General features: G+C 72.5%; 43 protein-coding genes, 1 tRNA gene and 1 pseudogene. 25 read left to right on the top strand and 20 right to left on the bottom strand.

What is annotated here, in order from left to right:
* Positions 1–357: 357 nt before the first annotated feature.
* The 3 genes from IG54_RS0129075 to IG54_RS0129065 all read right to left on the bottom strand — a co-directional run bounded on the left by IG54_RS0129075 (position 358) and on the right by IG54_RS0129065 (position 3824).
* Positions 358–1266, bottom strand: a complete 909-nt coding sequence (locus IG54_RS0129075; RefSeq protein WP_030791019.1) for a LysR family transcriptional regulator — start codon at positions 1264–1266, stop codon at positions 358–360.
* Between the two features lie 29 nt (positions 1267–1295).
* Positions 1296–2231: a DMT family transporter gene (locus IG54_RS0129070; protein WP_037897922.1), complete on the bottom strand. Its 936-nt coding sequence runs from the start codon at positions 2229–2231 to the stop codon at positions 1296–1298.
* 123 nt (positions 2232–2354) lie between these two features.
* Positions 2355–3824: an FAD-dependent monooxygenase gene (locus IG54_RS0129065; RefSeq protein ID WP_030791013.1), complete on the bottom strand. Its 1470-nt coding sequence runs from the start codon at positions 3822–3824 to the stop codon at positions 2355–2357.
* A 127-nt stretch (positions 3825–3951) separates the two neighbouring features.
* Here IG54_RS0129065 and IG54_RS0129060 point away from each other — a divergent pair, with 127 nt between their 5' ends.
* Entirely contained in the window at positions 3952–4566 is a 615-nt protein-coding gene (locus tag IG54_RS0129060; protein WP_030791010.1) for a TetR family transcriptional regulator, read from the top strand.
* 109 nt (positions 4567–4675) lie between these two features.
* Here the strand turns inward: IG54_RS0129060 and IG54_RS0129055 are convergent, their stop codons facing one another.
* The 3 genes from IG54_RS0129055 to IG54_RS0129040 form a co-directional block, all read right to left on the bottom strand.
* Complete coding sequence (locus IG54_RS0129055) at positions 4676–4915, bottom strand: hypothetical protein (protein ID WP_030791007.1); 240 nt, start codon at positions 4913–4915, stop codon at positions 4676–4678.
* A 20-nt stretch (positions 4916–4935) separates the two neighbouring features.
* Positions 4936–7008, bottom strand: coding sequence for a 4-alpha-glucanotransferase (gene malQ / locus IG54_RS0129050; RefSeq protein ID WP_078594640.1), 2073 nt, complete (start codon positions 7006–7008; stop codon positions 4936–4938).
* A gap of 409 nt (positions 7009–7417) precedes the next feature.
* A complete protein-coding gene (locus IG54_RS0129040; protein WP_030790999.1) occupies positions 7418–7726 on the bottom strand; it encodes a hypothetical protein in 309 nt (102 codons plus the stop codon).
* Between the two features lie 367 nt (positions 7727–8093).
* Between IG54_RS0129040 and IG54_RS0129035 the strand changes: the two genes are divergently transcribed.
* Positions 8094–11141: a beta-N-acetylglucosaminidase domain-containing protein gene (locus IG54_RS0129035; protein WP_030790997.1), complete on the top strand. Its 3048-nt coding sequence runs from the start codon at positions 8094–8096 to the stop codon at positions 11139–11141.
* A 75-nt stretch (positions 11142–11216) separates the two neighbouring features.
* On the opposite strand, the gene IG54_RS0129030 is transcribed toward IG54_RS0129035, so the two are convergent.
* Positions 11217–11753, bottom strand: coding sequence for an HNH endonuclease (locus IG54_RS0129030; RefSeq protein WP_030790995.1), 537 nt, complete (start codon positions 11751–11753; stop codon positions 11217–11219).
* 313 nt (positions 11754–12066) lie between these two features.
* Between IG54_RS0129030 and IG54_RS0129025 the strand changes: the two genes are divergently transcribed.
* The 10 genes from IG54_RS0129025 (at position 12067) to IG54_RS0128980 (ending at position 24170) form a co-directional block, all read left to right on the top strand.
* The gene (locus tag IG54_RS0129025; RefSeq protein WP_078594638.1) at positions 12067–13155 is read left to right on the top strand and encodes a mechanosensitive ion channel family protein; all 1089 of its coding nucleotides are present in this window, start codon (positions 12067–12069) and stop codon (positions 13153–13155) included.
* 158 nt (positions 13156–13313) lie between these two features.
* The gene (locus IG54_RS0129020; protein WP_030790990.1) at positions 13314–14486 is read left to right on the top strand and encodes an ROK family transcriptional regulator; all 1173 of its coding nucleotides are present in this window, start codon (positions 13314–13316) and stop codon (positions 14484–14486) included.
* A gap of 59 nt (positions 14487–14545) precedes the next feature.
* A complete protein-coding gene (locus IG54_RS0129015) occupies positions 14546–15886 on the top strand; it encodes an ABC transporter substrate-binding protein (protein WP_030790988.1) in 1341 nt (446 codons plus the stop codon).
* Positions 15887–15897: 11 nt separating this feature from the next.
* Positions 15898–16833: a carbohydrate ABC transporter permease gene (locus IG54_RS0129010; RefSeq protein ID WP_030790976.1), complete on the top strand. Its 936-nt coding sequence runs from the start codon at positions 15898–15900 to the stop codon at positions 16831–16833.
* Positions 16834–16839: 6 nt separating this feature from the next.
* Positions 16840–17745, top strand: a complete 906-nt coding sequence (locus tag IG54_RS0129005) for a carbohydrate ABC transporter permease (RefSeq protein WP_030790973.1) — start codon at positions 16840–16842, stop codon at positions 17743–17745.
* A gap of 8 nt (positions 17746–17753) precedes the next feature.
* Positions 17754–19019, top strand: a complete 1266-nt coding sequence (locus IG54_RS0129000; RefSeq protein WP_030790970.1) for a 6-phospho-beta-glucosidase — start codon at positions 17754–17756, stop codon at positions 19017–19019.
* Positions 19010–20005, top strand: coding sequence for an N-acetylglucosamine kinase (locus IG54_RS0128995; RefSeq protein WP_030790967.1), 996 nt, complete (start codon positions 19010–19012; stop codon positions 20003–20005). The genes IG54_RS0129000 and IG54_RS0128995 overlap by 10 nt, the downstream gene beginning before the upstream one ends.
* A 213-nt stretch (positions 20006–20218) precedes the next feature.
* Positions 20219–21763, top strand: a complete 1545-nt coding sequence (locus IG54_RS42215) for a hypothetical protein (protein WP_158708941.1) — start codon at positions 20219–20221, stop codon at positions 21761–21763.
* 32 nt (positions 21764–21795) lie between these two features.
* A complete protein-coding gene (locus IG54_RS0128985) occupies positions 21796–22791 on the top strand; it encodes a glutamate ABC transporter substrate-binding protein (protein ID WP_030790961.1) in 996 nt (331 codons plus the stop codon).
* A 59-nt stretch (positions 22792–22850) separates the two neighbouring features.
* The gene (locus IG54_RS0128980; protein ID WP_030790958.1) at positions 22851–24170 is read left to right on the top strand and encodes a hypothetical protein; all 1320 of its coding nucleotides are present in this window, start codon (positions 22851–22853) and stop codon (positions 24168–24170) included.
* Positions 24171–24183: 13 nt separating this feature from the next.
* Here the strand turns inward: IG54_RS0128980 and IG54_RS43875 are convergent, their stop codons facing one another.
* Positions 24184–24528: a hypothetical protein gene (locus IG54_RS43875; protein WP_420712295.1), complete on the bottom strand. Its 345-nt coding sequence runs from the start codon at positions 24526–24528 to the stop codon at positions 24184–24186.
* Between the two features lie 10 nt (positions 24529–24538).
* On the opposite strand from IG54_RS43875, the gene IG54_RS0128975 reads away from it, so the two are divergent.
* From IG54_RS0128975 to IG54_RS0128960, 4 genes are all read left to right on the top strand, one after another.
* Positions 24539–26695, top strand: a complete 2157-nt coding sequence (locus tag IG54_RS0128975) for a tetratricopeptide repeat protein (protein WP_420712294.1) — start codon at positions 24539–24541, stop codon at positions 26693–26695.
* Positions 26696–26698: 3 nt separating this feature from the next.
* Entirely contained in the window at positions 26699–28114 is a 1416-nt protein-coding gene (locus tag IG54_RS0128970; RefSeq protein WP_030790952.1) for a PP2C family serine/threonine-protein phosphatase, read from the top strand.
* Between the two features lie 134 nt (positions 28115–28248).
* Positions 28249–29604 (top strand): vWA domain-containing protein, encoded by a 1356-nt coding sequence (locus IG54_RS0128965; RefSeq protein ID WP_030790949.1) that lies wholly within the window; start codon positions 28249–28251, stop codon positions 29602–29604.
* 81 nt (positions 29605–29685) lie between these two features.
* Positions 29686–30993: an FHA domain-containing protein gene (locus IG54_RS0128960; RefSeq protein WP_030790946.1), complete on the top strand. Its 1308-nt coding sequence runs from the start codon at positions 29686–29688 to the stop codon at positions 30991–30993.
* Between the two features lie 18 nt (positions 30994–31011).
* Here IG54_RS0128960 and IG54_RS0128955 read toward each other — a convergent pair whose 3' ends face one another.
* Entirely contained in the window at positions 31012–31971 is a 960-nt protein-coding gene (locus IG54_RS0128955) for a methyltransferase domain-containing protein (protein ID WP_030790942.1), read from the bottom strand.
* A 77-nt stretch (positions 31972–32048) separates the two neighbouring features.
* Here IG54_RS0128955 and IG54_RS0128950 point away from each other — a divergent pair, with 77 nt between their 5' ends.
* Complete coding sequence (locus IG54_RS0128950; protein WP_030790939.1) at positions 32049–32462, top strand: globin; 414 nt, start codon at positions 32049–32051, stop codon at positions 32460–32462.
* Positions 32463–32514: 52 nt separating this feature from the next.
* Here IG54_RS0128950 and IG54_RS0128945 read toward each other — a convergent pair whose 3' ends face one another.
* Genes IG54_RS0128945 through ettA form a run of 3 tightly spaced genes read right to left on the bottom strand, consistent with a single transcriptional unit; the run spans position 32515 to position 35310 of the window.
* On the bottom strand, positions 32515–33201 hold the full coding sequence (locus IG54_RS0128945) for a hypothetical protein (protein ID WP_030790935.1): 687 nt from the start codon (positions 33199–33201) through the stop codon (positions 32515–32517).
* The gene (locus IG54_RS0128940; RefSeq protein WP_030790932.1) at positions 33198–33638 is read right to left on the bottom strand and encodes an acyl-CoA thioesterase; all 441 of its coding nucleotides are present in this window, start codon (positions 33636–33638) and stop codon (positions 33198–33200) included. Before IG54_RS0128940 ends, IG54_RS0128945 begins: the two co-directional genes overlap by 4 nt.
* Before the next feature lie 7 nt (positions 33639–33645).
* Positions 33646–35310 carry an energy-dependent translational throttle protein EttA gene (gene ettA, locus IG54_RS0128935; protein ID WP_030790919.1) on the bottom strand — a complete coding sequence of 555 codons (1665 nt, stop codon included), beginning with the start codon at positions 35308–35310 and terminating at the stop codon, positions 33646–33648.
* Between the two features lie 222 nt (positions 35311–35532).
* Here ettA and IG54_RS0128930 point away from each other — a divergent pair, with 222 nt between their 5' ends.
* Positions 35533–35829, top strand: a complete 297-nt coding sequence (locus tag IG54_RS0128930) for a DUF3303 family protein (protein WP_030790915.1) — start codon at positions 35533–35535, stop codon at positions 35827–35829.
* Between the two features lie 24 nt (positions 35830–35853).
* On the opposite strand, the gene IG54_RS0128925 is transcribed toward IG54_RS0128930, so the two are convergent.
* From IG54_RS0128925 to IG54_RS0128910, 4 genes are all read right to left on the bottom strand, one after another.
* On the bottom strand, positions 35854–37263 hold the full coding sequence (locus tag IG54_RS0128925) for a Cys-Gln thioester bond-forming surface protein (protein ID WP_234336381.1): 1410 nt from the start codon (positions 37261–37263) through the stop codon (positions 35854–35856).
* Positions 37264–37550: 287 nt separating this feature from the next.
* Entirely contained in the window at positions 37551–37964 is a 414-nt protein-coding gene (locus tag IG54_RS0128920; RefSeq protein ID WP_051820108.1) for a single-stranded DNA-binding protein, read from the bottom strand.
* Positions 37965–38135: 171 nt separating this feature from the next.
* Positions 38136–40223 carry a YfjP family GTPase gene (locus IG54_RS0128915; RefSeq protein WP_106977117.1) on the bottom strand — a complete coding sequence of 696 codons (2088 nt, stop codon included), beginning with the start codon at positions 40221–40223 and terminating at the stop codon, positions 38136–38138.
* Positions 40224–40228: 5 nt separating this feature from the next.
* Complete coding sequence (locus IG54_RS0128910) at positions 40229–41941, bottom strand: dynamin family protein (RefSeq protein WP_051820107.1); 1713 nt, start codon at positions 41939–41941, stop codon at positions 40229–40231.
* Positions 41942–42209: 268 nt separating this feature from the next.
* On the opposite strand from IG54_RS0128910, the gene IG54_RS0128905 reads away from it, so the two are divergent.
* From IG54_RS0128905 to IG54_RS0128890, 4 genes are all read left to right on the top strand, one after another.
* Positions 42210–42282, top strand: a tRNA-Arg gene (locus IG54_RS0128905).
* 566 nt (positions 42283–42848) lie between these two features.
* Positions 42849–43259, top strand: coding sequence for an STAS domain-containing protein (locus IG54_RS0128900; protein ID WP_051820106.1), 411 nt, complete (start codon positions 42849–42851; stop codon positions 43257–43259).
* Positions 43259–44017 (top strand): ANTAR domain-containing protein, encoded by a 759-nt coding sequence (locus tag IG54_RS0128895; RefSeq protein ID WP_037897920.1) that lies wholly within the window; start codon positions 43259–43261, stop codon positions 44015–44017. Before IG54_RS0128900 ends, IG54_RS0128895 begins: the two co-directional genes overlap by 1 nt.
* Positions 44018–44137: 120 nt before the next feature.
* Positions 44138–44854, top strand: coding sequence for a GAF and ANTAR domain-containing protein (locus IG54_RS0128890; protein WP_030790898.1), 717 nt, complete (start codon positions 44138–44140; stop codon positions 44852–44854).
* Between the two features lie 45 nt (positions 44855–44899).
* Here the strand turns inward: IG54_RS0128890 and IG54_RS0128885 are convergent, their stop codons facing one another.
* The 3 genes from IG54_RS0128885 to IG54_RS0128875 all read right to left on the bottom strand — a co-directional run bounded on the left by IG54_RS0128885 (position 44900) and on the right by IG54_RS0128875 (position 46396).
* Positions 44900–45733: a DUF1206 domain-containing protein gene (locus IG54_RS0128885; protein ID WP_030790896.1), complete on the bottom strand. Its 834-nt coding sequence runs from the start codon at positions 45731–45733 to the stop codon at positions 44900–44902.
* Between the two features lie 43 nt (positions 45734–45776).
* Entirely contained in the window at positions 45777–46139 is a 363-nt protein-coding gene (locus IG54_RS0128880) for an ANTAR domain-containing protein (RefSeq protein WP_030790894.1), read from the bottom strand.
* An 80-nt stretch (positions 46140–46219) separates the two neighbouring features.
* The gene (locus tag IG54_RS0128875) at positions 46220–46396 is read right to left on the bottom strand and encodes a hypothetical protein (RefSeq protein WP_158708940.1); all 177 of its coding nucleotides are present in this window, start codon (positions 46394–46396) and stop codon (positions 46220–46222) included.
* Between the two features lie 376 nt (positions 46397–46772).
* Here IG54_RS0128875 and IG54_RS40645 point away from each other — a divergent pair, with 376 nt between their 5' ends.
* On the top strand, positions 46773–46946 hold the full coding sequence (locus IG54_RS40645) for a CsbD family protein (protein WP_078594633.1): 174 nt from the start codon (positions 46773–46775) through the stop codon (positions 46944–46946).
* A 75-nt stretch (positions 46947–47021) separates the two neighbouring features.
* Positions 47022–47369 (top strand): hypothetical protein, encoded by a 348-nt coding sequence (locus tag IG54_RS0128865; protein WP_030790888.1) that lies wholly within the window; start codon positions 47022–47024, stop codon positions 47367–47369.
* Between the two features lie 6 nt (positions 47370–47375).
* On the opposite strand, the gene IG54_RS0128860 is transcribed toward IG54_RS0128865, so the two are convergent.
* A complete protein-coding gene (locus IG54_RS0128860) occupies positions 47376–49322 on the bottom strand; it encodes an AMP-dependent synthetase/ligase (protein ID WP_030790885.1) in 1947 nt (648 codons plus the stop codon).
* Positions 49323–49481: 159 nt separating this feature from the next.
* Here IG54_RS0128860 and IG54_RS39410 point away from each other — a divergent pair.
* Positions 49482–50708 (top strand): annotated as a pseudogene (locus IG54_RS39410) (hypothetical protein); the annotation flags it as partial.

Raw genomic sequence — 50708 nt, 5'->3', positions numbered from 1 at the left:
GGTGTCTGGGCCCCTGCCGGGCGGGGCGGGCCTTGCCTGGCGGGGCGGGCCTTGCCTGGCGGGGGCCTCACCTGCCCGGCGGGGGATCTCGCCTGCCCGGCAGGGGTCTCGCCTGCCTGGCGGGGGCCTCGCCTGCCCGGCGGGGCCTGGCTTGGGGGCTGCCTGCCGCCCGGCGCGGGCCTGTTCGGGGGCCTGCCTGCCCGGCGGGGGCTCGCCTACCCCGCAGGGGCCCGCCTACCCGGCGGGGTCTCGCCGTCATCGCCCGCGGCGCGCCCCCGCATGCCCGCCGCTTCGCGGCGGGATCCCCCACCCACCCACCCGTTCACCCCGCGCCTCCCACACAACTGGCCAGCCCCGTCAGGCCCCGCCAGGGATCGCCTCCCGGAGCGCCGCGAGGACGCGGGCGACCGCCGCTCCGCCCGCCGCACCCCTGCGGACCGCCGCCACCACATGCCGCCGCGGCTGGTCCGACGCGAGTTCTCGCATGACGACGCCGTCACGGCGTACCGCCGCCATCCGAGGGACGAGCGCCACCCCCATCCCCGCCTCCACCATCGCGAGGATCGCCGTCCAGCCGGACGCGGAATGCGCCTGCTCGGGCGTGAATCCGGCGCCCTCGCACGCCGCCCGCGTGATCTCCGACCACGGCCCGCTGCCGCCGAAGATCCACGGCTCGCCCGCCAGGTCGGCCAGGCGCAGTCCCGCCACCGCCGCCAGCGGGTGGTCGACGGGCAGCGCCACGTCCAGGGGGTCCGCGACGAGGGACTCCCGGGTGAAGCGCGGGTCCGCGTCGGGCGAGGCGGGCGCCTGCACCGCGAGGGACAAGGCGAGGTCCACCTCCCCGGCGGCGAGGAGTTCGTACGCCTTCGCCGCCTCGGTCTCCCGGACGCGTACGAGGATGCCGGGCGCCGCCTCCCGCAGCGCCCGCACCGCCGGTACGACGAGCGCGGGCACGGCGGTGGAGAACGCCCCGACCCGCACCTCCCCGGCCTCGCCCTGCGCATACGCGGCCAACTCGGCGTCCGCCCGCTCCAGTTGGGCGAAGACGGCTTCCGCGTGCCGCAGCACGAGATGTGCCGCGTCGGTCAGCCGTACCCGGCGGCCGTGCGCCTCAAGGAGCGGTACGCCCAGCTGCTTGGCGAGGTTGGACAGCTGCTGCGACACGGCCGACGGCGTCATCCGCAGCGCCTGCGCCGTCGCCGTGACGGTCCCCCGCTCGCTCAACGTACGCAGGATCGTCAGCTTCTTGATGTCCCACTCGCTCATGGGGTCAACGTACCGAGCGACCCGCACCCCTACCTCGCGCGGGCCGCGCCGAGCACGACCCCGCCGAGGATCAGCCCCATGCACAGGATGCGCGACCATCCCATCGCCTCGCCGAGCAGCGCGAAGGAGAGCAGGGCCACGCAGACCGGCTGGAGGTAGTAGACGGCTCCGGCACGGGCGGCTCCGATGATCGAGACGGCCTTGTTCCAGGCGAAGAAGGCGACCGCCGACGAGACGACACCCACGTACAGGAGCGGGGAGACCGTGCCGGCGGTCGGCTCGAAGCCGCCCTGTACCACGTAGCTGATGACGAACACCGGCAGCAGCATCAGCGCGCCGAGCACGAACGTCGAGAAGAGGAACGGGAGTTGGCCGATCTCGGCGGGCTTGCGCTTGAGGAGTGCGCTGTAGGAGCCGAAGGAGAGCGCGGCCGCGATCATCCACAGGTCACCGACGGCGAGGTCCATGGCGAGGGAGCCCTTGCTGACCAGCAGCAGGACGCCCGCGCAGGCGACGAGCATGCCCGTCACGCGGCGCGCGCCGAGCCGGGCGCCGCCGACGCGTTCGCAGACGGCCATCAGGACGGGCGAGGCAGCCATGATCATGCCCATGTTGCCCGCGGTGGTCGTCACGCCCGCCTGGTTCACCAGGGTGTTGTAGACGGCGACGCCGAGCAGGGCGGCGAGGAGCAGGAAGCGCAGGTGCGCGCGGAGCGCTTTCCGCTGCCGCCAGGTCTCCCGTGCCGCGAAGGGTGCCACCGCGGCGATCGCGATGATCCAGCGCCAGAAGGCGTGCTGGACGGGCGGGACGGTGTCGTGCAGGGCGCGGGAGGTGACGAAGCTGCCCGACCAGACGACCGTGGCGAGGACCGCGAGGGCGAGCCCGACGCCGAGGGGGCGGGCGACGTTCGCCGGGGCGGGCGGTGTGCCGCGGGTGGGGGTGGGGGTCCGGTCGAGGACTGTCACGAGGTATCCCTTGACTCTCTCCCCGGCTCGGCGGGGGGTCACTGCCGCGCGATCTCTGTCGTGTGCGGGACAACCGTGACACCCCCTCACCCATCACGTCCATCGAATCTTTCCGACGTTACTTTAAAGCTGAGCTGAACGTTCGAGCGCCGCCGCCACCGCTGCCGCGTCCGCCTCCTCCGCCGCCCACGCCACGTACCCGTCGGGCCTGACCAGGAGCGTCGTACGCCGGTCGCTCAACCAGTGCGCGAGCACCGCCCGTCCCGCCTCATGCTGCACGCCGTCCGGTGCGACGAGGACGAACTCGCCCGCGCGCAGGGCCTCGTAGAGGCGGCCCTCCTTGAGCGCCACATCGGGGGCCCGGCGCCCCGCCAGCGGGTGGGCGCCCCTCGGGGCGGGGTAGGCGAAGCCGATTCCGGTGATCTGGCCGACCGCCTTCTTCCGCACCGGCCGTACGTGGTTCACGACGGTGGCGAGCCCCGCACGCACGGCCAGCGTCCACGGGCGCTTGGCCATCGCGAGCCTGACGAGCCCGCCGCTGCTGCGCAGGACCGCCTTGCCGACCGGGTGCCGCTCGGTCTGATACGTGTCCAACAGGCCTTGCGGGGCACGGCCGTTGACGGCGGCGGCCAGTTTCCAGCTCAGGTTCGCGGCGTCCTGGAGGCCCGTGTTCATGCCCTGGCCGCCCGCCGGGGAGTGGACGTGGGCCGCGTCCCCGGCCAGGAAGACCCGGCCCACGCGGTACGCGGGCACCTGCCGTTCGTCGCTGTGGAAGCGGGACATCCAGCGGGCGTCACGCATCCCGAAGTCGCGGCCGAGCGCCTGCCGGACGATGCCCTTGACCTCGTCGAGTTCGAGCGGCTCGCTGTCGGGGACGTCGCGGGTGCGGTCCCAGCCGATGACGCGGTAGTAGCCGTCTGCGAAGGGCGCGATGAAGGCGAAGGCGTCGCCGACGGCGTTGACGGTGAGCAGGGTCGGGGGCTTCTCCGCGAGCCTGACGTCGGCGAGGACGAGCGAGCGGATGACGGACTTGCCGGGGAAGGGCAGCCCGACCGCCTCCCGCACACCGCTGCGCAGGCCGTCCGCGCCGACGACATAGGCGGCGCGGAGGGTGCCCGGCTCGCCGCCCGGCCCCCGCACCGCGAGCGTCACGCCGTCCGCGTCCTGGGTGAGCCCCGCGACCTCGGTCTCGTACGCGAAACGCACCCCGGCACCGGCCGCCCGCGGCTCCAGGACCCGCTCGACCTCGTACTGCGGCAGCACGAGTACGTGGCGGAAACGGGAGGGCAGGTCCGCGAGGTCGAGGGTGAGGCGGTCGTACAGGCGGAGCTTGTCCAGCGGCTCCCCCTTGGCCTCCAGCTCGTCGGCGAGGCCCCGGGCGTCGAGCAGCTCCAGGGTGCGGGCGTGCACGACCATCGCGCGGGAGAGGTTGCTGATGCCGGGCGCCCGCTTCTCGACGAGGGTGACGGGGACGCCGGCGGCGGCGAGGTCCCCGGCGAGCAGCAGGCCGGTGGGTCCGGCACCGACGACCACGACGCCGCGGTCGTCCGTGCCCTGGGTGGTGCCGTCGTACTCGGTGGTCGTACCGTTCATGGCCGCCTCCTGATGCCAACCCGTGTAGGCCAACGCTTGCTGGTCAACGCCTGTTGGTCAACGCTTGTTGGCAAACGTAGGGCTGCCGCTATGGACTGTCAACAGGTGTTGGCCTACGTTTGTTGGCATGACCGAGAACGCCCTCCCGTCCCCCGCATCCCCGCCGTCCCCCGCGTCCGCCGACCCGTCGCCCCGCCGCTCCGACGCCACCCGCGCCGGCATCCTCGCGGCGGCCCGCGAGCGGTTCGCGACCGACGGGTACGAGCGCGCCACGATCCGCGCCATCGCCAGGGACGCGAACATCGATCCGTCGATGGTCATGCGCTACTACGGCAACAAGGAGGGCCTCTTCGCGGCCGCCACCTCGGTGGACCTGCGGATCCCGGATTTCGGGGCGGTGGCGCGCGAGGACGTGGGACGGGTGCTCGTGGCGCACTTCCTGGACATGTGGGAGGACGCGGACGCGCTCACCGCGCTGCTCCGCATGGGCATGACCCATCAGGCGGGCGCCGAGCGCATGCGGGAGGTGTTCGCCGAGCAGGTGCTGCCGGTCGCGCGGGCGGTCTGTCCGAACCCGGCCGAGGCGCCGACGCGCGCCGCGCTCTGCGCCGCACAGCTGCTCGGCCTCGCGCTGACCCGGTATGTGCTGCGGTTCCCGCCGTCGGCCGCGCTGACGCGGGAGGAGATCACCGGCTGGCTGGCGCCGACCGTCCAGCGCTATCTGACGGCCGAGCGGCCGTGAAGGCTTTCGAACGCACGCCGAGGGCTCGGTTCACCCGCGTACGCGTGACATGCGTACGGAGGTGAACCGAGCCCTCGGAGGAAGCCGACGGGGCCGCGGAAAGTCCGCGTCAGCCCTGCTTCTGCTGCTTGCGGGACTTGTCGCCGACCATCACGAGGCCCGCGATCACCAGGAACAGCACGATGGGCGCGGCGACATAGAGGCCGAGCGTGTCGATGACACTCAGGCCGGGGCCCGGGTCGTCGCCGTCGTCGCGCGTGAGCGCGAGCGCGGGGGACGACATGAGCAGCATCATCAGCGTCGTGCCGGAGGCCAGGGCGCCGGCGCGCAGAGCGTTCTTCTTGTCCACGGTGCAAACGTAGCGAACTCCTAAACGGGGTGCGCGCCCGGGGGTGCCGTACGAGCCGTGTCGCCCTTCTCGCCGGTCCGCGCCCCGGTCCGCGCACGGGCCTGGCGGAAGAGCGCCATGAGCGCGTGCAGGCGCGGGGAGGCGGCGAGGTCCTCCAGGGTGACGGGGCGTCCGGTGGCGTCGGCGATCGGCAGGCGCCAGTTGGGGTACTGGTCCCAGGTGCCGGGGAGGTTCTGCGGGCGGCGGTCGCCGACCGTGTCCGGGAGCCAGATGCCGAGCATGCGGGCCGGCGTGGCGAGCAGGAAGCGGTGCACGGCGCGGATCTCGTCCTCCTCGCAGCCCATGCCGCCGGGCAGCATGCCGAGCCGCGAGAGCAGGCCGAGCCACTCGCGCACGTCGGCGGCGGCCGCGGACCTCTCCTCGGCCAGGGGGCGGGTCAACAGGCCGAGGTCGTGACGGAGTTCGACGTGTTCGCCGGTGAGGCGGGCGGCGGTCGGCGGCAGGTCGTGCGTGGTGGCGGTGGCCACGCAGTCCGCGCGCCAGTGCGCGGCGGGCAGGGGGCGGCCCGTGCCCGCCCAGTCCCGTTCGAACCAGAGGACGGAGGTGCCGAGCACTCCGTGCGCACGCAGCGTCTCGCGCACGCCGGGCTCCACGGTGCCGAGGTCCTCGCCGATGACGAGGGCGTCCGCGCGGTGCGCCTCCAGGGCGAGGACGGCGAGCATGGCCTCGGCGTCGTAGTGGACGTACGTCCCCTCGGTCGGCTCGCGGCCCTCGGGGACCCACCAGAGGCGGAACAGGCCCATCACGTGGTCGATGCGCAGGGCGCCCGCGTGCCGGAGCAGGCCGCGGACGAGGGCGCGGTAGGGGGCGTAGCCGGACTCGGCGAGGCGGTCCGGGCGCCAGGGCGGCAGGCCCCAGTCCTGGCCGCGCGCGTTGAACGCGTCCGGCGGGGCGCCGACGGTCATGCGCGCCGCGAAGTGCCGCCGTTGGGCCCAGGCGTCGGCGCCGCCGGGGTGCACGCCGACCGCGAGGTCGTGCACCAGGCCGATGTCCATGCCCGCCTCGCGGGCGGTGCGCTGGGCGGCGGCCAGCTGGGTGTCGGTGAGCCAGACGAGGCGGCAGTGGAAGTCGACGCGGTCCATCAGCTCGTGCCGGGCGCGGGCAGTCGCGGGCGAGGCGGGGTCGCGCAGGGGGGCGGGCCAGGAGTGCCAGTCGGGGCCGTAGGACTCGGCGAGGGCGTACCAGGTGGCGTGGTCCTCCAGGGCGGGGCCCTGTTCGGCGAGGAAGGCGCTGTAGGCGGCGCGGCGGCCGGGGCCGAGGGGGACCTCGTGGAGCAGTTCGAGTGCCTCGCGCTTCAGGGCCCAGACGGCGTCGCGGTCGATCAACTCGCCCTCGTGGAGGACCGCTTCGCGCAGCCGGTCGGCGTCGCGGCGCAGGGCTTCGACGCGGTCGCGGGCCTCGCCCGTCAGCTGGGCGAACTCCGGGACGGCCTCGATGCGCAGGTGTACGGGGTCGGGGAAGCGGCGGGAGGAGGGGCGGTACGGGGAGGGGTCGCCGCCGGGGCTTCCGGGCGGGCTCGGTACGGCGGCGTGCAGGGGGTTCACCTGGATGAACCCGGCGTCCAGGGCGTGCCCGGACCAGGCGGCCAGCTCGGCCAGGTCACCGAGGTCGCCCATGCCCCAGGAGTGGCGGGAGAGGAGGGAGTAGAGCTGGACGAGGAAGCCGTGGCCGCGGTGGGCCGGGGTCTTGACCCGGCGGGGGGCGGCGATGAGGTGGGCCTCCGCGGTTTTGCCCTCGGGGGTGCGGATGAGGATCCTGTGGATGCCGGCGGGGGGCTCCGCCCGGGGGTGCGGCTCTGTCTCTCCTGGGCCTGCGTCCGGCGGCGGGGTCTCTTTCCGCTCGGTCGAGCCCTGGCCCGCGTCCGGCGGCGGGGTCTCTTTCCGCTCGGTCGAGCCCTGGCCCGCGTCCGGCGGCGGGGTCTCTTTGCGTCCGGCGGCGGGGTCTCTTTCCGCTCGGTCGAGCCCTGGCCCGCGTCCGGCGGCGGGGTCTCTTTCCGCTCGGTCGTTCCGCCGCTCCGCGGCGGGGTCTCCCACCCACCCACCCGTTTACCCGGCGATAGGGGCGGCTCCGTAGGGGGCTGCGGGTTGCCCCGTGACACGCACCGCATCTCCTCGCCGGACGGCGGCGGCGTCCGCCACTCGAGCACCCCACCCCCCTCCAGCTCCACCCGCACCCACGTCCCCCGCGGCAGGGCCGCCAGAGGTGCCGCGGTGGGCAAGGGGGTGTCCGTCCAGGCGACCACCGTGGGGGGCAGCAGGCGTTCGGCCAGGTGGGTCTCGCGCGCGGCGAGGGCGGCGCGGACCGCGTCGGGGGTGCTCGCGTCGACGCCCAGCGCGGCGAGGGCCGCGACGACCGCGGTGTCGGAGGCCGGGAGGGTGCGCCCCGGCGACGGGGAGTAGGAGGTGGCGACCCCGTACGAGGCTGCCAGCCGGGAAAGGGCCATCAGACCCCCATGGAGTCCAGGCCCGAGGCCATACCGGCGGAGGTGGGCTCGCTGGTGAGCGGGGCGGCGTCGGCGAGGGGCGGCTCGCTGGTGAGCGGCGCGGCGTCGGCGAGCGGGGGCTCGCTGGTCAGGGGCGGTTCCAGGCAGCCGCAGGAGCAGGAGCCGTCGAGGCCCGAGTCGGGGCTGGAGACCTGTCCGGGGTAGCGCACGGGTGCGGGGACCCGCGCGGAGAGGGCGGGCGTCTCCTCGGTGAGGGCGGGGACCTGTTTGGAGAGGGCGGAGAGCAGAAGGTTCGCGGAAGCGGCCACGTGGGGGCTCCTTGTCAGGGGGCGGGTCACGGCAGCCCTACCCACTGCGCGGGGCCGCAGACGTATAGGTTGCCTCAACGTGACCCTGGTCACAATCTGTTCGCCCGGGGCGCAGTTGTTCTCCCGGGGGCCCGCACAGCCCGGAGGATCCGGCCCCACCCCGCCGCCACCCGGGAAGATGTCCGCCGCCCCTCCCGCGCGAAATAGCCCGGATCCCCTCCTCTCCGCGCAGGTTCGGCGAAGAATCACCCGCCTCTCCCTTACTCCCGTTGACACCCCCGCCACCTCAGTGGTGGGCTCACTGCCACACGTGGCGTCAGGGTGACGTCCGGGGCCCCAGGGGCGCGGAGAACAAGGAGAGGGCGGCGTGCAGTTGCGGCGCAGGAAGGGCGCGGTCGCCATCGCCGTCGCCGTCATCGCGGGCTCCCTCGGCGCAGCGCCCGGCGCCCTCGCGGCCCCGGGCACGCCCGGCAGGCCCGGTGTGCCCGCCACGTCCCCGGACGCCGAGGCCGGTGGCGACCGCGGGAGCGACTCCGTCCTCCCGTCCGTCTGGCCGCGCCCCCAGTCGATGGACAGCGGCGGGAACGCCGTCACCGTCGGAGACGACGTCGTCCTCGTGACGGCCCGTGAGGGTAGCGGAAGCGGCGAGGACGGGGACGTCGACCCGTATGCCCTGGACGCCCTGCGCGCCGTACTCCGTGATGCCGGGGCCCGCCGCGTCACCGAGGTGCGCGAGGGCGACCCGCTGCCCGCCGGGAGCACTCTCGTCGTCCGGGCCGGCGGGCCCGGCGCCGACCGGGCCCTCACCGCCCTCGGCGCGCGCGAGCACGGCGACCTGCCCGCGGGCGGATACCGGCTGGCCGTCGGCCGCGTCGACGGGCGGGACACCGTCGCCCTCGCGGGCGCCGGCGCGGACGGCCTCTTCCACGGGGTGCAGACCCTGCGGCAGCTCACCGAGGCGGGCAGGACAGGGGCGGGCAGACCGGGTGCGGGCGGGGCGAACAGCTCCCGCACCCTCCCCGGCGTACGCGTCCGCGACTGGCCCGGCACCGCCGTGCGCGGCCTGACCGAGGGGTTCTACGGCACCCCCTGGACCCGCGCACAGCGCCTGGCGCAGCTGGACTTCATGGGCCGCACCAAGCAGAACCGCTACCTCTACGCCCCCGGCGACGACCTCTACCGCCAGGCCCGCTGGCGCGAGCCCTACCCGGCGGACCAGCGCGCCGACTTCCGCGCCCTGGCCGCCCGCGCGAAGACCAACCACATCACGCTGGCCTGGGCCGTCTCCCCCGGCCAGGCCATGTGCATGTCCTCCGACAAGGACATCAGGGACCTCAACCGCAAGATCGACGCGATGTGGGCGCTGGGCGTGCGCGCCTTCCAGTTGCAGTTCCAGGACGTCAGTTACAGCGAGTGGCACTGCGAGCGGGACGCCGAGACCTTCGGCAGGGGTCCGAAGGCCGCCGCGAAGGCGCAGGCCGAGGTGGCGAACGCCGTGGCCGCCCACCTGGCCCGGCGCCACCCGGACGCGGAGCCGCTCTCCTTGATGCCGACCGAGTACTTCCAGGACGGCACGACCGCGTACCGCGCGGCCCTCTCCGACGCACTGGACCACCGCGTCGAGGTGGCCTGGACGGGCGTGGGCGTGGTCCCCAAGACCATCACCGGGCGCGAACTGGCGGGCGCCCGCGCGGCGTTCGGCCCGCACCCGCTGGTCACGATGGACAACTACCCCGTCAACGACTTCGCCCAGGACCGCATCTTCCTCGGCCCCTACACCGGCCGCCAGCCCGCCGTCGCCACCGGCTCCGCCGCCCTCCTCGGCAATGCCATGGAGCAGCCCGCCGCCTCCCGCATTCCGCTGTTCACGGCCGCCGACTACGCCTGGAACCCCCGCGCGTACCGCCCGCACGAGTCGTGGCTCGCCGCGATCGACGACCTCGCGGACGGTGACACGAAGGCGCGGGGCGCGCTGCGGGCCCTCGCGGGCAATGACGCCTCGTCCGTGCTCGGCGCCGACGAATCGGCGTATCTGCGGCCCCTCATGAAGGACTTCTGGCGGGCGCGTACAACGACGGACCGGGCGGGGGCCGACCGTGCGGCGAAGCGGCTGCGCGCGGCGTTCGGCGTGATGCGGGAGGCGCCACGGCGGCTGGCCGGCAGCGCGCTCGGCGACGAGGCGCGCCCCTGGATCGAGAAGCTCGCGCTGTACGGCGAGGCCGGTGAGACAGCCGTCGACATGCTGCGCGCGCAGTCGCTCGGTGACGGCGCCGCCGCCTGGCGGGCCTCGCGCGAGCTGGCGCGGCTCGGCGAGGAGCTGGGGCAAAGCGGTGTCACCGTCGGCGAAGGCGTGCTCGACCCGTTCCTGACGCGCGCGCGAAAGGCGTACGCGAGCTGGGCGGGGACCGGCTCCGAGCGGGCGTCGGAGCGCGCGACGGCCCGCTTCGGCCGCGACCGCGCGCTCGCGGCCGTCACGGCGCTGACCGACCCCGGCACCGAGGGCAGCGTCGAGGTGCACGTGCCGGGCGAGGGCTGGCGACGCGTCGGCGCGCTCTCGCGCAGCGGCTTCACGGAACTCGACCTCACCGCACCGGCCCCCAAGAACGCGGAGAAGGGCGCGCGCGAAGAGAAGGGCACGCGCGCCGACGCCGTCCGTGTCGCCCTCACCGATGGCACGCTGCGCCATCTCGTCCCCTGGTTCGCCGACTCCCCCGCCGCCCGCCTCTCGCTGGCCCGCACCGAGGCCGACGCGGAGATCGGCGGCGGGCCGCGGCGGATCACGGCGAAGCTGCGTTCCCTGCGCCCGGACCAGGTGCGCGGGACGCTCAAGGCGAAGGCGCCCGAGGGCATCGAGGTGCGGGTGCCCACGTCGACGACGCTGCCGCGCGGCACGGAGGTCGAGGTGCCGCTCGACATCACCGTGTCGGCGGGCACGCGTTCGGGGACGTACGAGATCCCCGTCACCTTCGGCGGCGAGACCCGCACGGTGTCGGTCCGTGCCTTCCCGCGCACGGCGGGCCCGGATCTGGCGCGCGGCGCGAAGGCCTCGTCGTCGGGCGACGAGACGAAGGACTTCCCGGCGTCGGCCGCGAACGACGGTGATCCCTCGACCCGCTGGTCCTCGCCCGCCGAGGACGGCGCGTGGTGGCAGGTGGAGCTGGCGAAGCCGGTCAGGCTGGGCCAGGTCGTGCTGCGCTGGCAGGACGCGTACGCCGCCGGGTACCGCGTGCAGACGTCCACCGACGGCAGGAGCTGGCGCACGGCGGCGACCGTGCGGGACGGCAGGGGCGGCCGCGAGGCGATCCGCATGGACGCGCGTGAGACCCGTTACCTCCGCGTCCAGGGCGACAAGCGGGCCACGCGCTTCGGGTACTCGCTCTGGTCGGTTCAGGCGTACGCGGTCGCCGAGGACTGAGGCCCGTCGGCGACCGCGTACGACACCGGGTGCGTGTCGTTCGTACGCACGTACAACAAAGGCCCGGATCGATTGCTAGGCGGAAATGCCATCGATCCGAGCCATCGCGTCGTCCGCGCCGAACGGCTGCAAATAGGGCAGCCAGCGCGGATCCCTATGGCCGGTCCCGATGATGCGCCACGCGAGGCCCGAGGGCGGCGCGGGCTTGTGCCGCAGCCGCCAGCCCAGCTCCATGAGGTGCCGGTCGGCCTTGACGTGGTTGCAGCGGCGGCAGGACGCCACCACGTTGTCCCAGGCGTGCCGGCCGCCCCGGCTCTTGGGAATGACGTGGTCGACGCTGGTTGCGACGCCACCGCAGTACATGCACCGACCGCCGTCGCGGGCGAAGAGCGCCCGTCTGGTCAGAGGAACGGGCCCCCGGTAAGGGACCCGGACGAACCGCTTGAGGCGGACCACGCTGGGTGCGGGGACGGTGCACTTCTCGCTGTGCATGAAGGCGCCGGATTCCTCGAGGCAGAGAGCCTTGTTCTCCAGGACGAGGACGAGCGCGCGGCGGAGCGGTACGACGCCAAGGGGCTCGTACGACGCGTTGAGGACCAGGACGTGCGGCACGGATGCCTCCTTGTACGCCGGCGGCGCGTGGCTCGCGCCGGGACGATCTGCTGCCAGTCTCCCCTCATGCCTGGTCGTAGCGCCAGCATGTACCGGTAACGGGCTCGAAGTGTTTTCGACCACAGCGGAGCGGCACCGGCGCATCACCTGCTACTTGCCCAGGTGAGCACCGTCTCTCCCTCGAACATGACAACGATCCCCACACAATGCCCCGTTAGTGTGGTGGGTCTGCCCGGTCCCCCCGTCCCCGCGTCGACGACGACGCACGACATCTCTTCCGCCGGGCAGGCCGCGATACCTGGAGGTACCTGCCGTGTTCCTGTCCGTCCTTTCGGCAGCCGGAACGGACCCGGACGACACGCCGAAGCCGACGCCGAAACCGCCCACGTTCGAGGACGCCCAGGAGAGCGCCGGGAACGCGGCGAGCTGGGTCGAGCAGAACTGGTCCACGTGGCTCGGCATCGGCCTGCGCATCATGCTGATCCTCGCGATCGCGATCGTCCTGCGCATCCTGGTCCGGCGTGCCATCACCAAGCTCATAGACCGCATGAACCGCACGGCGAACGCCGTGGACGGCACGGCGCTCGGCGGGCTGCTGGTGAACGTGGAGCGCCGCCGTCAGCGCTCGCAGGCCATCGGGTCCGTGCTCCGCTCGGTGGCGTCGTTCCTGATCCTCGGTACGGCGGCCCTGATGATCCTCGGCGCCTTCGAGATCAACCTCGCCCCGCTGCTCGCCTCGGCGGGTGTGGCGGGCGTCGCGATCGGTTTCGGCGCCCGCAACCTCGTCACGGACTTCCTCTCCGGTGTCTTCATGATCCTGGAGGACCAGTACGGGGTGGGGGACTCGATCGACGCCGGTGTGGCCTCCGGTGAGGTGATAGAGGTCGGTCTGCGCGTCACCAAGCTGCGCGGCGACAACGGCGAGATCTGGTACGTGCGCAACGGCGAGGTCAAGCGCATCGGCAATCTCTCCCAGGGCTGGTCCACGGCGGGCGTCGATGTGACGGTCCGTCCGGACGAGGACCTGGACAAGGTGAGGGCGACCCTGGCGGAGGTCGGCGAGGCCATGGCCAAGGACGAGCCGTGGAACGAGCGTCTGTGGGGCCCGGTGGAGATCCTCGGCCTGGACAGCGTCCTGCTGGACTCCATGGTGATCCGCCTCTCGGCGAAGACGATGCCGGGCCAGTCCCTGGGCGTCGAGCGGGAGCTGCGCTGGCGCGTCAAGCGGGCGTTCGACGAGGCGGGCATCCGCATCGTGGGCGGCCTGCCGCTCCAGCCGGCGGAGGAGGCGGGCGCCGACCCCGCGGCGGGCGTGGCGGCCCCGTCGGCGTACGCCTCGACGACGTCCCCCCAGTCGCTGGCGACGGCGCCGATAACCCCGCCGCCGAACCTCTCGAAGTAGGCCCGGCGAGCGCCCCTCACACCCCACCGCCCCCGCAGGTAACGACTTGGTTGCCGCGGGGGCGTCCGCTATTGACGGCCCATTCACGCCAGCCTTACGGTCCTCACGAATTGGAAAGTTTCCTAACAGTTAGCGGCCGCTGAAGGGCAGGTGCCGGCATGGCAGCAGCAGGGAGCACTCCGGGGGCCCCGGGCACGCCGCGCGTCCTGCGGGCCATGAACGACCGGGCGGTCCTGGATCTCCTCGTCGTCCACGGGCCCCTCACCCGCACCCGCATCGGCGAGCTGACGGGCCTGTCCAAGCCCACCACCTCGCAGCTCCTCGGCCGCCTCGAAGCCGCCGGGCTCGTGCACACCACCGGGAGCCTCAGCGGGCGCCCGGGGCCCAACGCCCTGCTGTACGAGATCGACCCGGGCGCCGGGCACGTGGCGGCGCTGTCCGCCGATCCGACCGGCATCACCGCCCTCGTCGCCGACATCACCGGCACCGTCCTCGGCCGTGCGCGCGTGGAGGCCGAAGCCGTCGCGGAGGACGTCCGCCACCGCACCGCCCAGCTCGTCGCGGAGGCCGTCGACGGGGCGCTGAGCCGGGCGGGCCTGACCCACGACGACCTGCGGGCCGCGGTGATCGGCACCCCCGGCGCCATCGACCCGCACACCGGCCAGCTGCGCTACGCCCCGCACCTGCCCGGCTGGCACTCCCGCACCCTGCGCGACGACCTGGCCGCGGTGCTCGGCACGCCGGTCGACATCGAGAACGACGTGAATCTGGCCGCGGTCGCCGAGCAGTACGAGGGCGCCGCCCAGGACCACGACAACTACGTGCTGACCTGGCTCGACGAAGGCGTCGGCGCCGCCATCGTGCTGGGCGGCACCCTGCTGCGCGGCGCCACCGGCGGCGCGGGAGAGATCGGTTACATGCCGCTGCCGGGCGCCCCGCTGGCCAAGGACGGCCCCGATGGCGAGGGCGGCGGCGACGGCGGCTTCGAGAGCCTGGTCGCCGCCGCGGTCGTGCGCGACCTCGCGGGTCCCGGCGCGACGCTGGCCGAGGCCCTCGCCGACGGCGCCGTCCTCGCCGAGGTCGCCCGCCGCATCGCCACCGGCATCGCCGCGGTCGTCGCCGTGGTGGATCCGGAACTCGTCGTGCTCTCCGGCGCGGTGGCCCAGGCGGGCGGCGACAAGCTGCGGGTCCACGTCGAGGAGGAGCTGACCGGGCTCGCCCTGCCCCGTCCCCAGATCCGCATCAGCGAACTCGACGGCGACCCGATCCTCACCGGCGCGCTCCGCTCGGCGCTCACCCAGGCCCGCGACCAGGTCTTCGACACGGCCTGACCCCGGCGCTCCCCGCGCACCCAAGCCACCCCGCCCCCTCCCCGTAAAGGAAGTCCGCCATGCCGCGATGGCGCCTGCCCACCTGCGCGTCCGCGGCGCTCGCCGCAGCCGGCCTGTTGCTCTCCGGCTGCGCCAACCCGAGCGTCGGCAGCGCGAACGACGACCCGACCAAGCCGGTCACCCTGAAGTTCTGGCACGGCTGGGCCGCGCCCGGCGAGGTCGAGGCCGTCAACGCGAGCATCGAGCGGTTCGAGCGGCTGCACCCCCACATCAAGGTGGAGTCCACCGGGAACGTCACGGACGCCACCATCAACCAGGCCCTGCGCGCGGGCGGCGACAAGGCCCCCGACGTGGTGTCGTCCTTCACCACCAACAACGTCGGGCAGTACTGCGACTCCGGGATGTGGGTCGACCTCGACCCGTTCCTGAGGAAGACGGGCATCGACAAGCGCGAGGTCTTCCCCAAGACGCTGCTCGACTACACCCGTTACCAGGGCAACCAGTGCGCCCTGCCCCTGCTCGCCGACGCCTACGGCATGTACTACAACAAGGACGCGTTCAAGGAGGCGGGCATCGAACGCCCGCCGCGCACCATGTCCGAGTTCAAGCGGGCGGCGAAGAAGCTGACCGTGCGCAGCGGCAAGGACTCGTACGAGCGGGTGGGCTACATGCCCAACTTCCGGCTCTACCAAGGCAGCCCGGACCGGCTCTTCGCGCAGTGGGGCCCCCGGTACTTCGACGCCGAGGGCAACGCGCGCCTCGCCGAGGAGCCCGCGACGTACGACTTCCTGAAGACCTCCCGCCAACTCGCCGACGCCCAGGGCGGCTTCGACGACCTGGAGAAGTTCCGGCTCACCTTCGGCGACGAGATGTCCAACCAGAACGCCTTTTTGACCGGGAAGCTCGCCATGCACCTGGACGGCGAGTGGCGCGGACTGATGCTCGACGAGGCGAAGGCCGACTTCGACTGGGGCGTCGCGCCGCTGCCCGTCCCCGACGACCAGCAGGACACCTACGGGCGCGGTTTCATCACCGGCACGGTCGCCGGTATCGCGCACAGCAGCAAGCACCAGAACGCCGCGTGGGAGCTGGTGAGGTTCCTGACCACGAACACCGACCAGGTCGTGGACTTCGCCAACGACATCCACAACGTGCCGTCCACTTACGCGGCGCTGAAGTCGCCGCGCCTGGACGCCGATCCGAGGTTCCGCACCTTCTTCCGGATCCTGGAGAGCAAGCACAGCAAGGCCCTGCCGCCCTCCACGAACGGCGGCGCGTACGTCGTCTCGCTCCAGGACTTCTCGTACTCCTTCGAGGCCGGACACGTGAGCGACCTGCGCGCCGGACTGAGGAAGCTCGACGAACAGATCGACTCCGACACCCTCCAGTCGAAGAGCTGAGGACCCGAGCCATGGCACTTTCCCTCTCCGGCCCGGCGCGCCGCAGGCTCCGCACGCTCGGCTTCCTCTCCCCCTGGCTGGTCGGCTTCAGCGTGTTCTTCGCGTATCCGCTGATCGCGACCGTCTACTTCTCGTTCATGCACTACAACCAGATCAAGGAGCCCACCTTCGTGGGGCTCAGGAACTGGACGTACGTGTTCGACCAGATGCCGCTGTTCGGGCCCGCCCTGTGGAACACCCTGTGGCTGGTCGTGATCATGGTGGCCGTGCGGGTGGTCTTCGGGCTCTCGCTCGGGCTGCTCATCACGAAGATCAAGACGGGCGCCGGGTTCTTCCGCACCGCCTTCTACCTCCCCTACCTCGCCCCGCCGGTGGCCGCCACCGTCGCCTTCGTCTTCCTGCTCAACCCGGGCACGGGCCCCGTCAACGAGATGCTCGGCGCGATCGGCATCTCCGGGCCCAACTGGTTCAACGACCCGGACACCGCCAAACCCTCGCTGGTGCTGCTCTCCCTGTGGGGCATCGGGGACCTGATGGTGATCTTCATGGCCGCGCTGCTCGACGTACCCAAGGAGCAGTACGAGGCCGCGGAGCTGGACGGCGCCGGGGCGTGGGCCAAGTTCCGGTACGTCACCTGGCCCTCGATCACGCCGATCGTGATGTTCGCGGTGGTCACGGGCGTCGTACAGACCATGCAGTACTACACGCAGGCCCTGGTGGCGGGGAAGGTCGCCTCCGGGGTCAACATCGGCCCGGGTTCGGTGATCCAGCCCGGCTACCCGGAGCACTCGACCCTGACGATCCCCCAGCTCGTCTACTCGATGGGCTTCCAGAACTTCAACACCGGCGCGGCGTGCGTGCTCTCGCTCGTACTCTTCGCCATCGCCATGGCCGTGACGACGCTCCTGATGCGCAAGCGCTCCGGACTGCTCTCGGCGGAGGACTGAGGACCGATGACGACCACGACTCTCCGCGCGCCCGCCGCACCCGAGCGGACCGCCCCGCTCCGGGGCCCCGCCGCCGCCCGCGCCCGCCGCAAGCGCATCCTGCACTGGATAGCCGTCCACAGCGTCGCCCTCGCGATCGCGCTGCTGTTCGTCCTGCCGTTCGTCTTCGTCTTCCTGACGTCGGTGATGAGCGACTCCCAGGCGATGAGCGGCGAGCTGTGGCCCGACTCCTGGAACTGGTCCAACTACAAGACGGTGTTCGACACCCCGGGCTTCCTGGAGTGGTGGCGCAACTCCCTGCTGTACGCGGGCCTCGGCACGCTCCTCACGGTCTGCTCGGCGATCCCCGTGGCGTACGCACTCGCCAAGTTCCGCTTCCGCGGCCGGCGCACCGCGATGCTGCTGGTCATCTCGACGATGATGCTGCCGCCGCAGGTCATCGTGATCCCCATGTACCTGGTCTGGGCGCAGCAGCTGCACCTGTCGGGCACGCTGTGGCCGCTGATCATCCCGATGGCGTTCGGCGACGCGTACTCGATCTTCCTCCTGCGGCAGTTCCTGCTGACCATCCCGAAGGAGTACATCGAGTCGGCGAAGGTGGACGGCTGCGGCGAGTTCCGTACGCTCGTCAAGATCGTCGTGCCGATGGCCAAGCCGGGCATCGCCGCCATCGCGCTCTTCCAGTTCTTCTACTGCTGGAACGACTACTTCGGGCCGCAGATCTACGCGGCCCAGAACCCCGGCGCCTGGACACTGAGTTACGGCCTCGAATCGTTCAAGAGCGCCCACAGCGTCAACTGGAACCTCACCATGGCCGCCACCCTGCTCGTCATGGCGCCGGTCATCGTCGTCTTCTTCTTCGCACAGAAGGCCTTCGTCGAAGGCGTCACCCTCACCGGAGTAAAGGGCTGAGACACGTAATGAAGCTCGCAGTGGTCGGCGGAGGGTCGACCTACACACCCGAACTCATCGACGGATTCGCGCGGTTGAGGGACACCCTGCCGATCGGGGAACTGGTCCTGGTCGACCCGGCCGCCGACCGTCTGGAGCTGGTGGGCGGCCTCGCGCGGCGCATCTTCGCCAAGCAGGGCCACCCGGGCCGCGTCGTCACCACCTCCGACGTCGACGCGGGCGTCGCGGACGCCGACGCGGTCCTGCTGCAACTGCGCGTCGGCGGGCAGGCGGCCCGGCAGCAGGACGAGACCTGGCCGCTGGAGTGCGGCTGCGTCGGCCAGGAGACGACCGGCGCGGGCGGCCTCGCGAAGGCGCTGCGCACGGTGCCGGTCGTCCTGGACATCGCCGAGCGCGTACGCCGCACCAACCCGAACGCCTGGATCATCGACTTCACCAACCCGGTGGGCATCGTCACGCGGGCGCTGCTCCAGGCCGGGCACAAGGCGGTCGGGCTGTGCAACGTGGCGATCGGCTTCCAGCGGAAGTTCGCGAAGCTGCTCGACGTCGCGCCGGGCGAGGTGCACCTCGATCACGTGGGGCTCAACCACCTGACGTGGGAGACGGGCGTACGCATCGGGGGGCCCGGTGGCGACGACGTGCTGCCGAGGCTCTTGGAGCGGCACGGGGACGCCGTCGCCGAGGACCTTCACATGCCGCGCGAGCTGGTCGACCGGCTCGGCGTCGTGCCCTCGTACTACCTGCGCTACTACTACCAGCACGACGCGGTCGTCGAGGAGCTGCGGACGAAACCGTCACGCGCCGCCGAAGTCGCCGCGATGGAGCGGGAGTTGCTGGCCATGTACGGCGACCCGGCACTCGACGAGAAGCCGGAGCTGCTCGCCAGGCGCGGCGGCGCGTTCTACTCCGAGGCGGCCGTGGACCTCGCGGCCTCGCTGCTGGGCAACGGCGGCAGCCCCTACCAGGTGGTGAACACCGTCAACAACGGCACGCTGCCCTTCCTCCCCGACGACGCGGTCATCGAGGTCCAGGCGGCCGTGGACGGCTCGGGCGCCAAGCCCCTGGCCGTGCCCGCACTCGACCCGCTGTACTCGGGCCTGATCGCCAACGTCACGGCGTACGAGGACCTGGCGCTGGACGCGGCCCTGCGCGGCGGCCGCGACCGCGTCTTCAAGGCGCTGCTCGCCCACCCGCTGATCGGCCAGTACGCGTACGCGGAGAGGCTCACCGACAGCCTCCTCGCGCACAACCGGGAGCACCTGGCGTGGGCGTAGGCACGAGCGTGCTCGCGATCGACGCGGGCAACAGCAAGACCGACGTCGCGGTGATCGATGCCGAGGGGCGGATCGCCGGCACGGCACGCGGCGGCGGGTTCCAGCCACCTCTCGTCGGCGTCGAGCCCGCGGTTGACGTGCTCGCGGAGGCGGTGGCGCGGGCGCTCGCCGAGGCGGGCGCCGACTCCGTGGGCCATGTGTCCGCCTGCCTGGCCAACGCCGATCTGCCGGTCGAGGAACGGCAGTTGGCGGACGCGCTGCGGCGGCGCGGCTGGGGTGCCTCCGTCGAGGTGCGCAACGACACCTTCGCCGTGCTGCGCGCCGGGCTCCTGGAGGACGCGGAGCCGCGGGGCGTGGCCGTGGTGTGCGGGGCGGGCATCAACTGCGTGGGCATGCTGCCGGACGGCCGCACCGCCCGCTTCCCCGCGATCGGCAGGATCTCCGGCGACTGGGGCGGGGGCGGCGGCCTCGCCGAGGAGGCGCTGTGGCACGCGGCACGGGCCGAGGACGGCCGCGGCGGGCCGACCGCGCTGCGCGAGACGCTGCCCGCGCACTTCGGCCTGCCGTCCATGTACGCGCTGATCGAGGCGCTGCACCTGGGGCGCCTCTCCCCCGCCAGGCGGCATGAGTTGACGCCGGTCCTCTTCGCCACCGCCGCCGCGGGAGACGCGGTGGCGCGCTCGTTGGTGGACCGGATGGCCGACGAGGTCGTCGCGATGTCGACCGTGGCCCTGGACCGCCTGGACCTGCTCGGCGAGAAGGCCCCTGTCGTGCTCGGCGGCAGCGTCCTGGCGGCCCGCCACCCCCAACTGGACGACCGCGTGCGGGCGTTGCTCTCCGAGCGGGCTCCCAAGGCCGAGCCCCGGGTGGTCACGGCCCGGCCCGTCCTGGGCGCGGCCCTGCTCGGCCTCGACCAAGTGGGCGCGCCCGCGCAGGTGCACGCGCGCGTGCGGGCGCATTACGAAACCGGGGTGCACCGGCGCTGACACGCGCCCCGTCCGTCTGCCGCCCGCCCTCGTGCGCTCCCGCCCGCGCCGCGCACGCGGGCGGGAACCGAAGGCCCCTCAATCTCGTGTTCAAGAGGGAGGATCCGCGCAAGATCGAGACAAGAAGTGTGCGGATGTCTGTCCCTGGCGCAATACTTGCGGCCGTGTGTACTTCGTCCCGCGCCGCGCGCGTCGGGCGGAGGTGACCGTCCGATGACCGAGGGGGAGGTCGAGGTCCAGGTGACATATCCGCCGAACGGCCGCGCGGCGCCGCCGGGCCCGCCCGGGCCGCCGGGGCCCGCCCCCGGACAGCCCGCGCCCGCGATGCCGGCGCCTGCGATGCCGGTTGTCCCGCCGCAGGGTCCCGGCATCCCGCCCGCCGGGCGGCAGCCGGCCCAGCAGGCCCCCACCGCCCCGCGCCGCACCGCCTGGGCCGAGGGCACGGAACGGCTGCGCGCCGCGGCGACCACCGAGCCGGGCAGGCTGCGGATCATCGGCGCCGTCCTCGCGCTGCTCGTCGTCGCGTTCGGCGCGCTCACCACCTGGCAGATGACGGAGCGCTCGGCCGCCGCGGACGACGTGCTGCACCGCAGCCAGCCGCTGAGCGCCGACGCCGCGGCCATCTACCGCTCGCTGGCGGACGCCAACACCGCCGCGTCCAGCGGCTTCCTGGCGGGCGGCCAGGAGCCCGCGGCCGTCCGCGACCGCTACGAACGGGACATCGCGCGGGCCTCCCAGAAGCTCGCCACGGCCGCGTCGAACGCGGGCTCGGACGCCTCGTCGGCGGCCGCCGTCGGCAAGCTGAACAAACTACTGCCCCAGTACACGGGCCTGATCGAGCGCGCCCGCGCCAACAACCGCCAGGGCCTGCCGCTCGGCGGCGCCTATCTGCGCTACGCCAACGACAAGATGCAGACGCAGATGCTCCCGGCCGCCGAGAAGCTCTACAAGGCGGAGAACGAACGGCTCGGCTCCGACTACGGCAAGGCCAAGCCGTACCCCTGGCTCGCCATCGCCCTCGGCGTCCTCGCGCTCGCCGCCCTCGCCTGGGCCCAGCGCCGCAACTACCGCCGGACCAACCGGGTGTTCAACCACGGCCTGCTCGCCGCGACCGCCGCCACGGCCGTCGTCCTGCTCTGGCTCGTCGCCGGCCACACCTTCGCCCGCTCGGGCCTGAACGAGTCGTACGACCACGGGGTCCGCTCCCTGAACGTCCTCAACGACGCCCGCATCAGCTCCCTGAAGGCCCGCGGCAACGAGAACCTGACGCTGGTCAGCCGCGGCGCGGAGACCGCCGAGGTGAACGGCGAGACCGAGGACAAGTTCGACGTCTCCTACCGCGCGCAGATGAGGCAGCTCGGCGACGGCGACAGCGGACTGCTCGGCAAGGCGGTCGCCCTCGCCGACGACCTGGCGGGGAAGCGGCCGGTCAAGCAGGCGGTCGCCAATGTGGGCGTCTGGAAGGACCGCCACAAGGAGGCCCGCTCCAGCGACGACTCCGGTGACTACCAAGGCGCCCTCGACAAGGTCATCGGTAACAAGGACGACAAGAACGCCGAGCCGACCGGCGAGTGCTTCGACAATGTGGACGCCGCCCTGGACCGGGCCCTGGCGCACGAACAGCGTGAGTTCAAGCAGGCCGCCAGGGACGGCAGGGGCGCCATGAGCGGGCTGCCGGTCGGCGCCGCCGTGCTCGCGCTCGTCGCCGCGGCGGGCGCCGTGCTCGGCATCGGCCGCAGGCTTTCGGAGTACCGGTGATGGAGTCAGAGGTGGAAGGGGGCGCGCAGACGATGCGGACACGACGTGGCACGAGGAGGCTGCGCGGCTGGGGCGGGGTCGGCGCGATGGGCGCGGCATGCGCCCTGACGGGGGCGCTCGTACTGGCCCTCCCCCCGCAGCAGAGCGGTGGCCGGACGGTGAGCGGCGGCTCGGGCGTGACGGTGGCCGCACCCGCGCGGGCGGACGCCGACGACTGCAACGACCAGAGCCTGCGCCCGTCCGACAAGGACGGCCCGACGATCGAGGCCATCAAGAACCGCGAGGTCAAGAAGCTCATCGTCGGCGTCGACCAGAACAGCTACCGCTGGGGCTACCGCGATCCGAACAAGAAGGGCGGGGAGCTGGAGGGATTCGACATCGACCTCGCGCGGGAGATCGCCGAGGAGATCTTCGGCGACCGCGACGCCATCGTCTTCCGCGCCATACCGACCAACCAGCGCATCCCCGCGATCAAGAGCGGCCAGGTCGACATGGTCGTACGCACCATGACGGTCAACTGCGAGCGGCTGAAGGACGTCGACTTCTCCACCGGGTACTTCGAGACGGGGCAGCAGGTGCTCGCCCCCAGGAAGTCCGACGACATCACGGGCTACAACGCGTCGCTCAAGGGCAAGAAGGTCTGCTCCGCGGCGGGCTCCATCGCCCTGGAGGAGCTGGAGAAGGAGGACTTCGGCGCCGACATCTCCACCACCGTGCCCAACCAGCTCGACTGCCTCGTGCGGCTCCAGCTCGGCGAGGTGGACGCCGTGGTGACCGACAGCGCGCTCGCCGCGGGCCAGGCCGCGCAGGACCCCACGGTCGAACTCAAGGGCGAGGAGCCCTTCACCACGGAGCACTACGGCGTGGCGATGAAGAAGGGCTCGGACGATTTGGTCCGCCGGGTCAACAAGGTCCTCGACGACTATCGCGAGGACAAGAAGAACGGCTGGCGCAAGTCGTACGACAAGTGGCTCAAGGGGGGCCTCGGCAAGGTGTCGGGCCCGCCGGACCCGGAGTACCGCGACTGACCGGCCGACCGGCCGGTACCACTGAAGTGTCGCGGCAACGCAGAGCGGAGAGGTGATCGATGAGCGTCACGGGACCCCCTGGTCCGGTGATGGACCGGGACGAGGTGGACCGTGCGCTGGCGCGGCTCGACGCCGAGCACGAGGCGATCGAGACCTCGCTGCTCGCCCTCCAGGACCACGCGGGCCGCCGTCTCCTGGAAGGCGCCCGGCTCACCGGCGTCACCGAGGAGCGCTGGAGCGCCACGGAACAGCGCATCACGCTGCTCTGGGCCTACTTCGACGCCTACGCCGGGGCGCTGAACACCGCCCGCGAGCTGCGCGCCCGCAGGCGCTGGCCCAGCCACGACGACCTGGCCGAGCTGACGGAGCTGCTGCGCGGCGAGTCCGTGACCGTCGCGGGCGCCTCCACGTCCGGTACCTCCCCGTCGCTCACGGAACCCGCCAAGCTCACCGAGCGCTTCACGCTCGAAGAGCTGGTGAGCCGGATGAACGACCTGTACGCGCACTCCCTCGACATGGTCGTCGCCGCCGACGCCGTGTGGTCGGCGCTGCCCGCCCGCATCGATCTGCTCGCCGCCGAACTGGCCCGCACCCGCCACCTCGCGCACTCCGTGGGCGTACGCCCCGGGGAGCATCCCGCGGGCGACGACCTGGAGCGCATCACCCGCTCCCTGACCGCCCTGCGCGAGCAGGTGATCAGCGACCCGCTCGCCTTCTGGCAGCGCGCGGAGGGCAGTTCGGCGCCCGGCGGCGGCCGCGCGCACACCGACCGGTACGACCGTGAGGCACGCGCCCTGGAGGAGGTGCGCCGCGAGATCGAGGCGGTGCTCACCGTCCGCCAGGACGCGGAGGCCCGCCTCGGCAGGCTGCGGGACGTGCTCTCCCGCGCGGACCGCACCCTCGCGGAGGCCAGGAGCGCCCGCGGCGAGGTCCTCGCCAAGATCGCCGCCTCCGAGGTGCCCGCGGTCAGCGGCCCCTCGACCGCCCTCCAGGAGCAGCTGGCGATGGCGTCGGACTTCCGCAGGCACGCCCAGTGGCACCGCCTCTCCCCGCTCCTGGAGTCCCTGGAGGAGAAGGCCGAGGACGAACTGCTGCGCGCTCGCGAGTCGTTGACCGCCGTCACGGCGCCCCTGGCGGTCCGCGCGGAGCTGCGTGGCCGCCTGGACGCGTACCGGGCGAAGGTGGCCCGGCACGGCCACGCCGAGGACCCGCTCCTGATCGAGCGGTACGACGCGGCCCGCCGGATGCTGTGGAGCGCGCCCTGCGATCTGCGCGTGGCCGAGCAGGCGGTGCTGCGCTATCAGCGGGCGGCCGCCGAGGTGCTCGCGCCGAGGGTCCCGCAGCAGGGCGGGCCCACCGACCGGAGGGGGGACGCGTGAGCCGGCCACAGTGTCAGCGGCCCGGGTGCACGGGCGCGTACGAGGACGTCGGCGGCGGCGAGCTGTACTGCGACACGTGCGGTCTCGCCCCGGTCGTGGCGCCGAACGGCCTGGTCGGCTCGGAGCCGACCGGCATCACGGGCGGCGGCAGGGGGGCACGCGGCTCCAGCAGTTCCAGCGCACGCTCGTCGTCGCGGTCGTCCCGTTCCTCCCGCTCGCAGTCCTCACGGAGGTCGGTGTCGGGCCGGCTCTCCCGCTCCCTGTCCGGCCGTTCGACGTCGCGTTCGGTGTCGGTGCGCAGCTCGGGCTCCTCCACCGGTTCGTCGGGGCGCGGGCGGCTCGGCGTCGGGCTCGTCACCGTGCCGGACGTGCCGCGTCCCGACCCGCGCGGGGCGGTGCAGGAGAAGCCGGAGGTCCCCGAGCGGAAGCGGTTCTGCTCGCGCTCGGACTGCGGGGCGCCGGTGGGCCGCGCGCGTGGCGACCGGCCGGGCCGCACCGAGGGCTTCTGCACCAAGTGCGGCCACCCGTACTCCTTCGTGCCGAAGCTGAACCCCGGCGACATCGTGCACGGACAGTACGAGGTCGTGGGCTGTCTGGCCCACGGCGGGCTCGGCTGGGTCTATCTCGCCATCGACCGGGCGGTGTCCGACCGCTGGGTGGTCCTCAAGGGCCTGCTCGACACGGGCGACCAGGACGCGATGGCCGCCGCGATCTCCGAGCGCCGCTTCCTCGCCGAGATCGAGCACGCCAACATCGTGCGGATCTACAACTTCGTCGAGCACCTGGACCAGCGCACGGGCTCCATGGACGGCTACATCGTCATGGAGTACGTGGGCGGCAAGTCCCTGAAGGAGATCGCCAACGGCCGCCGTACGGCCGACGGCAAGCGCGACCCGCTGCCGGTCGAGCAGGCGTGCGCGTACGGCATCGAGGCGCTTGAGGCGCTCGGCCATCTGCACAGCCGCAATCTCCTGTACTGCGACTTCAAGGTCGACAACGCCATCCAGACCGAGGGCCAGCTCAAGGTCATCGACATGGGCGCGGTCCGCAGGATGGACGACGACGAGTCCGCGATCTACGGCACGGTCGGCTACCAGGCCCCCGAAGTCGCCGAGGTGGGGCCCTCGGTGGCCTCCGACCTCTACACGGTCGCGCGCACGCTCGCCGTCCTGACGTTCGACTTCCAGGGCTATACGAACGTATTCGTGGACTCCCTGCCCGACCCCGACAACATCGAGGTCTTCCGCCAGTACGAGTCGTTCTACCGGCTCCTCGTCCGCGCCACCGACCCCGATCCCGCCCGCCGCTTCGCGTCCGCGCAGGAGATGGCCGAGCAGCTCACGGGCGTCCTGCGGGAGGTCGTGGCACTCCAGACGGGCAAGCCGCGCCCCTCGCTCTCCACCCTGTTCGGACCCGAGGTGAAGGTCACGGACACGGAGCTGTTCGCCGAACTCACGGGTGACGTGTCGCTACTCGGGGTGCGCCCGCTCACACCGGAGGGCTCTGGCGGCCGCCGGGAGCTGCCGTCCGCACCGCCGTCCGCACCGCCCGCCGCGCTCGTCCGGCCGCTGGACGCCGCCGCGACCGCGCTGGCGCTGCCGGTGCCGCGCGTCGACCCGGGCGACCCGAACGCGGGCTTCCTCGCCGGACTGATGGCCTCCGCGCCCGCCGAGCTGATCGCCGCGCTCGGGGCGGCGCCCGCCGACTCGGTGGAACTCCAGCTCCGCGCCCTGCGCGCGCGGCTCGCCATGGGGGAGTCGGCCCCCGCCGCCGAGGCCCTCGCCGACCTGGAGCGCCGCCATCCGGATGACTGGCGCGTGGTCTGGTACCGGGGCGTGGCGGCCCTGGCGACCGGGGACTTCGAGAGCGCCGCGCTGTCCTTCGACGCGGTCTACGACGCGTTTCCCGGCGAGGCCGCGCCGAAGCTGGCGCTCGCCGTGTGCGCGGAGGTCCTCGGCCAGCTGGACAACGCCGCCGAGTACTACCGCCTGGTGTGGGCCACCGATCCGAGCTATGTGAGCGCCGCGTTCGGCCTGGCCAGGGTGCAGCTCGCCGCCGACGACCGGGCCGGCGCGGTGCGCACCCTGGAGTCGGTGCCGGAGTCCTCCATCCACTACACCGCGGCCCGGGTCGCGGCGGTGCGGGCGCGTCTGCGCCGCCGTCTGGACTCGCCGACGGCCTCGCCCGGTGCCGCGTTCCTGGACGACCTGATGGCGGCCGCGGGACAGCTGGAGGCGCTCGCGGGCTTCGGTCTCGACGCGGTGCGCAGGGAACGCCTGTCGACCGAGGTACTGGGGTCGGCGCTCGACTGGGTACTCTCCGGTAGGCACTCTGGTCACGTCTCCGCGCCACCGGCCACCGCCGGGACGCGGACCGTGCTGCTCGGCAGTGACCTGGACGAGCGCGGTCTCCGGTTCGGTCTGGAGCGTTCGTACCGGACGCTGGCCCGGCTCGCACAGGGTGGCGAGGAGAGGATCGAACTGGTGGAGCGGGCCAACCGCTTCCGCCCCCGGACGTGGGTGTGAGTGATGTCGCAGATGCCCCAACTGTCTGCCTGCCCCAGCTGTGAGGAGCCGCTGGAGTCGGGCGACCTGTTCTGTGGTGCGTGCGGGTACGACCTGTCGGCGGTGCCGGCCCGTCCGGCCGGCTCCCCCAACGGGTCCGCCCCGGCGGCGGACCGGCCCGCCGAGTGGCCCGCCGCGCCCGGGACGGACAGCTCCGACACCCCGGCGCCCACCCATCTGCCCACCGACCTGCCGGGGACGGACTCCGGGGGGACGGAGCTTTCCGGCGGGGCGGGGCATTCCGGAGGGGCGGAGTTGAGGGAGCCGGACGAGTACCCGCTGCCCGCGCCGGCCCCCGCGCCCGCCGAGGCCCCCGCGTCCGCTGACGCGGCGTCGCCCGCCGGTGCCACACCGCCCGTTGGTGCCGCGCCGCCCGCTAGTGCCACGCCGCCCGCTGGTTCCGCCGACGCCGTCGAGCCCGCCGACCCGCGGACCAGCGCGCCCGAGCCCACCCCGCCCCCGGGCACCAAGCTCTGCGTGGCCTGCCGCTCCGGCCGCGTCGACCCGGACGGCTACTGCGAGAACTGCGGGCACGCCCAGCCGCGCGAGCGCGACCACCTGGAGGAGGAGCTGGACGCGGTCGCCGCGGTCAGCGACCGGGGCCTGCGCCACCACCGCAACGAGGACGCGTTCGCGATCTCCGCCGCCGCGCTGCCCGACGGCTCCCCCGCCGTCGTCGCGATCGTCTGCGACGGCGTCTCCTCCGCGACCCGCCCCGACGAGGCCTCGCTCGCCGCCTCCCGCGCCGCCAACGAATCGCTCCAGGGCTCACTGCCGCGCGGCACGCACCCGCAGCAGGCCATGCACGAGGCCATCCTGTCGGCCGCCGACGCCGTCAACTCCCTGGCCACCGAGCCCGCTGCCGAGCGCGAGCACAGCCCGCACCAGAACGCGCCCGCCTGCACCCTGGTCGGCGCGGTCGTCGCCGGGGGCCTGCTCGTCGTCGGCTGGGTCGGCGACAGCCGCGCGTACTGGGTCCCCGACGACCGCAGCGGCCCCGCCGTCCGTCTCACCGAGGACGACTCGTGGGCCGCGCAGATGGTCGCGGCGGGACTGATGAACGAGGCCGAGGCGTACGCCGACGACCGCGCCCACGCCATCACGGGCTGGCTCGGCGCGGACGCGTACGAACTGGAGCCGCACACCGCTTCCTTCAAGCCGGACCGCGCGGGTGTCGTGGTGGTGTGCACGGACGGACTGTGGAACTACGCCGAAGCGGTCGAGGACATGGCGCGCGCCGTGCCCGCCGACGCCGCGGACCGGCCGCTGCACAGCGCCCAGGTCCTGGTCGGCCACGCGCTCGACGGCGGGGGCCACGACAACGTAACAGTGGCGGTCGTCCCGTTCCCCTACGCGCCGCAAGGGGCAGGATCGGCCTAGGGCGTGTCCGCGAAGTCCCGTCGTTCGCCCGCAGGGCGTCGCGACGCAGGCGGGACTTCGCGGACGCGCCCTAGGGCCGGGCGGGGGGCCGTACCGGGTCGTGTGGTTCTCAGGATCTGAGGGGGAGCAGTTCCATGGCCAATTTCTCGAAGTCGACCGTGCCGCAGTTCTCGGTCGACGTCTACCAGAACGAGTTCCTGCCGGAGGGCGGCCGCGAGGTCAACGCCATCGCCACGGTGACCTCCACCGGGGGCGGGACGATCGGTTCCGCGGTGAGCGCCCCGCATCTCTACGCCGCGGGGCAGAGCCCGGACGCCGCCGTGGCGATCATGGTCGACTGTTCCGGCTCCATGGACTATCCGCCGACGAAGATGCGGGGCGCCAGGGACGCGACGGCCGCCGCCATCGACGCCGTGCGCGACGGCGTGCACTTCGCGGTGATCGGCGGCACGCACATCGCCACGGAGGTCTATCCGGGCAACGGCCGCCTCGCGGTGGCGGGCCCGGACACCCGCGAGCAGGCCAAACAGGCGCTGCGCAGGCTCAGCGCGGGCGGCGGCACGGCGATCGGCACCTGGCTGCGGCTCGCCGACCGCCTGCTGGGCTCCGCCGACCTCGCCGCGTCGGCGGTGCGGCACGGCATCCTGCTCACCGACGGCCGTAACGAACACGAGTCGCCCGAGGACCTCAAGGCCGCCCTCGACGCCTGCGCGGGCCGCTTCACCTGCGACGCCCGCGGCGTCGGCACGGACTGGGAGGTGAAGGAGGTCACCGGCATAGCCTCCGCGCTGCTCGGCACCGCCGACATCGTCGCCGACCCGGCCGGTCTCTCCGCCGACTTCACACAGATGATGGAGACGGCGATGGGCAAGGAGGTCGCCGACGTCAGTCTGCGGCTGTGGACCCCGGTGGGCGTGGAGATCAAGTTCGTCAAGCAAGTGGCGCCCACGGTCGAGGAGCTGACGGACCGGCGCACGGAGGCGGGGCCGCGCTTCGGGGACTACCCCACGGGGTCGTGGGGCGACGAGTCCCGCGACTACCACATCTGTGTACGGGTGCCGAGCGCCGCCATCGGCCAGGAGATGCTCGCGGCCCGGGTCTCCCTGATCGTGCCGCAGGCCGACGGCAGCACACAGACCCTCTCGCAGGGCCTGGTGCGCGCGGTGTGGACGGACGACGTGGCGGCCTCCACCTCCATCAATCCGCAGGTCGCGCACTACACGGGCCAGGCGGAGCTGGCGCAGGTCATCCAGCAGGGACTCGACGCCCGCAAATCGGGAGATGTCGACGGGGCGACCGCCAAACTCGGCCGCGCCGTCCAGCTGGCGGCCGCCTCGGGCAACGCGGATACGGCGAAGCTGCTTTCGAAGGTGGTGGACGTGGTGGATGCCGCGGAAGGTACTGTTCGATTGAAGGCGAAGGTCGCCGAGGCCGACGAGATGACACTCGAGACACGGTCGACGAAGACCGTTCGCGTGAAGAAGCAGTAGCGCGGCGCCCCGGCGCCGCCGACGACACCGAAGCAGTACGTACGGCCCTCGGGCCGGAGAAGGAGAGGGGGAAGCGCCGACATGCCGACCTGCCCGAACGGACACCAGTCGGGTTCCGACGACTGGTGCGAGGTCTGCGGTCACCGCATGGCCGGTGCCGTACCGCCGCCCCCTCCCCCGCCGCCGCCCGCGGCCGGGTACGGCTATCCCCCGCCGCCCCCCGGTCAGGACCAGAACTTCCCGCAGCCCGGCGCCGGGCGCCCGCATCCGGCGTCCGTGCCGGAACCGGCGCCCGAGGCGCAGCTCTGCCCGCAGTGCCGCACGCCCCGCGAGGCGAACGCGCCGTTCTGCGAGGAGTGCCGCTGGAACTTCCTGACGAACACCGCGACGTCTTACACCCCGGCCGCGCCGAACCCGCCGCTGCCCGGCACCCAGGGCGGTCCCGGCAGGCCTCCGCAGCACCCCGGGCAGGGCCCGTACGAGTACCAGGGCTCGCGCCCCTCGCAGATGAACCGCCCCGCCGAGCCGATCCCGCCGTTCGGCAACGGCGGAGGCAACGGCGGGCGCCCCGGCCAGCCCGGCCCTGGTCAGCACGGCCCTGGTCAGCCCGGTCCGGGCCGGCAGGGCTATGGCGGGCAAGGTCCCGGCCAGGCCCCGCCCCCCGGTGCCCCGCAGGCGTTCCAGCAACCCGGTCCGCCCGCGCCGCCCGCGTTCCCGCAGGAGTCGGGCGCCCCGCAGGGTCCGCCGCCCCCGCCGCAGCCCGGCTCCGGCGGCCCGGCCTTCGGCGGGGACGACGACTGGGTGATCTCGCCGCCGTCGTCCCCGGCGCAGCCGCAGCAGCCTCAGCAGCAGTTCCAGCGGCAGGACGTTTTCCAGCAGGTTCCCCCGCAGCAGCAGGCGCCGCAGCAGCACCAGGCGCCGCAGCCGCCACAGCAGGAGCAGCCGCAGCCGCAGGCATCGCAGCCGCAGGCCCAGCAGGGGCCCGGCACGTGGACGGCGACGATCGGCCCCGACCGCGAGTACTTCATGGCGATGATGCAGCGCAGCGGCCCCGAGGCGTCGGGCCTGAACCTGCCCGCCTACTCCCCCGAGCAGCAGCGCCCGCTGTCCGGCAACCAGATCTCCATCGGCCGCCGCCGCCACTCCACGGGCGACACCCCGGACATCGATCTGTCGGTGCCGCCTGAGGATCCGGGCGTCTCGCACCAGCACGCGGTCCTGGTCCAGCAGCCGGACGGCAGCTGGGCGGTCGTCGACCAGAACTCCACGAACGGCACCACGGTCAACGGCGGCGAGGAGCCCATCCAGCCGTTCGTGCCCGTCCCGCTCCAGGACGGCGACCAGGTGCACGTGGGCGCCTGGACGACGATCACGGTCCGCCGCGACTGACCCCGCGCCCGCGGGCGGTCACAGCGGCCAGACGTACGGCCCCTCGGGGTCGTCCAGCCAGGCCCACTCGTACCGCCCGCGCACGGTGACCCCGAAGCGCTCGCGCACCGGACGGCCCTCGCGCTCCCACAGCGCGAGGGCCTCGTGCGGATCCAGGCTGCCCCCGGTCAGCTCGAGGAGGAAGCGGAACAGCTCGTTCTGCAAGGCCCGGCGCGGCAGCCCTCCGACGTGCCGCTCAAGAGGGGCCCTTCCGCTGCCGCCGCGCAACGGCACGAAGTAGGCGGGCGTGTGCAGGAAGCGCCCCTCGGCGTGCTCGGCGTCCCGTACGGTCAGCGCGATCAGGCCGGTGGCCAGCGGCGCGAGGACGCGGGCGCCGGGCGCGCACTGGGCGAGCCAGCGCCGGGGCACCGAGGTGAGGGTGCAGGTGACGATGATCCGGTCGTAGGGCGCGCGCTCGGGACAGCCGGCCGCCCCGTCGCCGGTCACCACGGCCGGGCGGTATCCGGCGGCCGCCAGATGCCGCCGCGCGGACTCCGTGATCTCGGGGTCGAGGTCGACGGTCGTGACGTGGTCGTCGCCGAGCCGGTGGGCGAGCAGCGCCGCGTTGTAGCCGGTACCCGCGCCGATCTCCAGGACGCGGTCCGTCTCGCGCACGTCCAGTTCGACGAGCATCCTCGCCATCAGGGACGGCTGGCTGCTGGAGGAGATCAGCTCCCCGTCGCGCAGGCGCGTGGCGAGCGGCGCGTCGGCGTAGGCCCCGCGCAGCCAGCGGGTGCGGCGCCCGGGGTCGGGGTCCTCGCCCCACAGCCGTTCGTAGCCGCCGCCGGCGCCGACGTAGTAATACGGCACGAACAGGTGCCGCGGCACGGCCTCGAACGCCGCCCGCCAGGCGGGATCGTCCCGCCAGGCCCCGCTCGCCTCGATCGCGCGCACCAGGGCGGCCCGTACCTCCGCGACGAGTGCGGGATCGGGTTCCATGGGTCCACTGTGCGGCGCGGAGGCCGCCGATGCGAGTGGTCCTAAGCCTTCCGTCCTCGGTCGCCCCGTCTGAGACCATGGACGTTGTGAAAGAGATCCCGCGCGGCACGCTTCAGGAGCAGACCTACTACGAACAGGTCGGCGGCGAGGAGACCTTCCGGCGCCTGGTGCACTTCTTCTACCAGGGGGTCGCGGAGGATCCGCTGCTGCGGCCGATGTACCCGGAGGAGGACCTGGGCCCGGCCGAGGAGCGCCTCGCGCTCTTCCTGATGCAGTACTGGGGCGGCCCCCGCACCTACAGCGACAACCGCGGCCACCCGCGCCTGCGCATGCGGCACGCGCCGTTCACGGTGGACAGGGCCGCGCACGACGCCTGGCTGAAGCACATGCGGGCGGCGGTCGACCAGCTCGGCCTCTCCGAGGAGCACGAGCGGACGCTGTGGAACTACCTGACGTACGCGGCGGCGTCGATGGTGAACTCGGAGGGCTGAGTCACAGGGCCGATGGGGGGCTGACGGGGCGCTGACCGGAGCCCCGCGGCTGCTACGCGGGCGTGACCGAGAGCCCGCCGGTCCCCGCCCGCCGCACGGCGACGGACCCGTAAGCCGTACGCAACCGGAGCCACGCCCCCGAGGACAGCAGCGCCAGCGCGTCCCCCCGCAGGAACCCGAGGGACTGCGCGGCGTGCGCGGCCCGCACGGGAAGCTCCGTCCCGCCGATCGTGCGGGACCATATCTCCCGGCCCACACGGTCCAGCTCGGCCCGCACCCGCCGCTCGGCGGGCAGTTCCTCGACACGGGCCTTGAATTCGGTGACGGCCGCCGCCACCAGGGCCCGCACCGCGTCCATCACGGGAAGCGCGGGCTCCTGCCGCCAGCCGCCCCGCGGCGGCAGCACGCCCGCCCAGGGCGGCCCGGTGACAGCCTCCGGTACGGCGGCGACGCCCGCCGCCGCCACCGACTGCGCCGACTCCCCGACGTACTCCAGGAACTCACCGGCGGAGACGGTGACGTCGAGCGTGGTGTCGAGCCCGTGCTCGTACGGCTTGGCGAGCCGCGCCGTGCGAATGGCGAGCACCTCGAACGACGGCGGCCGCCCGAACACGGCGAGCGTGTCCCCGGCGGCCTGGAGCCGCACCGCGGCGGCCCTGTCGTAGTGGATCAGCCGGGCCAGGAAGGCGGCGAGGTCGCCCGCCTCCCCGGCATCGGCGAAGTGCAGCCGCGCGGTCATGCGGCGAGCGCCCCCGAGCCACTGTCGGAGCCGTCGTCGACGTACTCCTGGAGGAAGGACCTCTCCTCCGCCGAGATCCGCCGGGGCCGCTGCGCCTCCAGGTCGAACGGCACGACCACGGTCGAGGCCCGCACATACACCTGGTCCGCGTCCTTGATCTCGTACGCGATCGTCAGCGAGGCCGCGCCGATCTTCGTCACCCACGACTCGATGGTGACCGGCTCGTGCCGGTGCACCAGCGGCCGTACGTAGTCGATCTCGTGCCGGGCCACGACCGAGCCGCCCGAGAACGACGGGGACCCGTCACCCGGCGCCAGCCGGAACATGAAGTCGATGCGCGCCTCCTCCAAGTACCGGACGAAGACGGCGTTGTTGACGTGCCCGAAGGCATCCATGTCCGACCAGCGCAGCGGGCACTGGTATAGGTGTCGAGCCACAGCCGCCTCAGCCTCGCGTGAGCTTCTTGTAGGTGGCGCGGTGCGGACGGGCCGCGTCCGGGCCGAGCCGCTCGATCTTGTTCTTCTCGTACGCCTCGAAGTTGCCCTCGAACCAGAACCACTTGGAGTCGCCCTCGTACGCCAGGATGTGCGTGGCGACGCGGTCGAGGAACCAGCGGTCGTGGGAGACGACCACGGCCGCACCCGGGAACTCGAGCAGCGCGTTCTCCAGCGAGGACAGCGTCTCGACGTCCAGGTCGTTCGTCGGTTCGTCGAGGAGGAGCAGGTTGCCGCCCTGCTTGAGGGTGAGCGCGAGGTTCAGGCGGTTGCGCTCACCGCCGGAGAGGACACCGGCGGGCTTCTGCTGGTCCGGGCCCTTGAAGCCGAAGGCGCTCACGTACGCGCGGCTCGGCATCTCGACCTGGCCGACGTTGATGTAGTCCAGCTCGTCCGAGACGACCGCCCACAGGGTCTTCTTCGGGTCGATGTTGGCGCGGCTCTGGTCGACGTAGGAGATCTTGACCGTGTCGCCGACCTTGATGGAACCGGCGTCCGGCTCCTCCAGGCCCTGGATCATCTTGAACAGCGTGGTCTTGCCCGCGCCGTTCGGACCGATGACACCGACGATGCCGTTGCGCGGCAGGGTGAAGCTCAGGTCGTCGATCAGGACCTTCTCGCCGAAGGCCTTCGAGAGGTTGTTGACCTCGACGACGATGTTGCCCAGGCGCGGGCCCGGCGGGATCTGGATCTCCTCGAAGTCCAGCTTCCGCATCTTGTCCGCCTCGGCGGCCATCTCCTCGTAACGGGCGAGGCGCGCCTTGGACTTGGCCTGGCGCCCCTTGGCGTTCGAGCGCACCCACTCAAGCTCTTCCTTGAGGCGCTTGGCGCGCTTGGCGTCCTTCTGCCCCTCGACCTTGAGACGGGTCTGCTTGGTCTCCAGGTAGGTGGAGTAGTTGCCCTCGTAGCCGATGGCGCGGCCGCGGTCCAGCTCCAGGATCCAGCCCGCCACGTTGTCGAGGAAGTACCGGTCGTGGGTGACGGCGACGACGGTGCCGGGGTACTTCGCGAGGTGCTGCTCCAGCCACTGCACGGACTCGGCGTCCAGGTGGTTGGTGGGCTCGTCGAGGAGCAGCAGGTCGGGGGCTTCGAGGAGCAGCTTGCAGAGCGCGACGCGGCGCTTCTCGCCACCGGAGAGGTTGGTGACGGCCCAGTCGCCGGGCGGGCAGCCCAGGGCGTCCATGGCCTGCTCCAGCTGGGCGTCGAGGTCCCACGCGTTGGCGTGGTCCAGGTCCTCCTGGAGCTTGCCCATCTCCTCCATCAGCGCGTCGGAGTAGTCGGTGGCCATCAGCTCGGCGACCTCGTTGAAGCGCCGCAGCTTGCCCATGACCTCCTTCGCCCCGTCCTGCACGTTCTCCAGGACGGTCTTGGACTCGTCGAGGGGCGGCTCCTGGAGGAGCATGCCGACGGTGTAGCCGGGCGAGAGGAAGGCATCGCCGTTGGAGGGCTGCTCGATGCCCGCCATGATCTTGAGCACCGTGGACTTACCGGCGCCGTTGGGGCCCACGACACCGATCTTCGCGCCAGGAAGGAAGCTCAAGGTGACGTCGTCGAGGATCACCTTGTCGCCGTGCGCCTTGCGCGTCTTGCGCATGGTGTAGATGTACTCAGCCAAGAGAAACCGTCCGGCAATCAGTGAGTGGGCAGATACACCCCATCTTGCCGTACGGCCACCCGCCGGAGGAAACCAGCGGGGTCGGCGGCGACCTTTCGGCGGGGCCCCGAGCGAGATGTTGCTGCTCCGATCGCGCGGAGGGACGCTGAAAGAGACGTCACCGGGTCTCAGCGAGCGCGGATGAGACCGTGCCGGTCGTGGTGGCCGGAAGGAGTAGGTGTGATGAGGGTCATGCTACGAGCGCGGCTGGACACCCAGGCGTCGAACGAAGCCATCAGGAGCGGCGCACTGCCGAAGATCATGCAGGCGCTGACGGAGACGCTCAAGCCCGAGGCGGCCTACTTCGGCCCCTCCGACGGCGGACGGTCCTGCACCTTCGTCTTCGACATGCAGGACAGTTCACAGATGCCCACCATCGCCGAGCCGCTCTTCGAGCAACTCGGCGCGGAGATCGACATCCACCCGGTCATGAACACCGAAGACCTCCAGAAGGGACTTGCCGCCCTACAGAACAGCTGACTCCGCCGGGCGGCCGCCCCCCGTTCACTTCTCCGTGGACGTCTCCTCGGATGCCTCCGCCGGGTCCTTCTTGGCGCGCAGGAAGAAGACCGCCGCCCCGCCGATCAGGACGAAGCCGACGGCGATCCCGGCTATCAGCGGCGTGTTGCTCGAACTGCCGGTCTCGGCCAGGTCGCCGCCGCCTGAGGTGCCGCCCGCCGACGCGGGGCTCGGCTCGTTGGCAGGCTGGGCCTTGTTTTCCGTCGCGGTGCCCTCGGTCTCGCAGTCGAGGACGCCCTTGAAGCGCTTCTCGACGCCGTTCGGCCCCTTGATCGTGAAGTCGTAGGGCTGATCCTCCTGCAACGGGATCGTCACCGTCTGCGACGCGCCCGCCTCGATCGTGTGCTTGAAGCCCATCAACCGGAAGGTGAAGGGCTCGTCTCCCTTGTTGCTCGCCGTGATGTCGACGCCGCCCTTGGCGCAGTTCTTCTCCGCCGACAGCGCCGGTACCGCGCCCTCGGCCGCCCAGTCCGCCGTCGCCGTCGCGGACACCGTCGACTCGCTGGAGCCCGCGAGGATCTGCGTTTGGCTCCTCGTCTCGGAGGTGAAGGCGCGGCCCACCGGCACGGTCGTCGACGCCTGGACCGAGAGTGCGGCCGAGCCGTCCGGCGCCTCCTCCGGGACATCGAAGTAGAGCCTGCTGCCGTCGCCCGCGGACTTCACCGGCTTGCCGTCCTTGCCGACGACCTTCACGCCGCTCGCCACGGAGTCCGCGGGCGGTGTCACCGTCACCGCTTCCGCGTCGGTCCGCACGGTGACCGGGCCGAGCCGATCACCGGCCTGTCCGGACACGGCGGGCGGCTCCAGCGTCAGCGAGGCCTTGGGCTCCGCGCTGTCGCGCGCGCTCTTGTGCAGATAGTCGGCGAGCTTCTCGGCCTGCGGGTCGACGGCGTCGACCCGTGCGCCGTCCGAGTACCGCCAGATCGCCACCTGGGTGCCGGCCGCGGCGGACTGCTCGGTGAGGGAGGTCGCGCCCGCCTTCTTGGCCAGCGCCGCCAGGTCGTTCACCTGTGGGTAGGAGTGCTGGAGGATCCAGCGGATCCGGCCCGCGTCGCGATTGCCGTCGAGCGAGGTGCCGCTCCAGGGGGTCTCCTGGTACTTGGCGTCGTTCTGCGTGGGGTTGTGGATGTCGACGCAGTACGTCTGGAGCGTGCCGCCGCCCTCGACGGACATCTCGAAGAGCCCGGCGGGGACCTGCTGCGAGCTGCCGCCCTCACGGACGACGGCCTGGCCGTACGTCTGCAATCCGCCCAGCGTCGCGGTCGCTCCGCCCCGGTGCTGCGGGGCCTCCTCCGCCGCCGCCGCGCCCGCGGCGGCCACCGCTCCCGCGGCGACGAGCCCCGTCGCCGCGGACACGGCGGCGAGACGGGCGGCGCCTCGACTACGTATGGACAACGCAGAAAACACTGAATTCCCCTCCGGGCGGGACCCGTTCACAACGATGGGGGGTGGTCCCGCCAGCAGATTGAAAGGGGCAGGATCCCCTGCCACCTGCGTGGCATCTCCTGCCAACTGCCCCGTGAGCTACGTCCGGCATCCTAGGGAAGCGGCACACCACGACCCTCAGTCATACCGTCGTATCACCGATCCGACTCGGAATCGTTATCCCCAACACCCCTCCCGAGCTGGGCTTATCGACAAATCAACGGCATTCGAGGGCATCCGCGCGCCCGCTGCGGACGTCATCCGACCGGCTCCGTCTCCCGCACGGAAGCGGGATCCGTCAGCGACGCGTCCCCCTTGATCACTCGCCGGAACGCCGCGGTGCCGCGCGACAGATCGTGGCCGATGGCCTGCGCGTCGATGTCCGCGGACGTCCAGTGCTGCCCGCCGCGCTCCTCGTCCCGCACCTTCAACCGGCCCTGCACGATGACCGGTTCACCCACCGACAGCGACCCCTGCACGTTCTTCCCGAGTGACCGATTGGCCCACACCGTGAAGAAGTTGGTGTGTCCGTCGTTCCAGGTGTTCTTCACCGCGTCGAAGTACCGCGACGTCACCGCGAGCCGGAACCGCGCCACCGGTCCCGACGGCAGCTCCCGGTACACCGGCGTCGTCGCGACGTTCCCCACCACCGTCACCATCGTCTCGTTCATGCCCTTCCCCTCCCATGCGTCCGTCCGCGCCGCCGCGCCTTCCGCGGCCGCGATCTCAGACTGCACCGATCGGGCCGAGCCCGCTGAGCCCTGTGTGCTACCCACCGGTTGTGGAAAACTCCGTCACCCCAAAGGGGTTTCCTGGCGTCACCCCAAGGGGGATTTCCTGCGTCACCCCAAAGGAACTCCTGCGGCCCGCGCCCCCGTCACCCGCACGTACTGCTCCCGTACCTCCCGGTACCGCAGCAGCTCGGCCGCCACCGGATCCAGGACCCTGGCCCGCCCGCACCCGGCGGCCGCCTCCCGAAGCCGCCGTTCCGCCTCCTGCCCGTAGCGGCGCGCGGGCCCCCGCGCCGCCATCCTGCTCGCCCACTCCACACACGGGCCGCCCACGATGCCCGCCAGCATCAGCAGCACCGGAACGCCGAGATTGGGCTCGCAGATCCCGATGATCTGCCCCACAAGCCAGAGCCCGCCCACGACTTGGAGCATCGTCATCGCCGCCTGCGCGAGGACCGCGACCGGCCACCACCCGGGCCGCGGCGGGCGCCCGGTCGGCACGCCCGCCGTCACCGACAGCTCGTCGAGCGCCTCGGGCAGCCCCTCCGCGCCGCGCGCCGCGGCCTCCCGCACGGCCTGCGCCCAGGGCACGGGAAGCCCCGCCGCCGCCTCGTCGGCCACCGTGCGCACGGCGAACTCCACGCGCTGGCGTGCCGTCGCCTCCTCGTCCACCGGGACCGGTACGAGGGACAGCGTGTCGCTGTGCGGCGAGCGCTGCCCCTCGTACCACCGCCACAGCCTCAGCCAGGGGTCGCCGCACGCCCTGCCCGCGTGCCTGCGCCAGGCCCGCTCCGCCGCGTCCCCGGCGGCCGCCGCGCCCACCGCGTCGGCGAGGCGGTCGGCGAACTCCTCGCGGGCCTCCTCGCTGAGTCCGATCCGCCCGCGGTTCCGGCCGCGGGGCGACCCGGCGACGTACACCGGACGCAGCCGTTCCGCGGCGGCGTCCAGATCCGCGGAGATCCGGCGGGCCGCGGCGCCCCGCTCCTGGGTGAACTGGCCGAGCGCCTCGCGCAGTTCCCCGAGACCGTCGCCGGTCAGCGCGGAGATCGCGAGCACCGTGGCGCCCGGTTCCCCGTGCTCGCCGAGCGCGATGCCGTCCTCGTCGAGGAGGCGGCGCAGGTCGTCGAGGACCTGGTCGGCGGCGTCGCCGGGGAGCCGGTCGATCTGGTTCAGCACGACGAAGGTGACCTCGGCGTGCCCCGCCATGGGCCGCAGATAGCGCTCGTGGACCATCGCGTCGGCGTACTTCTCCGGGTCGACGACCCAGATGACGGCGTCGACGAGCGCCAGGATCCGGTCGACGTGCTCCCGGTGCTCGCTGACCGCCGAGTCGTGGTCGGGCAGGTCGATCAGTACGAGCCCTTGGAGTTCGTCGGCGCCGGGCCCCTGGAGGGGGCGGCGGCGCAGCCGGCCCGGGATGCCGAGCCGGTCGAGCAGCCCCGCGGCGCCGTCCGTCCAGCTGCAACCGATCGGCGCGGCCGTGGTCGGCCTGCGTACGCCCGTCTCCGAGATCATCACCCCGGCGAGGGCGTTGAAGAGCGTGGACTTGCCGCTTCCGGTGGCTCCCGCGATGGCGACGACGGTGTGCCGTTCGGAGAGCCTGCGCCGGGCGGCGGCCTCGTCGAGGACCCGGCCCGCCTCGGCGAGGGTGCCGCTGTCCAGACGGGTGCGGGAGAGCCCGACGAGTTCGCGCAGCGCGTCGAGCCGCTCGCGCAGGGGTCCTTCGTACGATGTGGGCGCCCCCGTGGGGACGTACGCGCGGACCTCGGGGGTCGGCGGCTGCTGCCCTTCGGCGACGCGGCGGGCGATGAGGCCGTCGTCCCAGGCCTCTTCGGAGCCGTCGGGTGCCCGGCCGGGGCCGTCGGGTGCCCGGCTGGGGCCGTCGGGTGCCCGGCCGGGGCGGTCAGGTGTCCGGCTCGGGCGGTCAGGTGCCCTGCCGGGCCGGTCAGGTGCCCTGCTGGGCCGGTCAGGTGCCGGGCCGGGGCCGCCGGGGGTGCGTCCGTAGCCGCCGGCTGAGCGTCCGGGGCCATCGGGGGAACGTCCGGGGCCATCGGGCGACCTACCGGAGCCGTCGGGCGACCGGCCAGGGCCTCCGGAACGCTCCCCACGCCCCTCCCGATTCCCCCGCTCCTGCCGCTCCTCCCGCTTCTCCCGCTCCTCCCGCTCGTCGCGTTCGGTGTGATCAGTGAGGGCAGTCACCGCCTTCACCTCTCCTTCTGTAGTAGAGACAGGGCGGCGATCAGCTCTGCCTGGGGTTCGGGGTGCACCTCAAGGGCGTCCAGAGGGGCGAGCCGCCGTTCGCGCTCGGTGGCGAGGACCTTCTCCAAGTAGTCGGTCAGCAGGCGCCCGCCGCGGTCGCGCAGCCGGACCGCGCCCGGGGCGCCGATCCGTTCGGCGAGGATCTCCCCGGCCGCGCGGGCCCGGTGCCCGCCGAGCAGGGCGGTGGCGAGCAGCGCGGCGACGACCTCGGGGTCGGGCAGCGGGGTCTTGTCGACCCGCTCCATGCCCCGCACCTCGTCCTCGGCGTACTCCTCCAGGACGCGCCGCCATCTGCGTACGGCCATCCCGATGCGGTGCTCGGCGCTCTCCGCCTGGGGGTCGCGGCCGGCGAGTCCGGCGACGTCGGCGGCGGATTCGCGCCGCCAGGCCTCGTCGATGCGTTCGTCGGCGGCGGTGACGGCACACAGCAGCAGCGCCTCCAGGCTCTCGGCGATGGCGTCGAGCAGCTCGCCGGGTCCGCAGTCGAGCGGATAGCTGCGCCACCGCTTCAGGGCGTCCCCCGCGAGGACGCCCCCCGCTTGCAGACGGTCTGCCACGCGCGCGTGCTCGTGGTCGTACGCCTCGTCGACGGCGGAGGTGAGCCGTAGCGCGGCGGCGTACTGGGCGGCGACGGCGCCCGCGAGTTCGGGCAGCCGGGAGTCGAGCGAGCGGAGGACGCCGTGTGCCGTACGGGCGATGGCGTGGGCGCGGGCCGCGGGTTCCTGGACGCGGTGGGTGAGCCAGGCGCGCAGCGGAGCGACGGCGGTGGCGGGGAGCAGCCCCCCGCCGCCCGCGGATTCGGGCAGCTCGGGCACGGTGAAGCGCGGTACGTCGCCGAGCCCGGCCTTCGCCAGCAGGGCGCCGAACTGCCGTGACACCTCGCTCACGACCTGGTGGGGCACGCGGTCGAGGACGGTGACGAGGGTGGCGTCGTGCTCCTTGGCGGTACGCAGCAGATGCCAGGGCACGGCGTCCGCGTACCGCGAGGCGGTGGTGACCATGACCCAGACGTCGGCCGCGGAGATCAGCTCGGCGGCCAGGACGCGGTTGTCGGCGACGAGCGAGTCGACGTCGGGCGCGTCGAGCAGCGCGAGCCCGCGCGGCAGGCTGTCGGCGGTCTCGATCCGCAGGGCGCGTTCCTGTTCGTCGCCGAGCCCCGGCGACTCGTCACCGAACCCCGGCAGCCCGTCACCGGGATCCCCGTCGTCCTCTCCCTCTCCTCCCTCCGTCTTCTCTTGATGGGGCATCCACACGCGCGTGAGGTCGGGCAGTACGCGCATCCCGGCGAACCAGTGATGATCGTCGGGATGGCAGACGAGCACCGGCGTACGCGTCGTGGGCCGCAGCACACCCGCTTCGCTGACCTGACGCCCCACCAGGGAGTTCACCAGCGTGGACTTGCCCGCTCCGGTGGATCCTCCGATGACGGCGAGCAGGGGCGCTTCGGGCGCCTTGAGCCGGGGCACCAGATAGTCATCGAGCTGCGCGAGCAACTCGTCCCGGTTGGCACGCGCGCGTGGCGCCCCCGGCAGGGGGAGCGGAAAGCGTGCGGCGGCGACACGCTCGCGCAGGGCGGAGAGTGCGTCAAGCAATTGAGGCCGTACGTCCAAGGTCACCACATGCGAAGAATGCCCAATTTTGGCGGCTTTCTGAAGCATATGAGCGCCTCTGCGCGCCGATCGGACACAGGGGATGGAAGGGGCGACTGCGGGCGCAGGCATAACGAGTGCACAACACCCGGGGCGTGAGGCGTCAAAAGCGATGCGAGATTCGCACCTACCTGCGATTATCGGGATCGCTTCACCGAACCTCCACATCGTGGCGCGGAGGCGAAGCACCAGGGGCAGGGACCCGGGAGCCCTATCCTTGTCCCCGGCAAGGTCACGGATCTTCCCCGCATCCGCCCCGTGCCACCGGCCACACCCGGCCCCCGTAGCTCAGTGGATAGAGCAGGCGCCTTCTAAGCGCTTGGCCGCAGGTTCGAGTCCTGCCGGGGGCGCAAACATAGCCTCACCTGCGGAAACGTGTGAGGGGCCCTTTCATGTCCGGAGGCACGTCGCTGTGACGCCAAGCGCCTTCGCCCGGCCGCGATCGTCAACCGGCGCCGGTTCGTTCCCCCGTGCCGAGTTCGCGGCCACGTCGCGCACCGCCCCGGGGGCCTCGACGACCTGATCACCATCGTGCCCGTAACCCGGCCTGAGATCCTGCACGACCGGTAGCACCGCACGACCGGTAGCCACGTGCACGTTGGTTCCGGTCGGCATCCGGTCCTCGAGACCGGGTGGCTCGCGGCCCCCTTCCGGACGGGGATGGGGACTATCCTGAGGTACGGACGTCCCGGACCCCGGCGGACCTGTTGTTGCTCGACGCAGATGGCTGTGGGGAGCGGGCTCTCTTCGTCCGATCGCCCGGCGCATCCCTCTGGAGGGAGACGGGACGGGCCCCTTGTTCCGGTTGGGCACATCGCCGGGCCGTCCGTTCGCTGCCTCCGCCGAATGTCTGCCCGTGCCGGGAGACCGGCCGTATTCCACGGCTCCGCCCGGCAGGTCTTTGGAACGAGGCTTCATGCCCCTACCGCAGTTGAACGTCTACCGGCACGACAGAAGGACCCGGGCCCTGGTCACCCTCGCCGGTGAGATCGACCTACAGACGGTGCCGCTGGTGCGTGCCGCCCTTGAGCGGTGTCTGCGCGACGGCATGCGCACCATCGACGTCGACCTCACTCCCGTCACCTTCTGTGAGTGCTGCGGTCTGAACGCCTTCATCGAGATGTTCCTGCGCACCACCGCGACCGGCGGGACGCTGCGCCTGCACTACCCGCCTCCCCTGCTGGCGTGGATGATCGAGCTGACCCGTTGCGACTTCTTGCTCAAGGAGCCCGCGGCCGCACCCGGGAGGTGCGCCGCGACGACCTCCCGGCCGCGGCGGGAACCGGAGGGGACCGACCGTCGCGTCGGGGCCGGGCGGGCCGGGTGATGTCCGACAGGCGGTCGTTCCGGATCCGGCTTCTCGTCGCCGAGCAGGCCGCCCGGCGCGGCGCCGGCGTCGGCATGGTGGACGTGTGCACCGCTGCGGTGGCCTCGCTGCCGGTCGGCGGGGCCGGGGTGTCCGCGATGTCCCGGACCGCGGCGAACCATCCACTGTGCAGCACCGACGACGTCAGCGAGCAGCTGGAAGAGCTTCAGCTGACCCTGGGTGAAGGGCCGTGCGTGGATGCCTTCACCCACGGCTCGGCCGTCCTGACGCCCGACCTGCGGACCGATGAACTCCAGGGCTGCTGGCCCGTGTTCGCCGAAGCGGCCCTGGAAGCCGGTGCCCTCGCGGTCTTCGCGCTGCCCCTACAGATTGGCGCGATCAGCCCCGGAGTCCTGGATCTCTACGCTCGGGCCCCGGGCCGGTTGGACGCGGAGGATCTGGCCGACGCGCTGGCCTTCGCCGACCTCGCGACGCTGGTCCTGCTGGACGCCCGGATCGACGCGACGGGCGTGCCACCGAAGGACGCGGCGGCGTTGGGGCGCTGCGAGGACCTGGGCGGGTACCGGGCGGAGATCTCCCAGGCCACCGGCATCCTGACCGTCCAGCTCGGTGTCGGTATCGACGAGGCCTTCGTCCGGCTGCGCGCCTACGCCTACGCCCAGGGGCGCCGACTCACCGCCGTGGCCGCCGACGTGGTGGCCCGTCGGCTCCGCTTCTCTCCGGGCGCGGAGCCGATCCGGACCGACGAGGGCGCCTGATGTCCTCGGCCGGTCCGAGCAGCGCTGCGCTACAAACGCAATGCGGCGCGGTCCGGCCCGCGCCGCGCCGCACTTCCCTACCCCATCCCGTAGGACTAGTCTCCACAAAGGGTGTTGACGATGAATGAGCGGCTCTTGGCCAAGACCTTCGTCGAGTTGGCGGACAATCTCGTCGCCGACTTCGACCTGATCGATTTCCTGCGGCTGCTGACCGACCGCTGCGTCGGGGTGCTCGGTGCCAGTGCCGCCGGGGTGCTGCTCGCGGACCGGGACGGTGAACTCCGCGTGATGGCCGCCTCCGACGAACAGGTGCGCCTCCTCGAACTCTTCCAGTTGCAGAACGACGAGGGCCCCTGCCTGGACTGCTTCCGCACGGGCGCCCCGGTGTCCGTACCCGACCTGCGCGCGGAGAGCGCCCGCTGGCCGCGGTTCGTGGCGCAGGCCCAGCTTCACGGGTTCGGCGCGGTCCAGGCCCTGCCGATGCGGCTGCGGGACGAGGTCGTCGGCGCGCTGAATCTCTTCCGGGCCACTCCCGGCCCCTTCGACCCGGTCGGTACGCCCATCGCGCAGGCCCTGGCCGACGTCGCCACCATCAGCCTCCTCCAGCAACGGTCCATCCACCGCTCCACGGTCCTCAACGAGCAGTTGCAGACCGCGCTGAACAGCCGGGTGCTGATCGAACAGGCCAAGGGGAAGCTCGCCGAACGCCACGACATCGACATGGAGCAGGCGTTCACCGCCTTGCGCCGCTATGCCCGCGCCCACAACCGCCGCCTGTCCGACGTGGCCCGCGCCTTCATCGACGACTCCGAGCCCCTCCCCGGCCTGGTGCGCTGAGAGACGGCCATTCACGGGCGGTGCCCCCGCACAGGCGCTTCCCGTTCACAAGCGGCGCCAGCGGGCCGAGGCGAAGGAGAAGGCTCCGAAGAGGATCAGCCCGATCGCCACGGCGACCAGGAGCCAAGGGCCCGCCGGGGTCTGCGTGAAGCTGCGGAGCGTGGCGTCCACGCCCTTGGCCTCGTCCGCGTCGAACTGGACGGCCGCGATCAGGATGAAGATCCCGGCCGCCGCGAACACCGTGCCCCGCGCCACGCCGCCGCCCACTCCCAGGCCGGTCACGATCTGCCGGGTGCGGTGGCTCATCGCGCCCACGTCCAGCTGCTTCAGGAACTTGCGCAGGGCCGCCCGTACCGCGAGTACGGCACCGATGCCGATCAGGAGGCAGCCCCCGGCCCCCACGATGACCTGGCCGTACGGCAGTTTCAGCACCGACGCGGTCCAGTCCTTCGACTGCGCGTTGCCGCTTGAGCCCTGGCCACCGCCCGCGGCGAACGTGGCCGTCGCCCAGCAGACCGACGCGTAGAAGACCGCCCGACCGCCGTCCAGCAGCCGCGAGGCGGCCTTCCGGTCGGGGCCCCTGCTGAGCACCGCGCGGGAGCCCCGCCACAGCGCCATACAGCCGAACCCGACGGCCAGCGTCCACAGCATCGCCTTCCCGAAGGGCTGCTCGGCGACCTGGTCGAGCGCGCCCTGGCGGTCCGCCGACTCCCCACCGCTGCCGAGGGCCATCTGGATCGCCAGGGCGCCGATGAGGACGTACACGACCCCACGCGCCATGAAGCCCGCCCGGCCCGCGGCCGTGAGCGTCTCCTCCTTGGCGGCGTGGGCGGCGGAGCCTCCGTCCCGGCCCGTTCCTTGTGCGTGAGACGCGGTCACTGGTCCTCCCCGAGGCCATGGAGCGCACGATGCGCGTCCCGGCTCACGACTTTCCCTCCGCCCTGTGCAGGCGTCGCAGCGCGCCGCGCAGCGCATGGTCCAGGTGCTCGGGGAACGGGCTTCCTTCGGAGGTGGCGACGAGAGCGACAGCCACCTCCCGGCGCGAGAGGCCGCAGCGCCGCGCGACGTCCATCAGCAGGTCACCTGCCTGTTCATGGGGGCACGGCACCAGGGCCATCATCATCCCGAGGGCCTGGTCGATCACCGCCCGGTCGCTCAGGCCCCGGCGCAACCGGGCGATCTCGGCGCGCAGTTCGACGACAGCCGGGTCCAGGAGGTCGTCGCCCCAGGCCACCTCGCCCGCCCTCATCCACCGGTCTTCCTGGATCGTCACCTTCTGTTCCATGACACCTGCCTCACCACGCACTGCGTGCGCCCGCCCCGCGAAGTCGCCGGGGAACGCTCTGGCACCGGAGACCGAACCGGTCACCGGCGGTGCTGCTCCTTGCCTTCAGCGCGGTCCTGGCGGCTCCAGAGCCCCTGGCGCTGTCGCCGGTAGCGGCGGTCCCACCGGTGGTCGCGGTCTCTGCGGTCCCGGTCGTCGCGGTACTCGTAACCGTCGCCCCGGTGTTGGCCGCCCGCGCCCCTCCGGCCGTAACGCACGGCCACGAAGATCAGCACGCCCCCCGGGCGGAACGGAACCTCGCTGCCGGGGACTGGGGCCTCGCTTCGCAGCATAGCCCTGCCCCGAGGCGATGGATACGCCCGCTGGACGCCCAACCCCACTGCGGATGAAGGACGTTGACAGGGGGTCAGGACAGGCGTTGACTGGCGGTACGGCGTAGGGCCATGCCAATCCGGACCCTTCGGACAACGCATTCCGCCTACCCGCTTCGCCCGGACCCCGCGGAAACCAGGAAACGCTCCGCGCGATCTGGAGGTCCGGCGACGCTCACGTGGATTCTCCTTCCTTCTGCTGACCTTGGCGCTTCTCGGGTTCCGCTTCACCGGAAAAACAACAAAGGCAGTAAGGACAGCCATGAACGCTGGGAACACGCTCAGGAACAAGGCACAGGCCTTCAAGGGCCGTATCACCGAACGCATCGGCCGGAACACCCGCAACAAGCGAATGCAGCGTGAAGGCAGGACCGACCGGGTCTCCGGAAACCTGAAGCAGTCCGGCGGCAAGGCCAAAGACGCCTTTCGCCGCTGACCCATACGCCCCGGATGGTGCTCACGAAACGTGGACGCCATCCGGCCGGCACCATGCCCAGGGAAGTGGGACTTCATGACGTACGACATCGAACGCGCGCGGCAGCCGGCAGACACCGAGAGCCCGGACCTCGCCCCCAGCAGTCACCAGACCGCGGCGCTGCTCTCGAAGGGCGACCGCGACAGGCTCACCCTGCGTCTCCAAAAGGCCCTCAACCTCTTCGTCGAAAGCCCGCGCCAAGCGGTCCAGGAGGCCGACGGCGCCTTCGAGGAAGCCGTCACCCAGCTGAGCACCGCTCTCGCGGAGCGGCGCCGTACCCTGCGCACCGGCTGGCAGGATCTGGGCACCGAAGCGCAGACCGAGGAACTGCGGCTCGCGCTGAGGCAGTACAGGGAGACCACGGAACGGCTGCTGCGTATGTAAGCCCGATCAGCTCCTGGCCCCCGCCCCGCCGGTGCCGCCGTAAAGCTCCTCGATCTCCCGCGCGTACGCCGCCGTCACCGCATGCCGCTTGATCTTCAGGGACGGGGTGAGCAGGCCGTTGGCCTCCGAGAACTCGCCCTCGACCAGCGCGAACCTGCGGATGGACTCGGCCTTGGATACCGCCGCGTTGGCGTGGTCCACGGCGCGTTGGACCTCCGCGATCACCTCCGGGTCGCGGGCCAGCTCCGCGAGCGGCGTGTCCAGGGGGCGTTTGCGTACGGCCAGCCAGTGGTCGACGGCCTCGGGCTCCAGGGTGATCAGTGCGGCGACGTACGAACGGTTGTCCCCCACCACGATGCACTGGCCCACGAGCGCACGGCTGCGGAGGCGGTCCTCCAGGACGGCGGGCGAGACGTTCTTGCCGCCGGAGGTGACGATGATGTCCTTCTTGCGGCCGGTGATGGTGAGGTATCCGGCCTCGTCCAGGGCCCCCAGGTCACCGGTGGCGAGCCAGTCGCCGGTGAGCACGGCGTCCGTCGCCGCCCGGTTGTTCCAGTAGCCGTTGAAGACGATGCCTCCCTTGAGCAGCACCTCCCCGTCGTCCGCTATGCGCACGGCCGTGCCGGGCACGGGCAGGCCGACGGTGCCGGGGCGCGGGCGCAGCGGCGGGGTGATCGTGGCGGCGGCCGTGGTTTCGGTGAGGCCGTAGCCCTCGTAGATGATGATTCCGGCCGCGTAGAAGAAGAGGTTGAGGTCGCGGTCGAGGGGGGAGCCGCCGCTGATCGCGTAGCGCAGGTTGCCGCCGACCTCCTTGCGGATGCGGCGGTAGACGAGGAGTTCGTACAGGGCCCAGCCGAGGCGCAGACCGAGCGAGGGGCCGGGGCGGCTCGGGTCGAGGAACCTGTCCAGGTACGCCTCGCCGAACCGCACCGCGATCCGCTCGGCCCGGTCGAAGGACGCGGCGCGGCCGAGCCTCTCCGCGGTTGCCCGGCCGGTGTCGTGGATCTTCTCGAAGAGGTACGGGACGCCGACGAGGAAGGTCGGTCTGAACGCGCGCAGTTCGGGACGGAGTTCGTCCGGCTTGACGCTCGGGCAGTGGCCCAGTTCGATGCGGGCCAGCATGCAGGCGATCTGCAAGGAGCGGCCCAGGATGTGGGCGAGCGGCAGGAAGAGGAGCGTGGAGGCGACCTGCCCGGTGATCTCCTTGAAGACGGGGTGCAGCAGGTCGACCGTGTTGGCGGCCTCGGCGTGCAGGTTGCCGTGGGTGAGGACGCAGCCCTTGGGGCGGCCGGTGGTGCCGGAGGTGTAGCACAGGGTCGCGATGGAGTCGGGGGTCAGCGCGGAGCGGCGCTTGGTCACCTCCTCGTCGGACAGTTCGCTTCCCAGCGTGGTCAGTTCCGCCATCGCGCCGCCGTCGATGTGCCAGATGCGGGGCGGCTCCACGTGGGTGCGCAGGGCGTCCTCCGCCGTCGCCGCGTTCTCCGCGGTCTCCGCGATCAGGAGGCGGACGCCCGAGTCCCGGACTATCCACTCGATCTGCTCCGCCGAGGACGTCGCGTACACGGGGACGCTCTGGCCGCCCGCCGCCCAGATCGCGAAGTCCAGGACCGCCCATTCGTAGCGGGTACGCGACATCAGCGCGACCCGGCCGCCGGGCTCCAGGCCCGCCGCCAGCAACCCCTTGGCGATGTCGGTGACTTCGCGCGCGAAGGCCGCCGCGGTCACCGGGCGCCAGCGGCCGCCCTCCTTGCGTCGCAGCACCACCGCCTCGGGGGCCTCGGCGGCGTTGGTGAACGGTATGTCGGCGGTGCTGCCCTCGGTGGCCCTCGTCACGAGCGGAGCGGTGCGGGCCTCGCGCACGGTGCCGTGCGCGTCCCTCACCAGCTCGACCTTGGCGCGCTCCGCGAGGTCGCCGCGGCGCTGGGCCCTCTTCAGATCCTTGCGTACGCCCATGACGGCTCCCCGGCTTCGACTTCGGCTATGACCTCGTACGTACGTCCGGACTTTCGGGGCAACTTACTCGCGCGTATGGAAAATGCAATGCCCCCGTCGCGGAGGTGTCGGCACGGGCGGTCGCTCAAGGCGGGCCGGGGCCGCGCCGATCTAGGGCCCATGACCTCTACGTACTCCCCCGGTGTCCGTGAAGCGGAACCCCGGCCGCCCGCCGACGCCCCGCGAGGGTCCTGGCGGGGCCGCGCACGGCTCGGGGCCGCCCTCCTGCCCGCCCTCGTCATCGCCGTCGCCGGCTTCCAGCGGCGGTGGATGTCCGACGACGGCCACATCTACGTGCGGACGGTCCGCCAGGTGCTCGCGGGGAACGGGCCCGTCTTCAACCCCGGGGAGCGTGCCGAGTCGTCCACCGGAACCCTGTGGCAGTGGCTGCTCGTGGGGGCCGGGGCGCCGGGCCTCGACATCGCCACTGCGGCGATGTACGGCGGGCTGCTGCTGACCGCCGCCGGCTTCGTGCTCGCCGGACTCGCGGCGCTCCGCGTATACGGCGGGGGCGGGTTCCTGCTGCCCTGCGGAGCGCTGGTGCTGCTCGCGCTGCCGCCCGTCTGGGACTTCGCGACGTCCGGTCTGGAGACGGGGCTCGCCACCTGCTGGCTCGCGGGGGCCTGGCTGGCGCTCGTCGCACGGCCCCGCACCCTGGCGACCTGCGCGGTGCTGGGCCTCGGCCCCCTCGTACGGCCGGACCTGGCGCTGGTGTCGGTGGTCTTCCTGGCCGCCCAGTGGGTCCTGGCACGCCCCTCGTGGCGCGGCGTCCTCGCGGGCGCCGGTGTCGCCGGGGCGCTCCCCGTCTCGTACGAGATCTTCCGCATGGGGTACTACGGACATCTGATGCCGCTGCCGGGCGTCACCAAGGAGGCCTCGCGCAGCCTGTGGGGGCGGGGGGCGGACTACTTCTGGGACTTCGCCGGGCCCTACGTGCTGTGGCTGCCGCTGCTGATGACCGTCGCGGCGGTCCTCGCGTCCGGCCAGGCGCGTGAGGGGGGCCTCACATCCGGCTGGGCACGGAAGTGGGTTCCCATTCCCGCCTCCGGCCGGGCCCGGGGGTGGGTCCTTTCCTCCGGCCGGGTCCGGGGGTGGGTCCTTGCTTCCGGTCGGAGGCGGGAACAGGTCCTTGCTTCCGGTCGGAGGTGGGAGCGGGTCGTCATGCCCGGCCAGACCAGGGAGGGGAGCCTCGCGTCCGGTCGGGCCCAGGAGCGGGACCTCACGTCCAGTGAGGCACAGAAGCGGGACCGCACGCCCGGTCAGGCACAGAAGCAGCACCCCACACCCGGTCAGACCCAGAAGCAGCACCCCACCCCCAGCCAGACCCAGGGGCCCGCCCCCGCCCCC

The sequence above is a fragment of the Streptomyces sp. NRRL S-920 genome (assembly GCF_000717945.1).
Taxonomy (GTDB): Bacteria; Actinomycetota; Actinomycetes; order Streptomycetales; family Streptomycetaceae; genus Streptomyces; species Streptomyces alboniger.
This window is presented reverse-complemented; position numbering and strand designations above follow the sequence as displayed.

What these genes read in the sequence shown, in the direction of transcription:
- IG54_RS0129075 (WP_030791019.1), bottom strand. Translation starts at nt 1,266, where the DNA reads ATGAGCGAGTGGGACATCAAGAAGCTGACGATCCTGCGTACGTTGAGC.
- IG54_RS0129065 (WP_030791013.1), bottom strand. Translation starts at nt 3,824, where the DNA reads ATGAACGGTACGACCACCGAGTACGACGGCACCACCCAGGGCACGGAC.
- IG54_RS0129060 (WP_030791010.1), top strand. Translation starts at nt 3,952, where the DNA reads ATGACCGAGAACGCCCTCCCGTCCCCCGCATCCCCGCCGTCCCCCGCG.
- IG54_RS0129020 (WP_030790990.1), top strand. Translation starts at nt 13,314, where the DNA reads ATGGCAGCAGCAGGGAGCACTCCGGGGGCCCCGGGCACGCCGCGCGTC.
- IG54_RS0129015 (WP_030790988.1), top strand. Translation starts at nt 14,546, where the DNA reads ATGCCGCGATGGCGCCTGCCCACCTGCGCGTCCGCGGCGCTCGCCGCA.
- IG54_RS0129010 (WP_030790976.1), top strand. Translation starts at nt 15,898, where the DNA reads ATGGCACTTTCCCTCTCCGGCCCGGCGCGCCGCAGGCTCCGCACGCTC.
- IG54_RS0129005 (WP_030790973.1), top strand. Translation starts at nt 16,840, where the DNA reads ATGACGACCACGACTCTCCGCGCGCCCGCCGCACCCGAGCGGACCGCC.
- IG54_RS0129000 (WP_030790970.1), top strand. Translation starts at nt 17,754, where the DNA reads ATGAAGCTCGCAGTGGTCGGCGGAGGGTCGACCTACACACCCGAACTC.
- IG54_RS42215 (WP_158708941.1), top strand. Translation starts at nt 20,219, where the DNA reads ATGACCGAGGGGGAGGTCGAGGTCCAGGTGACATATCCGCCGAACGGC.
- IG54_RS0128985 (WP_030790961.1), top strand. Translation starts at nt 21,796, where the DNA reads ATGCGGACACGACGTGGCACGAGGAGGCTGCGCGGCTGGGGCGGGGTC.
- IG54_RS0128980 (WP_030790958.1), top strand. Translation starts at nt 22,851, where the DNA reads ATGAGCGTCACGGGACCCCCTGGTCCGGTGATGGACCGGGACGAGGTG.
- IG54_RS0128970 (WP_030790952.1), top strand. Translation starts at nt 26,699, where the DNA reads ATGTCGCAGATGCCCCAACTGTCTGCCTGCCCCAGCTGTGAGGAGCCG.
- IG54_RS0128965 (WP_030790949.1), top strand. Translation starts at nt 28,249, where the DNA reads ATGGCCAATTTCTCGAAGTCGACCGTGCCGCAGTTCTCGGTCGACGTC.
- IG54_RS0128960 (WP_030790946.1), top strand. Translation starts at nt 29,686, where the DNA reads ATGCCGACCTGCCCGAACGGACACCAGTCGGGTTCCGACGACTGGTGC.
- IG54_RS0128955 (WP_030790942.1), bottom strand. Translation starts at nt 31,971, where the DNA reads ATGGAACCCGATCCCGCACTCGTCGCGGAGGTACGGGCCGCCCTGGTG.
- IG54_RS0128950 (WP_030790939.1), top strand. Translation starts at nt 32,049, where the DNA reads ATGGACGTTGTGAAAGAGATCCCGCGCGGCACGCTTCAGGAGCAGACC.
- IG54_RS0128945 (WP_030790935.1), bottom strand. Translation starts at nt 33,201, where the DNA reads ATGACCGCGCGGCTGCACTTCGCCGATGCCGGGGAGGCGGGCGACCTC.
- IG54_RS0128930 (WP_030790915.1), top strand. Translation starts at nt 35,533, where the DNA reads ATGAGGGTCATGCTACGAGCGCGGCTGGACACCCAGGCGTCGAACGAA.
- IG54_RS0128920 (WP_051820108.1), bottom strand. Translation starts at nt 37,964, where the DNA reads ATGAACGAGACGATGGTGACGGTGGTGGGGAACGTCGCGACGACGCCG.
- IG54_RS0128910 (WP_051820107.1), bottom strand. Translation starts at nt 41,941, where the DNA reads ATGCTTCAGAAAGCCGCCAAAATTGGGCATTCTTCGCATGTGGTGACC.
- IG54_RS0128900 (WP_051820106.1), top strand. Translation starts at nt 42,849, where the DNA reads ATGCCCCTACCGCAGTTGAACGTCTACCGGCACGACAGAAGGACCCGG.
- IG54_RS0128895 (WP_037897920.1), top strand. Translation starts at nt 43,259, where the DNA reads ATGTCCGACAGGCGGTCGTTCCGGATCCGGCTTCTCGTCGCCGAGCAG.
- IG54_RS0128890 (WP_030790898.1), top strand. Translation starts at nt 44,138, where the DNA reads ATGAATGAGCGGCTCTTGGCCAAGACCTTCGTCGAGTTGGCGGACAAT.
- IG54_RS0128880 (WP_030790894.1), bottom strand. Translation starts at nt 46,139, where the DNA reads ATGGAACAGAAGGTGACGATCCAGGAAGACCGGTGGATGAGGGCGGGC.
- IG54_RS40645 (WP_078594633.1), top strand. Translation starts at nt 46,773, where the DNA reads ATGAACGCTGGGAACACGCTCAGGAACAAGGCACAGGCCTTCAAGGGC.
- IG54_RS0128865 (WP_030790888.1), top strand. Translation starts at nt 47,022, where the DNA reads ATGACGTACGACATCGAACGCGCGCGGCAGCCGGCAGACACCGAGAGC.
- IG54_RS0128860 (WP_030790885.1), bottom strand. Translation starts at nt 49,322, where the DNA reads ATGGGCGTACGCAAGGATCTGAAGAGGGCCCAGCGCCGCGGCGACCTC.